We start from the raw sequence: 54,668 nt of genomic DNA on the forward strand, positions 1-54,668 counted from the left end.
CAAATTCGTCAGTCGGCTGTGCAACGCAGGTCATTCTGGTCGCGCTATGCCAACTGGTTGTCACCGGCCGGTCTGGTGGGCGTGGGCATTGCCGGTATCGCTGCCGGGGTGCTGGTGGCGTCGATGAGCGTGCCGCTGCCGATGTTGTCATCCGAAGTGTTGCCCAGCGTCTTCGATCAAGGCGATGCCGACGTCGTGTTTACCGTCAACGCCGAGGAAACCGAGCAATGACAGCCAAAACCCTTAAGCCGTGGTTGGTCGTCTCGGTGTTGCTCAACGTATTTTTGATTGGCGGGGTGGCGGGCGGCCTCTATCACTGGATGGCCGTTGCCGCGCCTGCCGAGGCGGTGGTCAACCAGCATGGTCTGCGCCAGGCGATGTTCAAGTTGCCGGTCGAGCGGCGTAAGGAGTTGCGTCAGTTGCTGCGCCACAACCGTGCCGACAGCCAGCCGTTGATCATGGCGGGTCGTGAAGCCCGTCTGGGGGTGATCAAGCAATTGGAGGCGCCGACGCTGGACCGCGCGGTGCTGGTGTCTGAATTGGCCAAGGCACGTGAGGCGGATGTTGCGCTTCGGGCGTTGGTGGACGATACCTTGGCGCAGTTTGCGAGTAATTTGCCTCAGGATGAGCGGCAGAAATTGGTTGAGGCGCTTTATCAGCGGGGGCAGGGGAAGGCCAGGGAGAAGATGACGCAAGGGCTGGGGAGTAAGCCGCGTTCTTGAGCGGGGTGGCTACCTATCCATTGCTGCGGGAACGGCTGATGGCGCTGCCGCGTTCGTCAATTCCTTTGTCGAACGGCAGGGCGTAGAGACAGTTATGCAAGGGTCAGAGGCGACGCAGGAAGGCTTTGACGATATGCCGCGTGGCGTCGGTGGTGTCCAGGTCGTCCACGGCGGTGTAGGGGTGCCACCGGCAATCGATGATTTCGTTGCAGGGCCGCGCGTCCGCGAGGTTGATCACTGAGGCTTCAAACACGTGGTGCTCGGTGTCACTGGTTTTCAGTTCTTGCAGGTAGAGCAGGCCGTCGACCTTCAATCCGGTTTCTTCGTGCAACTCCCGCTCGGCCGCGCCCACTGGGCGTTCGCCGGGTTCGACCTTGCCACCCGGCAAGGCCCATTTTGATCGGACTTTGCGCACGAAGAGGATATGCCCCTCATGTGCGCAAATGACGGTTGCGCGTGTTTTCAATGTGTGAAGCTCCGTAGCGAGATGACTGTCATCAAAGTGTAATGCAATTGTCATGCTGGGCGGCTGTGGCACTTGCATCAGGGGATGTGGATACTGCTCGCTGGACAACACGGACGAGGAAGGCAGATGAGTACCGTACGCTGGGGCATGATCGGCTGTGGCAGTGTCACTGAGTTAAAGAGTGGACCCGCTTTCTACAAAGCGCCAGGTTCGGCGCTGGTGGCGGTGATGGGGCGACGTGTCGAAGCGGTGCGCGATTATGCGGCACGCCATGGCATCGCTCGCTACTACACCGACGCCCAGGCGTTGATCAACGACCCCGAGGTGGATGCGGTGTACATCGCCACACCGCCCGACAGCCATCTTGAATACAGCCTGATGGTGGCGGCAGCCGGCAAGCATTGTTGCGTCGAGAAACCCATGTCGTTGAATGCCGGGCAGAGCGCGTTGATGCAGCGCACTTTCGAGCGCGCCGGGCTGCATTTGTTTGTGTCCTACTATCGACGCTCCTTACCGCGCTTCCAGCAAGTGCGCGATTGGCTGCAGACCGGGCGCATCGGTGAGTTGCGTCATCTGACCTGGACCCTGTGCAAGCCGGCCGCCGCAGCGGATACCAACCCGGCCAACTGGCGCACCGACCCGGCGATTGCCGGTGGTGGCTACTTTGCCGATCTGGCCAGCCATGGTTTTGACCTGTTTCAGTACCTGGCCGGGGATATTGTCGATGTGGCCGGGTTCACCGCGCGCCAGGCCGGCCGTTATGCCGCGGAGGACGCGGTGACCGCCAGCTGGCGCTTCGCTTCGGGTGCGCTGGGCATGGGCGCCTGGAACTTTGTGGCGGACCGGCGCGAAGACCGGGTCGAGTTGATCGGCAGCCATGGGCGCATCTGCTTTTCGGTGTTCGAAGACCAGCCGATACGTCTTGAAGCGCAGGCCCATGAAGTGCTGACCGTGCCGTGCCACGCGCATATCCAATGGCATCACGTGCTGGGCATGAATGCGCATATTCGCGGGGAGGCGCAGCACCCCTCGTTGGCCATCGAAGCATTGAAGACCGATCAAATCCTTGACCAGGTGTTGCAACGTAACCCCGTTCATCCCGAGTCGTCGTACTAAAGTCAGCTTTTTTCAAGGAACACGCAGATGAAATACTGGATGTTGTTATGGCTGGTGCTGGCCACGGGGGCCGTGGCGGCTCCGCGCAGCCAAGGGCAGGCGGGGGAGTTTGATTTTTATGTGTTGTCGTTGTCGTGGTCGCCGACCTTTTGCCTGACGCACCCGGACAACGAGCAGTGTTCGGGCAAGGGGTACGGCTTTGTACTGCACGGTTTGTGGCCGCAATACGCACGGGGCGGGTGGCCGGCCTCGTGCGACTCGCCGTCGTCGCTGAACCGCCAAGCCATGGACAAGGGCGCCACGTTGTTCCCCAGCCGTTCACTGATCAAGCATGAATGGGCCAAGCATGGCACGTGCTCCGGGCTTGAGCCGCTGGCCTATCTGGAAAAGGCCGACGCCGCGCTGGGGGTGGTGAATATTCCGCCACAGCTGCAGCCGCTCAACTCGCCGGCGTCATTGCCGGCCCAAGCGATCGAGGCGTTGTTTCGCGAAAGCAACCCACGCATGGGCAACCACGGGCTGGCGGTGATCTGTAAAGGCAAGGTGCTGTCGGAAGTGCGCGTGTGCCTGACCAAGGATCTGGCGTTCGCCGGCTGCCCACGCAGCGTCAAGACCCAGTGCCGTGACGGGGATATCCGCATTCCTTCACAGCGTTGAAGCAACAGCGCCTTGCTGTTCGGCGCCAGAGGGTGATTTTCTTCAATACCGCGCGTGCCTTGCCCTTTAACGTAACGTCATCTTGATCGTCACCACCTAAAGGGAATCGCAATGAGCTTGATCATTTCCATGGCCGCCTTCGCCTTGGCGACCTCCATTACGCCGGGCCCGGTCAATGTGGTCGCCTTGAGTTCCGGTGCGCGCTTCGGTTTCGCCGCCAGTCAGAAGCACGTATTTGGCGCCGCCGTGGGTTTTACTTTGTTGCTGGTGCTGATCGGCCTCGGGTTGCATGAGGTGCTGTTGCGCTGGCCCATCCTCACCCAATTGATTCAGTGGGGCGGTGTGGCCTTCCTGCTGTACATGGCCTGGAAACTGGCCGTGGACGATGGCCGGTTGGACGCTGAGGGTACGGCTACCGCACCGTCGATGCTGTATGGCGCGATCATGCAGTGGCTCAACCCGAAAGCCTGGTTGGCCTGTGTCGCGGGCATGGGCTTGTTTGTGGCCGATGGCGACGCCGCGCAGGTCTGGCTGTTCGCGGCGCTCTATCTGGTGATCTGCTACCTGTCGGTGGCGTGCTGGGCCTATGCCGGCACGTTCTTGCGTCGTTACCTCGGCAACCCGCAGGGTGTGCGCCTGTTCAACCGTTCAATGGCCGCGTTGCTGGTGGCCAGTGTGGGTTATTTGCTGATGGCTTGAGCCGGTCGCGGTACTGGCCAGGCGTGGCGGCGAAGTGCTGTTTGAAGGCGCGCTGGAAATGCGCCTGGTCGGCAAAGCCCGCCGCCAGTGCCACATCGGCAATCAGCTTGCCCTGGCGCAGTTGGGCGCGGGCAAACTGGATGCGTTGGTTGATCAGGAAGGCATGGGGCGTCAGCCCGTAATACTGCTTGAAGGCGCGGATCAGGTACGAGGGCGACAGCTCGGCGGCCAGGCAGATGTCTTCCAGTTTCAAGGCTTGCGTGCAGTGCGTGCGAATGTAGTCGGCCGCCCGTTCCAGCTTGTGGTTGACCTCGCGTACCGGAGTGTCCGCAGGGTTGAGGCGCTGTTGGACTTCGGTGAAATAACTCACCAGCGCGCTTTGTTTTTGCAGATGTTCAGCCTGTGTATCCACCAGTATCCGGTACAACTCCAGCAGGCCGCGATACAGCAGCGGATCGCGCACGTAGGGCGTATTGAACGGCCGGTAACCCTGGTCGGTGCTGAAGCCCAGTTGGTACTGCAGGTCAGTCAGCCAGGGCGTATCGATGTACAGCATCTGATAGGACCACGGCTCATTGTCGATGGGGTTGCAGGCATGCACGTCGCCGGGGTTCATCAGGACCACCGTGCCCGCGTCGATCTCGAAGGTCTGTGTACCGTAGTGGTAATAGCTGCGTCCGGTGGTGATTGCCCCAATCGAAAAATGCTCGTGCGCATGCCGGCTGTAGGTCACCTTGCGCCCGTCCGCAATAGTGCGCGCCTCAATGAACGCCAACGCAGGGTCGCGCCAGAAAAACGGTGCTGTAGCGGCGGTCATGGCAGGCGCTCCCTGAAAGAATTGGAATGAGCAGGCAACAGGCTCATACAAAAGGTGGGCTTATTCAAGCCTTGTGCATCACACGATACGCTGCCACGCGGCGCTCTATTGGCCTGACTGATTAACGGGAGGTGGCACCAGGAACGCCGCCTCCAGCAATTGCCGGGTGTACGCATGCTGCGGATCGGCAAAAATCGTCCCGGCCTCGCCTTGTTCCACCACCTGCCCATGCTTGACCACCATCAGTTGGTGGCTCAACGCCTTCACCACCGCCAAGTCATGGCTGATAAACAGGTAAGTCAGGTTGTACTTGGCCTGCAGGCTGCGCAACAACTCGACCACTTGGCGCTGCACCGTGCGGTCCAATGCCGAGGTGGGTTCGTCCAGCAGGATCAGGCGCGGCTTGAGCACCAGGGCGCGGGCGATGGCGATGCGTTGGCGCTGGCCGCCGGAGAACTCGTGGGGGTAGCGATGGCGGGACTCCGGGTCCAGGCCGACTTCCTTGAGTGCGGCAATAATCGCCGCCTCCTGTTCAGCCGGCGTGCCCATCTTGTGAATACGCAAGCCTTCGCCGACGATTTCGCTGACGCACATGCGCGGGCTCAGGCTGCCGAACGGGTCCTGGAACACCACCTGCATTTCCCGCCGCAGCGGGCGCACCTGTTGCTGGCTGAGCTTGTCCAACTGCTGGCCTTCAAAGCGAATGCCGCCCTGGCTGCCGATCAGCCGCAAGATCGCCAGGCCCAGGGTCGATTTGCCTGAGCCGCTCTCGCCGACAATGCCCAGGGTCTGCCCCTGGGGCAGGTTGAAATGGATACCATCCACCGCCTTGACGTAATCGACGGTGCGGCGCAAAAAGCCTTTCTTGATCGGGAACCAGACCTTGAGGTCATCGACTGCCAGCAACGGCGGCCCGACTTCATTGGCAACCGGCCCGCCGCTGGGCTCGGCGGCCAGCAGTTCCTGGGTGTAGGGGTGGCGGGGCGACTCGAACAGTGTCTCGCAGTCGGCTTGTTCAACGATGCAACCTTGCTGCATCACGCACACCCGGTGAGCGATGCGTCGCACCAGGTTCAAGTCGTGGCTGATCAGCAGCAGCGCCATGCCCAGGCGCGCTTGCAGTTCTTTGAGCAACTCGAGGATCTTCAACTGCACCGTGACGTCGAGGGCCGTGGTCGGTTCGTCGGCGATCAACAGCTCCGGCTCGTTGGCCAACGCCATCGCGATCATCACCCGTTGGCGTTGGCCGCCGGACAATTCGTGGGGCAGGGCCTTGAGGCGCTTGTGCGGCTCGGGAATGCCCACCAGTTCAAGCAATTCCAGGGTACGCCGGGTGGCGACTTTGCCGGTCAGCCCCTTGTGCAGGCCAAGCACTTCGTTGATCTGCTTCTCGATGGAGTGCAGCGGGTTCAACGAGGTCATCGGTTCCTGGAAGATCATCGCGATGCGGTTGCCGCGAATATGCCGGATGGTTTTTTCCTTGAGCGTGAGCAAGTCTTGCCCGGCATAGGCAATGGTACCCGACGGATGCCGCGCCAGCGGGTAGGGCAGCAGGCGCAGGATCGAGTGAGCGGTCACCGACTTGCCCGAGCCGCTTTCGCCGACCAGGGCCAGGGTTTCGCCACGCTTGATATCGAAGCTGACGTTGTTCACCACGCGGTGATGGTGATTGCCCGTGACGAACTCGACGCTGAGGTCGCGGACTTCGATCAGATTGTCCTGGTTCATCTCATTTCCTCGGGTCGAAGGCATCGCGAGCGGACTCGCCGATAAACACCAGCAAACTCAGCATGATCGCCAGCACGGCAAAGGCACTCATCCCCAGCCACGGCGCTTGCAGGTTGGATTTGCCCTGGGCCACCAGCTCGCCCAGGGACGGCGAACCGGCCGGCAAGCCGAAGCCGAGGAAGTCGAGGGCCGTGAGGGTGCCGATGGCGCCGGTGAGAATGAACGGCATGAAGGTCATGGTCGAGACCATGGCGTTGGGCAGGATATGGCGGAACATGATCGCGCCATTTTGCATACCCAGCGCCCGGGCTGCGCGGACGTATTCCAGGTTGCGCCCGCGCAGGAACTCGGCGCGCACCACGTCCACCAGGCTCATCCAGGAGAACAACAGCATGATCCCCAGCAGCCACCAGAAGTTGGGCTGCACGAAGCTGGCGAGGATGATCAGCAGGTACAACACCGGCAAGCCCGACCAGATTTCCAGGAAACGCTGCCCGGCCAGGTCGACCCAGCCGCCGTAGAACCCCTGCAACGCGCCGGCGATAACGCCGATGATCGAGCTGAGGACGGTCAGGGTCAGGGCAAACAGCACCGACACCCGGAACCCGTAGATGACCCGGGCCAGGACATCACGGCCCTGGTCATCGGTGCCCAGCAGGTTGACGCTTGACGGCGGTGCGGGCGCCGGGACCTTCAGGTCGTAATTGATGCTCTGGTAGCTGAACGGGATCGGCGCCCATAAGGTCCACGCATCCTTGGCCTTGAGCAGCTCCTGGATGTACGGGCTCTTGTAGTTGGCCTCCAGCGGGAACTCGCCGCCGAAGGTCGTCTCGGGGTAGCGCTTGAGCGCTGGAAAGTACCAGTCGCCGTCGAAATGCACCGCCAGCGGCTTGTCATTGGCGATCAGTTCCGCACCCAGGCTGAGCACGAAGAGGATCAGGAACAGCCACAGCGACCACCAGCCGCGTTTGTTCGCCTTGAACCGCTCGAATCGGCGGCGATTGAGGGGGGACAGGTTCATCTCAATGCTCCCGGCTGGCGAAGTCGATGCGCGGATCGACCAGGGTGTAGGTGAGGTCGCCGATCAACTTCACGATCAGCCCCAGCAGGGTGAAGATGAACAGCGTACCGAACACCACCGGGTAGTCGCGGTTGATCGCCGCTTCAAAGCTCATCAGGCCCAGGCCGTCGAGGGAGAAGATCACTTCGACCAGCAACGAGCCGGTGAAGAAAATCCCGATGAAGGCCGACGGGAAACCGGCGATGACCAACAGCATCGCGTTACGGAATACATGGCCGTAGAGCACACGATGGTGGGTCAGGCCTTTGGCCTTGGCGGTGATCACGTACTGCTTGTTGATCTCGTCGAGGAAGCTGTTTTTGGTCAGCAGCGTCATGGTCGCGAAGTTGCCGATCACCAGCGCGGTGATCGGCAGTGCCAGGTGCCAGAAGTAATCGAGGATTTTGCCGCCCCAACTCAACTCATCGAAGTTGTTCGAGGTGAGGCCGCGCAACGGGAACCAGTCGAAGTAACTGCCGCCGGCAAACACCACGATCAGCAGGATGGCGAAGAGGAACGCCGGGATCGCATAGCCGACGATGATCGCCGAACTGGTCCACACGTCGAAGTGGCTGCCGTGTCGCGTGGCCTTGGCGATACCCAGCGGGATCGATACCAGGTACATGATCAGCGTGCTCCACAACCCGAGGGAGATGGACACCGGCATCTTCTCCTTGATCAGGTCGATGACCTTGGCATCGCGGAAGAAGCTGTCGCCGAAGTCCAGCCGGGCGTAGTTCTTGACCATGATCCACAAGCGTTCCGGCGCCGATTTGTCGAAGCCGTACATCTTCTCGATTTCCTTGATCAGCGCCGGGTCCAGCCCCTGGGCCCCCCGATAACTGGAGCCGGCCACGGAGACTTCGGCACCACCGCCGGCAATACGGCTGGTGGCGCCTTCAAAGCCTTCGAGCTTGGCGATCATCTGCTCCACCGGGCCGCCGGGGGCGGCCTGGATGATGATGAAGTTGATCAGCAATATGCCGAACAGCGTGGGGATGATCAGCAGCAGGCGGCGAACAATATAGGCCAGCATTCAATTGCCTCCGCTCGCCGGGTCGGCGCTTTGAGTCGTGTCCAGGGAAACCGCGGGCTTGACGTTGGGTTTAGCCCACCAGGTGATGGTGCCGACGTCATAGCGTGGCGGCACCTTGGGGTGGCCCAGGTGGTCCCAGTAGGCGACGCGGAACGTCTTGATGTGCCAGTTGGGAATGACGTAGTAGCCGAACTGCAGCACGCGGTCCAACGCCTTGGCGTGAGCGACCAGGCTTTTGCGCGAGTCGGCGTTGATCAACTCTTCGACCAATTGGTCGACCGCCGGGTCCTTGAGGCCCATGTAGTTACGGCTGCCGGGTTTGTCGGCGCTGGGGGAACTCCAGAACTCACGCTGCTCGTTGCCGGGCGATGTGGATTGGGGGAAGCTGCCCACCAGCATGTCGAAGTCGCGCGAGCGCAGGCGGTTGATGTACTGCGACACGTCGACCCGGCGAATCACCAGGTCGATGCCCAAATCGGCGAGGTTGCGCTTGAAGGGCAGCAGGATCCGTTCGAATTCGGTCTGGGCCAGCAGGAACTCGATGGTCACCGGTTTGCCGGTGGTGTCGACCATTTTGTCGTTGACGATCTTCCAGCCGGCCTGCTGCAGCAATTGGTAAGCCTCGCGTTGCTGGGCGCGGATCATGCCGCTGCCGTCGGTCTTGGCCGGTTCGAAGGCTTGGGTGAAGACCTCGGCCGGGATCTTGTCGCGCAGCGGTTCGAGAATTGCCAGCTCGTCCGGGCCGGGTAGACCGGTGGCGGCCATTTCCGAGTTTTCAAAGTAGCTGCGGCTACGGGTATAGGCGCCGTTGAACAGTTGCTTATTGCTCCATTCAAAGTCCAGCAACAGGCTGATCGCCTTGCGCACACGTACATCCTGGAACATGGGCTTGCGGGTATTGAACACAAAACCCTGCATGCCGGTGGGGTTGCCGTTGGGGATCTCTTCCTTGATCAACCGACCTTGAGCGACCGCCGGAATGTTGTAGGCGTTGGCCCAGTTCTTGGCGCTGATCTCCAGCCAGTAATCGAACTGCCCGGCCTTCAGCGCTTCCAGGGCGACGGTGTTATCGCGGTAATAGTCGGTGATGCGGCTGTCGAAGTTGTAGAAACCCTGGGTGACCGGCAGGTCCTTGGCCCAGTAGTCCTTGACCCGCTCATAGCGAATCATGCGTCCGGCCTTGACCTCGACGACCTTGTACGGCCCGCTGCCCAGAGGGATTTCCAGGTTGCCCTTGGAAAAGTCGCGGGTCGCCCACCAATGCTTGGGCAGTACCGGCAATTGCCCGAGGATCAGCGGTAACTCGCGATTGTTGGTGCGTTTGAACTTGAACAGCACGCGCAATGGGTCTTCAGCCACCACTTCATCAACGTCGGCGTAGTAGGTGCGGTAGATCGGTGAACCGTCCTTGAGCAGTGTCTGGAAGGTGAACACCACATCGTCGGCGCGGATCGGCTGCCCATCATGAAAGCGCGCTTCGGGGCGCAGATAGAAGCGTACCCAGCTGTTATCCGGGGCCTTTTCGATCTTGCCGGCGACCAGGCCGTATTCGGTGACGGGTTCGTCCAGGCTCTGCATGGCCAGGGTGTCATAGACCAGGCCGATGTTATCGGCGGGCACACCTTTGCTGATGTAGGGGTTGAGGCTGTCGAAGCCGCCCATGGCCGACTCGCGGAAAGTACCGCCCTTGGGCGCATTGGGGTTTACGTAGTCGAAGTGCTTGAAGTCGGCGGGGTACTTCGGCGGCTCGTTGTAGAGCGTCAACGCATGTTGCGGCGCGGCCTGGGCCGCGGTACACAGCAAGAGGCTGCCAAGCAGTGCCGTACGCAAAGACATCATTGGGCTTTCTCCGAAGCTTTGAGCCACCATGCGCTCAGGCCCAGACTGTAGGGCGGCGTGGTGACAAAGGCGAACCGGTTGCGGTAGGCCAGTCGATGATAGTTGAGGTACCAGTTGGGAATGCTGTAGTGCTGCCACAGCAGCACCCGGTCCAGCGCCCGGCCGGCGGCCAGTTGCTCCTCGCGGGTTTGCGCGGCGAGCAGTTGTTCCAGCAAGTGATCGACCACGGGGTTGGCGATGCCTGCATAGTTCTTGCTGCCCTTGATCGCGGCCTGGCTGGAGTGGAAGTACTGCCACTGCTCAAGACCCGGGCTCAAGGTCTGGTTGAGGGTCATCAGGATCATGTCGAAGTCGAACTGATCCAGGCGTTGCTTGTATTGCGCCCGGTCAACGGTGCGCAGGCGGGCGTCGACGCCGATGCTGATCAGGTTCTCGACATAGGGCTGCAGGATGCGCTCCAGGTTCGGGTTGACCAGCAGGATCTCCAGGCGCAGCGGCTGCCCCTGGCTGTCGAGCAAGCGTTGCCCCGACAGCTTCCACCCGGCATCTGCGAGCAATGCCAAGGCACGACGCAGGGTGTCACGGGGGATGCCACGCCCATCGGTCTGCGGCAGGCTGAACGGCTGGGTGAACAGTGGCGCCGGCAACTGCTCGCGGTAGGGTGAGAGCATCAGCCATTCATGCCCCACCGGCACACCGGTCGCCGAAAACTCGCTGTTGGGGTAGTAACTGACGCTGCGTTTGTAAGCACTGCTGAACAGCGAGCGGTTGGTCCATTCAAAGTCGAACATCAGCCCCAGGGCTTCGCGCACTTTGGCTTGGCTGAAAGTCGGCCGCCGTGTGTTCATGAACAACCCCTGGCTTTGGGTCGGGATCTGGTGGGCGATCTGCGCCTTGATCACGTCGCCTCGGTTGACCGCCGGAAAGTTGTAGCCCGTGGCCCAGTTCTTGGCCTGGTGCTCGATATAGATGTCGAACTCGCCGGCCTTGAAGGCTTCGAACGCGACGTCACTGTCACGGTAGAACTCCACTTCGACCTTGTCGTAGTTGTAGAAACCCTGGTTGACCGGCAGGTCCTTGCCCCAGTAGTCCTTGACCCGCTCGAACACCAGTTGCCGCCCCGGCGTGACCTTGGTGATGCGGTACGGCCCGCTGCCCAGTGGCGGCTCGAAGGTGGTGGCCTTGAAGTCGCGGTTTTTCCAGTAATGCTGGGGCAGCACGGGCAACTCGCCCAGGCGCAGGATCAGCAGCGGGTTGCCGGCGCGCTTGAAGACAAAGCGGATACGATGACGATTGAGAATGTCGACCCGCGCCACTTCCTGCAAGTTGGTGCGGTATTGCGGGTGGCCTTCGGTCAGCAGCGTACGGTAGGAAAACGCCACGTCATACGCCGTGATCGGCTTGCCATCGTGAAAGCGGGCTTCGGGGCGCAGATTGAACACCACCCAACTGCGGTCCTCGCTGTACTCCACCGATTGCGCGATCAGGCCGTAGCTGGACGTGGGCTCATCCCCGGACGGCGCGTACTGGCCGGTGCCGACCATCAGCGGCTCGTTCAGCTCGTTGACGCCGTATTGCAGGAAATTGGCGGTGGAAACCGGGCTGCTGCCCTTGAAGGTGTAGGGGTTGAGCGTGTCGAACGTGCCAAATGCCATCACCCGCAACGTACCGCCTTTGGGCGCTGCAGGGTTTACCCAATCGAAGTGGGTGAATTTGGCCGGGTACTTGAGTGTGCCGAACTGCGCGTAACCGTGGCTCTCGGTAATCGTCGCGTTCGCAGCAAAGCTCAAGGCCAGACTTATTAGTAGAAGGAGGGGACGCTTCAAGGCAGAGATCCGATCCAGGCGGCTTGGGCTTTATGATCGGTACAGTAACAGCTTGTTCCCGCTGGAAAAAGCTGGTTTATGTAGCGAGCGGGCTTGCCCCGCGCTGGGTGGCGCAGCCACCCCAAATCCAGGCACCTCGGTCTTTCTGACACACCACGGCGTCTTTGTTAGGGCGGCTGCGCCGCCCAGCGCGGGGCAAGCCCGCTCACTACAGAAACGGCTATCGTGGGCCGGAAACGACGAGCATCTGCCCTGGCTTCAATGCCTGGCCCGTGCGCGGGTTCCAACGCTTGAGGTGTTGCATCTCAACGTTGAAGCGCTTGGCAACGATGTACAACGAGTCGCCTTTCTTGACCTTGTATTGCACCGGCTTCTTGCTGCTGGCCACGACTTTGCGCGTGTCCTGCATCACCAGGGTCTGGCCGACCTTGAGTGCCTGGCCGTTGAGCTTGTTCCAGCGTTGCAGGTCATGCACGTCGACCTTGTTCGCCTTGGCGATCAGGGTGAGGTTGTCGCCAGTGCGCACCTTGTAGCTGCGGGTACGTCCGGCAACGGCTTTTGTCTCGACTTCGTCGAACACGGCCTTTTTCGGGCGCATGGCCAGCAATTCCTCCGGACGCATCGTCGAAAGGGTGCTGGTCAGCAGATGCGCCTTGGAACTGGGCACCAGCAGATGCTGGGGGCCGTCCAGGGTGGTGCGTTGTTTCAGGGCCGGATTGAGCTGGAACAGTTCGTCTTCGTCGATTTCAGCCAGTGCCGCGACCCGTGACAGGTCCATGCTCTGTTTGACTTCAACCACTTCGAAGTACGGCTGGTTGGCGATCGGGCTCAGGTTGACACCGTATGCCTCCGGTGCCAGTACCACTTGGGACAGCGCCAGGAACTTGGGCACGTAGTCCTTGGTTTCCTGGGGCAGGGGCAGGTTCCAGTAGTCGGTGGGCAGGCCTAGTTTCTCGTTACGCTCGATGGCCCGGCTGACCGTGCCTTCGCCGGCGTTATAGGCCGCCAGGGCCAGCAACCAGTCGCCGTTGAACATGTCATGCAGGCGCGTCAGGTAGTCCAGTGCGGCGGTCGTGGAAGCGGTGATGTCACGGCGGCCGTCGTAGGCGCGGGTCTGGCGCAGGTTGAAGTAGCGCCCGGTGGAGGGAATGAACTGCCACAAACCGACCGCATCGCTACGCGAATAGGCCATTGGGTTGTAGGCACTTTCAATCACCGGCAGCAGCGCCAGCTCCAGGGGCATGTTGCGTTCTTCAAGGCGCTCGACGATGTAGTGAATGTAGAGGCTGCCGCGTTCTCCGGCGTTTTCCAGAAAGGACGGGTTGCTGGCGAACCACAAGCGCTGTTGCTCGATGCGCGGGTTGACGCCCAGGCCTTCCTGCAATTGAAAGCCCCGTCGCATGCGTTCCCAGACATCCTGGGGCACTTCGGGGCTGGGCTTCTCTGAGAGCCAGATAGGTTTTTGCTTGATCTTGGCGGCAAGATTGGGTTTGGGTTGCACGGTGGATTGTGCAGCGAAATTTGTCGATTGGCAGCCCGCCAGAGTCGCGGACACAGCCACCGCCACGGCTTGAGCCAGGCGGGTCAATGCGTCTGAAGAAATGGATTTACGAATAGATGACGACATTGGCTGGAAGTAAGTTCCGGGCAAAAATGTCGGGCGATTCTAGAAAGCGCTTCGGTTCCGGTCAACCATTCAGAAATTGCGTATCAGATTGCTTCCCGTTAGAACTTATCTTTCCACGCCCTCAAGCTAGCAAACACCTCGGCCCCAGAGCGGTTGTCGCGACCGTTCCGTTCGTCCGCTTTTTGTTTAACGGATGTTTCAGCGGTGCGCAGAAAAGGGTTGGTGCGTTTTTCCAGGGCCAGGTTCGACGGCAGTGTCATCTCGCCACGGGCTCGCAACTGGTTGACGTCAGCCACCCGTTCGGCAATATCGGCGTTATCCGGCTCCACGGCCTGGGCGAATTTAAGGTTGCTTTGCGTGTACTCGTGAGTGCAATACACCAACGTGTCGGCGGGCAGGGCGGCGAGGCGTTGCAGCGAGGCGTGCATTTGCTCTGGAGTGCCTTCGAACAGGCGCCCACAGCCGGCGGCGAACAGCGTGTCGCCACAGAACAGTACGCCCTGGTGGTAATAGGCTATGTGGCCCAGGGTGTGGCCGGGCACCGTGTAAACGTCGAAGTCCCAGCCCAGCACCGTGACACGGTCGTTATCCAGCAGGGCAATGTCGCGTGCCGGGATCTTCTCACTGGCCGGGCCGTAGACCTTGGCGTCGGTAGCACTTTTCAAGGGCTCCACACCGCCGACATGATCATGGTGGTGGTGGGTGATCAGGATATCGCTGAGCTGCCAGCCGGGGTTGGCCTGGAGCCAGGCAAGTACCGGCCCGGCATCGCCAGGGTCGACGACGGCGCAGCGCTGGGTGCTTGGGTCTTGTAACAACCAGATGTAGTTGTCGGTGAAGGCGGGTAGCGCACTGATCTGTATCATTCTTCGATTCGCCAAGCTGAACACATTGGTGCATCTTAGAACGTCTAGGCGAGTTGGAGAATGCAATGACTGATAAAGCGTTCGCCCAGGCCGATCCTGAGTGGCTGGCCCTGATCAGCGCGGCCCGCGAGTGGCTGTCCGGGCCGATAGGGCAATTTCTGCTGGACGAAGAACGGCGCATGCTCGAAGACGAGCTGGGGCGCTTCTTCGGCGGTTACCTGGTGCATTACGGCCCCTCGGCGCAGACGCCGCCGTCGGCCCCACAGGTGCAGCGCAATGTGCGTCTGGGGGCGCCGTTGCCCGGTGTGGAAATCGTATGCGAGGAACAAGCCTGGCCACTGAGCGAGCACGCCGCCGATGTGGTGGTGTTGCAACATGGCCTGGATTTTTGCCTGTCTCCCCACGGTTTGCTCCGTGAAGCCGCCAGCAGCGTACGCCCCGGTGGCCATCTGCTTATTATCGGCATCAACCCCTGGAGCAGTTGGGGAATGCGCCATCTGTTCGCCCATGACGGCCTGCGCCAGGCGCGCTGCATCGCGCCGTCGCGGGTGGGAGACTGGCTGAACCTGCTGGGCTTCGCGCTGGAGAAACGCCGCTTCGGGTGCTATCGTCCGCCGCTTGCGTCGACCAAGTGGCAGACACGCCTGGCCGGCTGGGAGCGCCGGGCCGGGGCCTGGCAGCTGTCGGGTGGTGGCTTCTATTTGTTGGTGGCGCGCAAGATTGTGGTCGGGCTTCGGCCGGTGCGCCAGGTGCTACGCCAGCCCGTGGGCAAGCTGGTGCCGATGCCGATGGCCAAGGTCAACCGCAAGCAGAGTGAACCGTAAAACCCTTTTTTTGATTTCAGGCCGAGTGACCGATGACCGATAGCGTAGAACTCTTCACCGACGGCGCCTGCAAGGGCAACCCTGGCCCGGGCGGCTGGGGTGCCCTGCTGGTGTGCAAGGGCGTGGAGAAGGAACTGTGGGGCGGCGAAGCCAACACCACCAACAACCGCATGGAGCTGATGGGCGCCATTCGTGGCCTGGAAGAGCTCAAGCGACGCTGCAACGTGCTGCTGGTGACTGACTCGCAGTACGTGATGAAGGGCATCAATGAGTGGATGGTCAACTGGAAAAAACGGGGTTGGAAGACTGCCGCCAAGGAACCGGTCAAGAATGCCGACCTGTGGCAATTGCTCGATGAACAATGCAATCGCCACGACATTACCTGGAAATGGGTACGCGGGCACATCGGCCATCCCGGTAACGAGCGGGCAGACCAGTTGGCTAACCGTGGCGTGGACGAAGTGCGGGGTTACAAGCAGAGCTGATGTTCAGAGTGCGGCGATGGCCTGTGCCAGCTGCATGTCGGTAAAGGTTTGCCCTGGCAGGCGTTCGCGAATGTGTACCAGCGCCGCCTCCAGGCGCACACCACGGATCTGGCCATCCGTGGCAACAAAAGATTCGGCGTCGTCCCGTGCCGCTTGAACGATCTTGTCATCCTTGAATGACGAACTGGTGCCCCGAGTGGCACTCATGGACAGGCTCACCAGCGCGTCGGTGGTCATGACGAAGCTGGTGGCGTGTGCCGTGCAGGTGCTGCCCAACAGCAACAGGGTGCACAGTAGTTTTGGCGGGTTCATGGTGGTTGTGGGACCTGTATCAACTAGGGCGTGCAGGCTAACAAGGGCGCCTTGGGCAAAACTGCTGCAGCTTTGCTAAGGATTGTAAAAAACTGTCGAGCCTTGAGCGCCTTGGCCCGGTCTTGGGTTGCCCGGGCCATGGCGTGCTAAGATTGCGCGCCTTGAAATACATCACACCGCTGAGAGTTGAACCCTGATGGCCATCCGATCCGTAGTACTCGATACCGAAACCACCGGCATGCCGGTGACCGATGGTCACCGGATCATCGAGATCGGCTGCGTCGAGTTGATGGGCCGTCGCCTCACCGGCCGTCATTTCCATGTCTACCTGCAACCGGATCGGGACAGTGACGAGGGCGCTATCGCCGTTCACGGCATCACCGATGAATTCCTCAAAGGCAAGCCGCGCTTTGCCGAAGTGGCCGATGAGTTCTTCGAGTTCATCAACGGCGCCCAACTGATCATCCATAACGCGGCGTTCGACGTTGGCTTCATCAACAACGAATTCGCCCTGATGGGGCAGATGGACCGGGCGGATATTTCCCAGCACTGCTCGATCCTCGACACCCTGATGATGGCGCGTGAACGCCACCCGGGCCAGCGCAACAGCCTCGATGCATTGTGCAAACGCTACGGTGTCGACAACTCCGGCCGTGAATTGCATGGCGCCTTGCTCGACTCCGAGATTCTCGCCGACGTCTACCTGACCATGACCGGTGGCCAGACCAGCCTGTCCCTGGCTGGTAATGCATCCGACGGCAGCGGCTCGGCGGAAGGTTCGGGCAATCGCCCTTCGGAAATTCGCCGGCTGCCGGCTGATCGTAAAGCGACCACCATTATCCGTGCCAGCGAGCAGGACCTGGCCGAGCATGCGGCGCGATTGGAAGCGATTGCCAAGGCGGCGGGTGCACCGGCGTTGTGGTCGCAGCTGGCGGAGCAATAATCTTCATTCGCCACATTCTCTTCCAGCTTCTACCCTGAGTGCATAGCCCTCAGGACCACAAGCCGTCATGTACAAAGACTTGAAGTTTCCCGTTCTGATCGTGCATCGCGACATCAAGGCCGACACCGTTGCCGGTGACCGGGTTCGAGGCATCGCCAGGGAATTGGAACAAGAGGGCTTCAGTATCTTTTCTGCCGTGGACTATGCCGAGGGGCGGCTGGTGGCATCGACCCATCACGGCTTGGCCTGCATGCTGATTGCCGCTGAAGGTGCCGGGGAAAATACCCATCTGCTGCAAAACATGGTCGAACTGATTCGCCTGGCACGGGTGAGGGCGCCCAACCTGCCGATCTTCGCGCTGGGCGAGCAAGTCACTCTGGAAAACGCCCCGGCGGACGCCATGAGTGAACTCAATCAACTGCGCGGCATTCTTTATCTGTTCGAAGACACGGTGCCGTTTCTCGCCCGGCAGGTGGCTCGCGCTGCGCGGACCTACCTGGACGGCTTGTTGCCACCATTCTTCAAGGCCCTGGTCCAGCACACCGCCGATTCCAATTACTCTTGGCACACCCCCGGCCACGGGGGCGGCGTGGCCTATCGAAAAAGCCCGGTGGGGCAGGCGTTCCATCAGTTTTTCGGTGAGAACACGCTGCGTTCGGATTTGTCCGTTTCAGTACCGGAACTCGGTTCGCTGCTGGATCACACCGGGCCGCTGGCCGAAGCCGAAGCCCGCGCCGCACGCAACTTTGGCGCTGACCACACCTTCTTCGTCATCAATGGCACGTCCACCGCCAACAAGATCGTGTGGCACTCCATGGTCGGCCGTAACGACCTGGTGCTGGTGGATCGCAACTGCCACAAGTCGGTACTGCACTCGATCATCATGACCGGGGCTATCCCGCTGTACCTGTGCCCGGAGCGCAATGAGCTGGGCATCATCGGCCCGATTCCCCTGAGCGAATTCAGCCCCGAGGCCATCCGCGCCAAGATCGACGCCAGCCCCCTGACCCGTGGCCGGCCGGCGAAGGTGAAGATGGCGGTGGTGACCAATTCGACCTACGACGGCTTGTGCTACAACGCCGAGCTGATCAAGCAACAACTGGGCAGCAGTGTCGAGGTGCTGCACTTCGATGAGGCCTGGTACGCTTACGCGGCCTTTCACGAGTTTTTTGCCGGGCGCTACGGCATGGGCACTTCACGCACACCGGACAGCCCCCTGGTGTTCACCACCCACTCGACGCACAAGTTGCTGGCCGCCTTCAGCCAGGCGTCGATGATCCATGTTCAGGATGGTGGCGCCCGCCAACTGGATCGTGACCGCTTCAACGAAGCCTTCATGATGCATATCTCCACTTCGCCGCAATACAGCATCATCGCCTCGCTGGACGTCGCCTCGGCAATGATGGAAGGGCCGGCCGGGCGCTCGCTGTTGCAGGAAATGTTCGACGAAGCCCTGAGCTTTCGTCGTGCGTTGGCCAACCTGCGCCAGCATCTGGCCGCTGACGATTGGTGGTTCTCGATCTGGCAACCGCCGTCGGTGGCGGGCATCGACCGGGTTGTCACGACGGACTGGCTGTTGCATCCCGGCGACGACTGGCATGGTTTTGGCGACGTGGCCGAGGATTATGTGCTGCTGGACCCGATCAAAGTGACGCTGGTGATGCCTGGCCTCAACGCCGGAGGAGCCTTGAGCGACCGGGGTATCCCGGCGGCGGTGGTCAGCAAGTTCCTCTGGGAGCGCGGGCTGGTGGTGGAGAAGACCGGCCTGTATTCATTCCTCGTGTTGTTCTCCATGGGCATTACCAAAGGTAAATGGAGTACCTTGCTCACCGAATTGTTGGAGTTCAAGCGTAGCTACGATGCCAATGTCAGCCTGGCCAGTTGTTTGCCATCGGTGTATGCCCAGGGGCCGTCGCGCTATCAGGGTCTGGGGCTGCGTGACCTCTGTGATCAATTGCACAGTTGTTACCGCAGCAATGCCACCGCCAGGCACCTCAAGCGCATGTACACGGTGTTGCCGGAAATCGCGATGAAACCGGCCGACGCCTACGACCAACTGGTGAGAGGTGAGGTGGAAGCCGTTTCCATCGATGCCTTGCCTGGGCGCATCGCAGCGGTGATGCTGGTGCCTTATCCGCCGGGCATTCCGTTGATCATGCCCGGCGAGCGTTTTACCGAGGCAACGCGGTCGATCATTGATTACCTGGCATTCGCCCGCACGTTCGACAGCGGCTTCCCCGGGTTTGTCGCCGATGTTCATGGGCTGCAGCACGAAGATGACGGTCATGGTCGTTGTTACACCGTCGATTGCATCAAGGATTAAGGATGGTTATGCACGCAGTGATGAACGTGAAGTATCCGGGGCTCAGTGTCCGCGTGGCCGACGAGGGCTTCGATGCCTATGTGTGGGGCAATGACTTCAGCTTTGAGGTCAGTGGCTACGGCCAGCCGCAGATGGGCAAGCGGGTTGACGAATGGCCTGTGGAGCGGATCCTGCCGTACCGCAAGTGCTATGGCATAGACCCGGAAGAGTTCGCCAGTTTCCGTAACGCCGCCGACAGCGCAGTCTTCATGGCTTACCTCGATGATCGGGCGGTAGGGCATATTGTGGTGAGCACCAACTGGAATGGCTTTGCCCATGTTGATGAGTTGGCGGTGGTCCTGTCTGCGCGTCGCCATGGTGTGGCCAAGGCGCTGCTGGATGTGGCGCAGTTCTGGAGCCGCAAGAAAAACCTGCCGGGCATGATGCTGGAAACCCAGAACAACAACCTCGGGGCCTGCCGCTTGTATGAGCGATGTGGCTATGTGATGGGGGGCGTCGACCACCTGCGCTATCGGGGCATTGATCCGCAAACCCGCGAAGTGGCGATCTTCTGGTACCGCTTGTTCAAGACGGAAACCGCAGCGTCCTAGCCTGCCAACAGGCCTTCTGCCTTCTGCGTGACAATCTCCAGCAACGCATTCAGGGCAGGGGCAGTCACGCTGTCCTTCAGGGTCAGCGCATACAGGCTGACCTGGATCGGCGGTGACAGCGGGCACGCGTCCAACCCTGCTTCCCGTGCGCCGAATGCGGTAAACGGGTCGACAATCGCCAAGCCTTCCCCGGCCTCCACCATGCTGCGCATCATCTGGTAGGTCTGTACGCGCGTCTGCACCACCGGCAACGGGCGCAGGGCTCGCAGCTTGGCGTCCAGCAGGCGGCTGAGCGGGTCCTGGCCTTCGAGACCGATCATCGACTGCCCCGCCAGGTCCTGCAGGGCAATGTACTTCTGCCTGGGTTTGAGCCAGCCATGGGGAGCGAGCAGTTGCAATTTGCCTTGGGCCAATACGGTGCTTTGAATTTGTGGATGTTCCGGGTCATGCAGGCTCAGGCCTACATCGGCCTCGTGCAACAACAGGCTCCTGACAATTTCCCGGGTCGGCAGGCTCGACAGGTTGCACGGCGTGTCCTGGAAGCGTCGGCGTAGCATGGCGATGCTTTGCGGCAGCAACTGGTTGGCCAGGGGCGGGGTGCACAGGGCGCGCAGGGTCGGCGCGTGATGGTGTTTCAACCGGTTGGCCAGGCGTTGCACCGGCTCCAGGGCCTCGTAGAGGTGGGCGATTTCGGCCTGCAGTTCCAGGGTCTCGCGCGTGGCTTGCAAGCGCCCACGCACACTGGCAAACAGCATGAAACCTAATTGCTGCTCGGCGTCTTTGAGCACGGCGTCTACATCGCCCACGGGGAGTTGCAACCATTCGGCGGCAGTGCCGAGGTGTCCGGTTTGCAAGATGGCCTGAATCACTTCGATATGACGTAAACGCATCGCCGGAGTCTAGGGTGCGCGCGACGGTGTTTCAATGGCCGGGGCAAAAGAGCGCATGTTGCGAGGGCATATCGGGTAATCATGCGTGCAACTGCAACGAGCAGGCCCTATAAAGAGCGTATTGATTTTATCAAGGAGGCGTACCCATGCGCGGACTGACCACAGTGGCGGGACCGTTGCACACCCAACGCGGTTATACGCGTTGGGCGGCATTGACGGTGGTGCTGGTCATCGGCCTGTTGGCCGTGGCCTTGGGGCCGCGGTTGTTTGGTGATGTGACCCTGGTCGAGATCGCCAGCGCCAAAGCCCAGGTGAGCCGGCTCGGTGAGGCCGTCGAACGCTTTCATCAAGATACCGGTCGCTATCCTGGCGATGAGGAGGGGCTTGAAGCGCTCATCCGGCAACCCGCCGGAGAGGCCAGCTGGAAGGGCCCTTATGTCGACGAGGCGTTGCTGACGGATCCTTGGGGTATTGCCTACCAGTATCACTATCCGTCGAGCCAGCCCAATACTCCCTTCGATCTGTTCTCCTTCGGCAAGGACCGCACGCTGGGCGGCGTCGGGGATAACAAGGATATTACCTACGGCGACCTCTGATACATCTGGCATAACCTGGCGACCTGATTAGAATGGTGCATCTGATCATCAACGACCAATGCCGATGACTCGGCACTTAAAACAACAACAGGTCTGGTCTCAAATGCCTCTACCCACGAACATCTTCGGGGTAACGGCCAAGCAACTCCTGGTACTGGCAACCCTGGGGTGTGCGGCTGCTTATCTCTTGAACAATCAAGAAGAACATTCACCTGAAACCCTGGCGCTCGAAGCGTTTATCCGTTCCCAGGAACAGGTGAGCGAGCGCGTCGGCGCCGTGCTGGAAATGGCGTTGGTCAGGCAGGTTGTGGCTTACCCCACCAACACTACATCGGGGTACAAGCGTTCGATGTTTGTCGTCGAGGGCGAGAGAGGGCAGTTGATGGTGACGCTCAAGCAAATGGACGGCGAGCCAGGGGTCGAGGTGACTGAGATGCGTAACCGGTGATCCGCCAGCCCAGTCAGTGGCAGCCAGGGCCAGGACTGAGCAGGTCGACCAGGCGAGATCTTATGAGGCGAGGGTGGTTTGCGATTCGCGCACGATGATCGTGCCCGACTGGATCAATTTGAATTCATCACCTTCCAGTTTTTCTACGCGGTCGCCAATGGCCAACTTGTAGGTTGTGGTAGGCGTCGAGCCAGCCTGGCTGTCCTGCGCCGGGTTGGATTCCTGGAACTCATGCACCGAATACACACGTCCTTCCGCGTCTCTGGCATGGAACTGTCCGACAAGTACTGCAGCCATCTGTTTAGAACCTCTGGAGATAAACACTCGATTTCGGTTCTGTAGACCGTCATGAAGCGGGGTAGTTTACCTATAAGAAAAAAATACTATTCGTTGAAGTTTTCAGACACTTCCTACGCACTTCCTGCGCATTGCGCGCTGCGGAAAACCTCTCGAGGATTATCACAACCTGCTGGTGATCACGCCGCGAAGGCTCTATAACTACACACTCCTTAGTCAGACGTCGGGAAAAATCAATGAGCAAGGTCTACACGGTTGCCGTCCTGGTGGGCAGCTTGAGAAAAGCCTCGATCAACCGCAAGGTCGCCCAGGCATTGGCTGAACTGGCCCCTGCCAACCTCAAGTTGAACATTGTCGAAATTGGCGATTTGCCGCTCTATAACGAGGATATCGACGGTGCTACACCGCCGGCAGCCTACAGTACTTTCCGTCAGCAGGTCAGTTCATCCGACGCGGTGTTGTTTGTGACCCCGGAATACAACCGTTCCGTGCCCGCGCCGTTGAAGAATGCCATCGACGTCGGTTCCCGCCCATACGGGCAAAGCGCCTGGAGTGGCAAGCCCGGGGCGATCATCAGCGTTTCGCCGGGTGCCATTGGTGGGTTTGGCGCCAACCATCATCTGCGCCAGTCCCTGGTGTTCCTCGACGTGCCCTGCATGCAGCAGCCGGAAGCCTACCTGGGTGGCGCGGGCAGCGTGTTTGACGAGGCGGGAAAACTCTCGGACAAGACCCGGCCGTTTCTGCAGGCGTTTATCGATGCCTTCGGCAAGTGGGTTGCCAAACAGCACGGCTGATGGCCTCGAACCCGGCCGACAAGGCCGGGTTTTTACTGAGGGTTCAGGTCAGTTGATCGGCCAGCAGCAGCGCCAGTGCGGTACTTTTCAGACGCGATGCCCGATCGACTTCCGGCCCCAGGATCGTCTTCTCCACATACAGTGAATGCACGTTCGTCACTCCAATAAAGCCGAGCCAGGCGTCCATGTACGGGCGCTGGAAATCCATGGCCTGGGCGTCCGGTGCAGAAAAGTCCATACCGCGTGCATACACATTGACGGCGGTCTTGTCCTGCAGCAAGCCTCGCAGGCCGTGCTCGGGGCTGAACTCGAACAGCACATCCTTCTGTGACACCACGTCGATAAAGTGCTTGAGCTTGTAGGGCACGGCGAAATTCCACAGGGGCACCGAAAACACCAGCACGTCAGCCTGATGCAGATAGGCGGCCAGGGATTTCAGCGCAGCCCAGGCGCCGGCCTGTTCCTCGGTCAAGGGCGTGCCGCTGAGACCGGCGTACTTGGCGTCCATGATCGCGCCATTGAACTCCGGAAGCTCCGGGGCCCATAGGTCCAGGGTGATCACCTCTGTATCCGGAGCATTGTGCTGATAGCGGGCGATAAATTGGCGGGCGACATCCAGGGACGCGGAGCGCTGTTTACGTGGGGAGCATTCGATGTGCAGGAGCGTGGTCATGATGGGCCTCGGGGCAGTTGACCCAGGCATTGCAACATAGTGATGATTGAAATATAAATCGTGTTTTAAGTGCTCATTAATCATTAATTAAAATATGTTCGACATCCTGCTACTCAAAACCTTCGTCGCTGTGGTGGATGAAGGTGGCTTCAGTCGCGCCGCGGCCCGCTTGCATCTCACGCAGTCGGCGGTGAGTGGTCATCTGCGGCGCCTGGAAGAGCAGGTCGGCAAGTCTCTGCTGATCCGCACCACGCGCGCCCAGCAACTGACGCCGGACGGCGCGCGGCTGATCGCTTATGCACGGGGCATTCTGGCGCTGAACCGGGATGCCTGGGCCGAGCTGACGCGCTCGGCCTGGGAAGGCAACCTGCGCCTGGGTGTTTCCGAGGAGTTTGCCGAAGCACGACTGCTGCGCGAATTGCAGGCCGCCGCCGCCGAGTACCCGGGCATGCAGATCAGCGTGCAAGTGGGCATTCCCGGTACGTTATTGGCCCTGATGAAGCAGGGCGAGCTCGACGTGGTGGTGGGATCGTTGTGCGAGTCCGGCGAGCCAGGCCTGGCCTTGTGGCAGGAGCCGCTCGTATGGGCCTGGTGCGCGCAGCCGCGTGCGGTGTTGCCGACGCCCCTGCCACTGGCGCTGTTTCCCGAGCCCTGCCCGTATCGAGAGGCGGCCCTGACCCGCCTGGCGCAGGCCAATATCACGCAGCGCACCGCCGTCCTGTGTACCAGCTATGCCGGGTTGCACGCCGCGGCGCTGGCCGGTTTTGCCATCGCGCCCATGGTTCGCAGCCAGGTCGGCGCGGGCTTGACGGTACTCGGTGCCGAGCACGGTTTACCCGCGCTGCCCGATGCGCAGTTTCGCCTGTTCAGTGCGCCGGATGCGGACCCACGCCTGGTTGAGGTGATCACCCAGGTGGTGGTCCGCTATGGCGCCGCTCCACGCAACTGAAGGTCAGCGCAACCAGTTGGTGCGCGCCAGCTCAATCACTTCATCGCCACGCCCGCTCATGACCGCCTTGAGCATGTACAGGCTGAAGCCCTTGGCCTGTTCCAGCTTGATACTCGGAGGCATCACCAGCTCCTGGGTAGCGGTGACAACATCTACCAGCACCGGGCCGTCATGGGCCAGGGCGCGGCGTAGTGCCGGTTCCAGGTCTTCGGATTGCTCCACGCGGATCCCCAGGATCCCCATGGCGTTGGACATGGCCGCGAAGTCCGGATTTTTCAGCTCGGTACCGGTATCGAGATAGCCCGCCGCTTTCATTTCCATGGCGACAAAACCCAGGGACGCGTTGTTGAACACAATGACTTTCACCGGCAGTTGCAGTTGTGCCAGTGAGATGAAGTCCCCCATCAGCATGGTGAACCCGCCGTCGCCGGACATCGAAATCACCTGGCGCCCAGGAAACGCCGCTTGGGCACCGATGGCCTGGGGCATGGCATTGGCCATGGAGCCGTGATTGAACGAGCCGATCAGGCGGCGCTTGCCATTCATTTTCAGGTAGCGGGCGGCCCAGACGGTCGGCGAGCCCACATCGGCGGTGAAGATTGCATCATCGTCCGCCAGTTCACTGAGCAAGCGGGCGACATATTGCGGGTGAATCGGGCGGTTGGCTTTTGACGGCTGCGCCAGGTCATCCAGCCCCTGGCGGGCTTTCTCGTAATGCTTCAACGAGGTGTCGAGAAAGCTGCGATCGGTCTTGCGGGTCAGGCGGGGCAGCAGTGCATCGATGGTTTCACCGACATCGGCGGCGATGCCCAGGTCCAGGGCGACACGACGTCCCAGGGCCTGGGCATTGCGGTCGACCTGAACGATGGTCGCGTCGGTCGGGTAGAACTGACGGTAGGGAAAGTCGGTGCCGAGCATGACCAGCGTGTCGCAGTTGAGCATGGCGTGGTAGCCCGAGCTGAAGCCGATCAAGCCGGTCATGCCCACGTCGAAGGGGTTATCCCATTCCACATGCTCCTTGCCGCGCAGGGCATGCACCACCGGCGCACCCAGGGCGTCGGCCAGCGCAACGACCTGGGCGTGGGCACCGGCACAGCCGCTGCCGCACAGCAGGGTCACTTTCTGGCTGCCCTGGAGCAGGTCGGTGAGGCGCTGCAGGTCCTGTTCGGCCGGTAGCGTGCGCGGCGCATGCAGGGCTGGCCAGGGCTTGAGCCGGTCTTCGACTTCCAGCAGCGACACATCCCCCGGAATCACCACCACGGCCACGCCCCGGTTGAGAATTGCCGAGCGCATGGCACGGTGCAGCACCTCGGGCATCTGCGCGGGGTTGCTCACCAGTTCGATGAAATGGCTGCACTCCTTGAACAGTTCCTGGGGATGGGTTTCCTGAAAGTAATTGAGGCCGATCTCCGAAGAGGGGATTTGCGCAGCGATAGCCAGTACCGGCACGTGATTACGATGGCAGTCGAACAGGCCATTGATCAGATGCAGGTTACCCGGCCCGCAACTGCCGGCGCATACCGTCAGCTCGCCGGTGACGGCGGCCTCGGCGCCGGCGGCGAACGCCGCGACCTCTTCGTGGCGTACATGCATCCATTCGATGCTGTCCATGCTGCGCAGAGCGTCAGTCAGGCCGTTGAGGCTGTCGCCAGTCAGGCCCCAGATACGCTTGATGCCCGCTTGCTCGAGTGTGGTCGCCAATTGCTGGGCCAGGTTGATTTTCGCCATGAAGCACTCCAATCGTCAGTGAGATGAAAAGCGTCTGATCAGAAGAGGACAGTTCAACCAGGGCGTATGTTCAGCTCGTTGTATGAAGCTTGTGTCATCTGTCCTGCAAAAACTCAGGCATTTGATGACATAACGTGTAGTCATGGAACTCTGGTTTTGTGCATGGCCACTGAGGAGATGAAGCGGCAGGGAGCCCTCTCCTAAACATGTCAGAGGTCTAGCTATGCGGTTATCCAGTCAGTCTGCTATTTCGTCACCGGTCCCAATGGTTCACCCGCAAACAACAGGCACTTCTGCTTCGGCGTTGCCTGACGTGCAGGTTCCAAACGTTTCGAATGTAACGCGGGATTCAACTCGCAATATGGAGCGCTCTACTCAATACCCTATGGCGAGCGAGGAAGAGATCCATACCAGAAACAGGCGTAGTTTGAAGCGGTTCAAGCGACCCAAGCCGCCTGTGGAGGCAGGCTCGGGCAAGCCACCTGTGTCATCTAAACCCCCCAAGCCGATTGTGTCTGCGTTGCCACCTGTGCCGCCGGTGCGCCCCAAGCCGATAACCAAGCTGAAAGGTACGCAGGCCTCTCTGGGGGACTCCCAGAAAATTGTCGGGTTGAACAAAAACAACGCGTTCCCACCACTCCCCAAGCAACTTGCCGCCAGCGCGCGCAGCGCCTTCGTGAATGCGGCGGTAGGCGGTCTGATCAATATCCCATTCACGGTGGGGGAGCATTTTGCGTCTAAAACCATTATTGCCAGGATTGAAGCGCAAGCCAAAATGCCAGGCGCCGAACAGGTCAACGCAAGCGGCGTCAAGACGACCGTAGACCCAGGCGCTACGGAACAGCAAAAAATTGAGGCGCGCCTGGAGAACAATGAAATAAAACTGGAGTTGATGGTCAATTCAATCCTGTCCATCAACGAAGGTCCAGACGCCCCGGCAGTGGGCAAGGGCCCTGGCGCGCCCACTGACACGGGCGGGCGTCTGGCCAATCTGGAAAAAACCATGGATGTTGTTGAGGCGCAGATGAAAGACATCGCGACTAGATACGGGCTTATTTACGAGCCGTATGTCACGCCCGCTTCATCCGAAACACCGACTGAGCAGTCTCGCCTGGAGGTCATCGAGCAGCGGTTGATCCATATGACCCGGATGCTCAAGCGGCTGGTCAAAGTTGCGGAAGCAGACGCTGAGTAGCGCCTGGGTTAAAGCAAGAAAAGCCAGGTGAAAAAAATGGGCACGCCGACGGGGTCGGGTGCCCATTTTTTCATTCAGGCTTAACGTCGACGAAACAGCGGCAGCGGTTCATCAGTTGCAGCCTGGTACGTCACCGAGAAATCCTTGAGGCTTTCCAGCGCTTCGTACGGGTCTTTGTCGGCGCGCAAGGCGAAGGCATCGAACCCGCAACGGTGCAGGTAGAACAGTTGGTCGCGCAGTACATCGCCAATCGCACGCAGTTCGCCTTTGTAACCGTAACGGTCACGCAGCAGACGGGCGTTGGAGTAGTTACGACCGTCGGTGAAGGCCGGGAAGTTCAGGGCGATGACCTGGAAGTGTTCCACGTCCTCGCCGATCTCTTCGGCTTCTTCATCGGCGTCCAGCCACACGCCCAGGCCACCGTCGCGGGCCTTGAGGGCGTGGCCGTGTTCGCGCCACAGGGCCAACGGCACGATCAGGTCGTCGCAGTTGGAGATGCCGTCGAAGCTCGCGTCCTTGGGCAGCAGGTGCCAGGTTTCGTCGACGACTTGGTTGTTCTTAATGATTCGCTGCATAGACGCGCTCCTTGAACAGGTCGATGCCGATGCGCTGGTAGGTGTCGATGAAACGCTCATCTTCGGTACGCTGTTCGATGTACACATCGATCAGTTTGCCGATCACCTCGGGCATGGCTTCCTGGGCGAAGGACGGGCCGAGGATCTTGCCCAGGCTCGCATCACGGCTGGCACTGCCGCCCAGGGACACTTGATAGAATTCTTCGCCTTTCTTGTCCACGCCCAGGATGCCGATGTGACCGACGTGGTGGTGACCACAGGCGTTCATGCAGCCGGAGATGTTCAGGTCCAGCTCGCCGATGTCGAACAGGTAGTCCAGGTCGTCGAAACGGCGTTGGATCGATTCGGCAATCGGGATCGACTTGGCGTTGGCCAGGGAGCAGAAATCGCCACCGGGGCAGCAGATGATGTCGGTCAGCAGGCCGATATTCGGCGTGGCGAAGCCGCTTTCGCGCAGCTCGCCCCATAGCGTGAACAGTTGGCTCTGCTCAACGTCGGCGAGAATGATGTTCTGCTCGTGGGAGGTGCGCAGTTGGCCGAAACTGTAGCGGTCGGCCAGGTCGGCGACGGCGTCCAGTTGCTTGTCGGTGATATCACCCGGCGCAACGCCGGTCGGTTTCAGCGACAGGGTCACCGCCACATAGCCCGGCTGCTTGTGCGCCAGGGTGTTGCGGGCACGCCAGCGGGCGAAGCCAGGGTGTTGCTGGTCGAGGGCGGCGAATTCGGCGTCCTGGTTGGCCAGGGCCTTGTACTCGGGGTCAACGAAGTGCTTGGCCACGCGGTGGACTTCGGCTTCGGTCAGGGTGGTCTGGCCGCCGCGCAGGTGTTCCATTTCGGCGTCGACTTTCTGGGCAAATACCTCAGGGGTCAGCGCCTTGACCAGGATCTTGATCCGGGCCTTGTATTTGTTGTCACGACGGCCGTAGCGGTTGTAGACCCGCAGGATGGCGTCGAGGTAGCTCAACAGGTCCTGCCACGGCAGGAACTCGTTGATGAATGCGCCGACCACCGGGGTACGGCCCAGGCCGCCACCCACCAGCACACGGAAGCCCAGCTCGCCGGCTGCGTTGTACACCGGCTCCAGGCCGATATCGTGCACTTCGATCGCTGCGCGGTCCGAGGTCGAGCCATTGATGGCGATCTTGAACTTGCGCGGCAGGTAGGCGAATTCGGGGTGGAAGGTGGTCCATTGGCGGACGATTTCACACCAGGGGCGCGGGTCGATCAGTTCGTCGGCCGCTACACCGGCAAATTGGTCGGTGGTGACGTTGCGCAGGCAGTTACCGCTGGTCTGAATGGCGTGCATCTGCACGGTGGCCAGTTCAGCCAGGATGTCCGGCACATCTTCCAGCGCCGGCCAGTTGAACTGTACGTTCTGGCGCGTACTGATGTGGGCATAGCCCTTGTCGTAGTCGCGGGCAATCTTGGCCATCATGCGCACCTGGCGCGAAGTCAGCTGGCCATAGGGCACGGCCACCCGCAGCATCGGCGCAAAGCGCTGAACATAAAGGCCATTTTGCAGGCGCAGAGGGCGGAACTCTTCTTCGCTCAGTTCACCTGCCAGATAGCGTCGGGTCTGATCACGGAACTGCTTGACGCGGTCCTCGATGATGCGCTGATCGTATTCGTCGTATACGTACATATAGGTCCTGTTCTCGGCAAATCTGCGCGCACGGCCGCGCACTCCCAACGGAGCCGGCGCACGATACCAGTTTGCGTTTATGCGCAAAAGTGATGTTTGAGTATATGTAAATAACCAAATTGACTAATGAGAACGGTTATCGCGATACCCACATTTGTCATGCGGGCAATCATGAACTTTACTGTGGTCGAGTCTTAGTGCAGTCACCTATAAAACCGACAAGAGGCGATGCGATGAGCAATTCTACAAAGGCCCGTAAACCTGACAGTACCGTTGATGCCTGGGCGATTTTGTTTTTGATCGTTCTGGTGGTGGGCACCGCAGTATTCTGGGTGAGCCACCAGTAAAAAGGCTGTCGCTGAGCCTCGATTGACTGTCGCAATGCCACTATCATGGCGGTCAATGCTCAAGGCTCGGACAACCATGTTGAAGGTTCTGATTACGTGTGTGTGGTTGCTGGGGGCGGCGTACGGGACGATGGCCCAGGCCGCGTCGGTGGTGTTTCTCAATCCCGGCCTGTCGACGGAAACCTTCTGGGTCAGTTATGCGCAATTCATGCAGGCCGCGGCCAAGGACCTCGGCCTGGATTTGCGCGTGCGTTATTCCGAGCGCGACACTCGCAACACCCTGGCCCAGGCCCGGGAAGCGCTGCAAGGCGCCGAGCGCCCCGACTACCTGGTGCTGGTCAACGAACAGTACGTCGCCCCGCAGATTCTGCGCATGGCCCAAGGCAGTGGGGTCAAGTTATTGCTCGTGAATAACGCGCTGACGGCTGATCAGGCGCAAATGCTCGGCAGCGGCGTCAATTGGCTCGGCAGTATGGTGTCCAACGACGAGCAGGCCGGTTACCTGATGCTCAACGACCTGCTGCGTGCTCACGGCCCGGCGGCGCCTGGCGAGACCATAGAGCTGTTGGCATTCTCCGGCGTCAAGACCACCCCGGCGGCCTTGCTGCGTGAACAGGGCCTGCGTCGCGCTCTGGCCGAACACCCGCAGGTGCGCCTGCGCCAGCTGGTCTATGGCGAGTGGAACCGCCAGCGCGCCTATGAGCAGGCCACGCTGCTATTCAAGCGCTACCCGCAGACGACGCTGGTGTGGTCGGCCAATGACGAGATGGCGCTGGGCGCGATGCAGGCCCTGCAAGACAGCGGCCGCGTACCCGGTAGGGACGTGCTGTTCAGTGCGCTCAACAGCTCGCCGGAGGTCTTGAACGCGCGCCTGGACGGGCGGCTGACAACCTTGGTGGCCGGGCATTTTACCCTGGGCGGTTGGGCGATGGTGTTGATCAATGATGATGCCAAGGGCGTCGACATCAATGCCCATGGCGGGCGCGACCGCCAGGAAGCGCTATTCCAACTGATCGATACCGCCCAGGCCCGACGTTTGCTCGAGCCTATGGCAAAGGTGGATTTCCGTACACTGTCCGCCGTCGACAAGCCGGCTTCCTACCGTTACCCCTTCAGCCTGCAACTGCTGTTGCGCTAGACGCCGGCCAGGTGCAGCACGAGCTTGACGATACCGAACAAGGTCAAGGCAAACACCACGGTAAACAGAATGCCCAGCGCTACAAAGTGGCTGGGCTTGCCGTGGGTAAAGTCCCGGGCGCGGTTCTTGCCGCTCTGTACGCCGAAGGCGGCAGCCACGACGCTGTGAAGCATCTGCCAGAAGGTAGGAGGCTTGTTGTTGACTGGATCGTCCATACATCCCTCGACACAAGGTGTGTGAGAGATAGCATAGCCGCTGGCGGGTTGTAGTGAGCGGGCTTGCCCTAATGCCAGTCAGTCAAGCGATAGAACGGACGATGAATAACTTGTGGGAGGGGGCTTGCTCCCGATGAGGGTGTGTCAGCCAGCAGTTTATCGACTGACTCACCGCTATCGGGAGCAAGCCCCCTCCCACAGTGACAGCGTTAAGCCTTGACTGACTGGCATTAGGGTTATGCACGCCCAGGCATTGAATGAAGATCTGCTGGCGTTCCTGAACCGCTGAAACACCGTCTCCTTATTTGGTCGGGCTCGCCCTGATGCCAGTCAGTCAAGCGATAGAACGGACGATGAATAACTTGTGGGAGGGGGCTTGCTCCCGATGAGGGTGTGCCAGTCAGCAATTTACCGACTGACTCACCGCTATCGGGAGCAAGCCCCCTCCCACAGTGACAGCGTTAAGCCTTGACTGACTGGCATTAGGGCTTGCCCGGCCCTTTTTTTATTCAGGACCTTTTTATTCACGCCCAATGCCGACCCAACGCCAAACGGCCCGGCCCACTGATCAACACGCTGGTGAAGATGATCAGCAGCAACCAGCCGAACTGCCCCTCGAACAGCGTCCACTCAGGATGCACCACCAACATCGCAATCAGCAGCACAGCCAGGATCGGCAAGCACGCCAGGCGGGTCAGCACCCCGGCGATGATCAGCAACGGGCACAGCACCTCGGCGAAGATCGCCAACAGCAAGGTGAGATTGGCGCCCAAGTGAAAAGGGTCCTCGATCAATTTCAGCTGCGCGCTGTAGTCCAGCAACTTCGGCAAACCATGGACCCACAGCAGGAACAACGCCCCGCTGACGCGCAAAAACAGCAGCCCGATGTCCTGATGTCTTGATTCGTTCATACGCACCTCGTGTCTAGGGAAACCAAGACGATTGTCTTGCAGCCACCGCCCATTGGCTTGCAGCCATGTGCTCACATGAAAGGGTTCCGATTGAATCAACGGCCGCGTAAGGTAGTCCCACTTCATAGGTCCACGACTACAGGAATCGCACGATGTCCCTGCCTCAAGACATGACGTTGATTGAAATCACCAGCCCTGGCGCCCCCGAGGTGCTCAAGCCACGTTCGGCACCGGTGCCCGCCCCGGCCGCCGGCGAAATCCTGATCCGCGTGCATGCCGCCGGGGTCAACCGCCCCGACGCCCTGCAACGCGCCGGCAAGTACCCGATGAAACCTGGCATGAGCCCGATTCCTGGCCTTGAAGTGGCGGGTGAGGTGGTGGCGCTGGGCGACGGCGTGACGACCTACGCCCTGGGCGACAAGGTGTGCGCGCTGACCAATGGCGGCGGCTACGCGCAATATTGCAGCGTGCCTGCCAGCCAGGCGTTGCCGGTCCCCGACGGCATGGACTGGATTCATGCCGCCGCCATCCCGGAAACCTTCTTCACGGTGTGGGCCAACCTGTTCGGCCTGGGCGGTGCGCACAAGGGCCAGCGTGCCTTGATCCACGGCGGCACCAGCGGCATCGGCACCACCGCGTTGATGCTGTGTCGCGAATTCGGCATCCAGGCCTTTGCCACCGCCGGCAGCGCCGACAAATGCGCCGCCATCACCCAGCTGGGAGCCGAGGCGATCAATTATCGCGAGCAGGATTTCGCTCAGGTCATCGCCGAAAAAACCGGCGGCCAAGGGGTGAATGTGGTGCTCGACATCATGGGCGCCTCTTACCTCAACAACAACCTCAAGGCCCTGGCGATGGACGGCCGCCTGGTGATGCTGGGCTTCCTCGGCGGCGGCAAGGCCAATGACGTCGACCTGCTGACCATCCTGGCCAAGCGCGCCAACATCACCGGCTCGCTGCTGCGCCCGCGCACCCGCGAAGAGAAAGCCGCGATTGCCGAGCAGTTGCGCGAACACGTCTGGCCGGCGCTGTCAGCGGGACGTTGCGTGCCGATGATCGACCAGGTGTTCGATTACACCGAGGCCGCCCAAGCCCATGCGCGGATGGAAGGTGGCGACCATATTGGCAAGATCGTGTTGCGGGTCGCCTGACTATTCGGCGTAGGCCGGGTAATCGGTGTACCCCGCCTGCGTCCCGCCATACAAGCCTTCGGCCCGCAGCGGATTCAGCGGCCAGCCGTTGAAGATCCGCTGCGGCAGGTCCGGGTTGGCAATGAACGGACGTCCGAACGCGATCAGGTCCGCCAGGCCTGCTTCGACCAGCCGTGCACCGCGTTCAGCGGTGTAGCGGCCGGCGTAAATGATGCGGCCGCTGAAGGTGCTGCGCACGGCTTCACGGAAGGTGTCGGGCAGGTCCGGCGCGTTGTCCCAATCCGCCTCGGCGATTGATACATAGGCAACCCCCGACGCCTCCAGCACCTTGATCGCTTCGATGTAGGTGTGATGCGGATCGTCTTCCACCAGGCCGATATACACCCGCTCCTGCTGCGTGCCGCTGAACAGCGGCGAGAAACGCACACCGAGGCGCTGCGGCCCGACCACGGCACTCACGGCCTCGACGATTTCCCGCAGGAAACGCAAGCGATTGTGCAGCGAGCCACCGTACTCGTCGTCACGCTGGTTGGCATGGGCGGAGATAAACTGATTGACCAGGTAACCATTGGCGGCGTGGATCTCCACACCGTCGAAGCCCGCATCCAGGGCATTGCGGGCGGCCTGGGCGTAATGCCCCACCAGTTCCTCGATTTCCAACACGCTCAACGCGCGTGGTACGGGCGGTTGCACCAGCTCCCCCGTGCCCGGCCCGGTGGCAATAAAGGCTTTCGCTTGTTGGGCAGCGATGGCGGACGGCGCAACCGGAGCGGCGCCATCCGGTTGCAGCGCGTTATGCGAGACGCGGCCGACGTGCCACAACTGCGCAAAGATCACCGCGCCTTCGGCATGGACCGCGTCGGTGACGGTGCGCCAGCCGTCGATCTGCGCCGGGGTGTAGATACCCGGCGTCCACGCATAGCCCTGGCCTCGGGGCTCGATCTGCGTACCCTCGCTGATCATGAAACCGGCGCTGGCGCGCTGGCGGTAATACTCGGCCATCAGCGCGGTGGCGATGTCGCCGGGTTGTGCGCTGCGTTGGCGCGTCAAGGGGGGCAGCACGATGCGGTTGTTCAAGGTGTGGTTGCCCAACTTGATCGGGGCATTCAAAACACTGTGGATCATCAGCAAGATTCCAGATTCAGCACGAACGAAAGCCTTGGCGACCCTTGAGGGTCGCCAATTCAATAGAGAGGTTGAGTGAGTTAAGCGGTGAGTTTCAGCAGGGCCTTGGCCGCATCACTGGAGCTGGCCGGGTTCTGCCCGGTGACCAGCAAACCGTCCTGGAGCACAAAAGACTGCCAGTCGGCGCCTTTTTCATAGTGGCCGCCGAGGGCCTTGAAATCATCTTCAACCAGAAACGGCACCACGTCGGTCAGGCCCACGGCCGCCTCTTCCGAATTGGAGAAGCCGGTCACTCGGCGGCCCTTGACCAGCGGCTCGCCGTTCACCGCCTTGACGTGGCGCAGCGCGCCCGGCGCGTGGCAGACAAAACCGATGGGCTTGCCGGCGCGTTCGAACGACTCGATCAGTGCGATGGACGTCGGCGACTCAGCCAGATCCCACAGCGGGCCATGGCCGCCGGGGTAGAACACCGTGTCGAAGTCTGCGGCCTTGACCGTGTCCAGGCGTAGGGTGCTGGCCAGGGCTTGTTGCGCTGCCGGGTCCGCCGCAAAACGGCGCGTCTGCTCGGTTTGCGCATCCGGTTGATCGCTCACCGGGTCCAGCGGCGGCTGGCCACCGGCCGGGGATGCCAGTACCACCTCGGCACCGGCGTCTTTGAATACGTAATAGGGTGCAGCAAACTCTTCAAGCCAGAAGCCGGTTTTCTTGCCGGTATCGCCAAGCTGGTCGTGAGAGGTCAGTACCATCAATACTTTCATCGTTCAGTGCCTCGGGATGTCTGTGGGTTGAAGCTTATGAGCCGGGTGGTTGCCGCACAACGTCATATCCGCAAGGTTTTCGGACATGCCACAGTGGCAGTTGCCGTTTGCCCGCCATCCACCGACAATCCCTCGCCCCTGCCCCTGGAGAAACACGATGCATAGCGTCGCGCTGCTGGTTTACCCGAACTTCCAATCCCTGAGCCTCAGCCTGGCCTCGGTGTTCGAGTGTGCAAACCTGCTCCAGGGCGAGCCGGTCTATGAGTTCCATCTGGTGTCGGAGCATGGCGGTGCCGTGATGACGTCCCAGGGCTTTTCGGTCAATACCACGCCGATGCGGCCGCAGGGCTATGACACGTTGATCGTCAGCGGTTATCTGGAGTTCCAATTACCCGAGGCCAACTTGCCGGCCCTGGTCAAGAGCGCCTCCGCGCAGTCGCGACGGATCGCTTCGCTGTGCATGGGCATCTTCGTGCTGGCCGAAGCCGGGCTGCTCGACGACAAGCGCGCCGCCACCCATTGGATTCACGCCCCGGCCTTCCGCAAGCGCTACCCCCACATCCACCTGGAAGAAGACAAGCTGTTTGTCGTCGATGGCCAAGTGTGGACCGGCGCCGGCATGAGTGCCGGTGTGGACCTGGCGCTGGCCATGGTCGAGAACGACCTGGGCAGCGACCTGGCCCGGCGTATCGCACGCAAACTGGTGATCGCCCAACGCCGTGGCAGCGAGCAGTCGCAATTGTCGGCACTGCTGGAACTGGACCCCAAGTCCGACCGCGTGCAACTGGCCCTGGCCTATGCCCGCGAGAACCTGACCCATGACTTGTCCGTGGAAGCCCTGGCCGACGTGGCGCGGCTCAGCCCACGCCAGTTCAGCCGGGTGTTTCGTGAAGAAACCGGGCAAACCCCGGCCAAGGCCATCGAGTCCCTGCGGGTGGAGGCGGCCCGGGCCTTGATGGAAACCAGCCGTCACCCGGTCGAAGTGGTGGCCCGCGAAACCGGCTTCGGGGATCGCGAGCGCATGCGCCAGGCGTTCCTGCGCGCGTTCGGGCAACCGCCGCAGGCGATGCAGCAGCTGCTGTTCGCGACACACTCGGGCAGCACCCGCGCCTGATCGCCGGGCATCTCGACGCTCAACCCTGCTGTCAGTGCAGCGCTGCCCGTGTGATCAGGTAACTCACCAACTGCGGTTCATCGTCCAGCTCGAGGGTTTGCACCGGGCGCGGCAGGTTATCCAGCACATTGCGCCAAAACGCCTGGGCCACTTCGTCCTGGTCATAGAAACGCAGCAGCCAATTGGCCTCGCCGCTGCACAGCACCTGGGTGGCGATGGCGCGGCCGATGCCTTTGCGGCGATAGCGCTTGAGGATGAACAGGTCGGCCAGTTCCAGGGCATCGATGCCCGGCAACTCGCTGCCTTCGATCAGCAGGAAACCGGCGATGTAGCCGTCGACCAGTAGCAGGTTGGCGCTCCACTGCGGGTCTTGCCAGTAACGGGCCAGGTGTTCGTCGTGGATGTAGAAACGACCGTCCGCTTCGACATCTTCCTGCTCCCAGTCCGAGGACTCGTAGGCGTAGTACTGGTAGAGATTGCGGATCAGCTCGGCTTCGTCGGGGCCGGTCTGGATCAGTTCGACGGTGGTTTCAGGCATGGGGCTCTCAGTGAAAAAACACAGGGCGCCATTGTTCACAAAACCCGCAGGCAGGCCAATACATTGTCCAACCTTTCTGTTGGCTGAACCGATTGCGTATTTATCCAGCCCCGGCCAAAATCCTGAAACATTTAGAATAAACTTTGCCAATTACCCTAATGCCTGTCAGTTAAGCGATAGAGCAGACGATGGATAACCTGTGGGAGGGGGCTTGCTCCCGATGGCCTGCGTAGCAGGCCCATTTTTGAGGCCGCTGCGCGGCCTATCGGGAGCAAGTCGAATCGTCGCACCGCCCCTCCCACAATGACCGCGTTAAGCCTTAACTGACTGGCATTAGCCAATTACGCCGCCCTTTTTATTCAAGGACACCTATTTTGACGAACGTTTGTACCGCTGGCCTTGACGTAGGTTTTGCCTCCCTGGACTACCTGCAGATCTTCATCCTGGGCGTGATCCAGGGCATTACCGAACTCTTGCCGGTGTCGTCCACCGCCCACATGCGTGTGGTGCCGGCACTGCTCGGCTGGCAAGACCCCGGCTCGGCGTTTTCCGCTGCGATGCAGTTGGCGGCCCTGGCGGCGGTGGTCAGTTACTTCTGGCGCGATGTGCGCCAGGTCACCACCGGCAGCATCAGCGCGGTGCGCCGCGGTGACTACAACGACCGCTGGTTCAAGTTGGCCGTGGCGATTGTGCTGGCAACCATTCCGATCGGCATCGCCGGCCTGGCGCTGTCTTCCACCCTGAACGCCTGCAACTCGCCGTTGCGTGGCTTGATGGTGATCGGCATTTCCTGCGTGGTCATGGCCGTGTTGCTGGCGGTGGCCGAGGTGCGGGCTCGCCATACCCGGGAAGTGAGCGAAATGCGCCTGCGTGACGCCTTGATCGTGGGTATTGCGCAGATCGGCGCGTTGATCCCAGGCGTATCGCGTTCGGGCTCGACCCTGACCGCCGCGCTGTTTCTCAACTTCAAGCGTGAAGAAGCCGCACGCTTTTCCTTCCTGCTGGGCCTGCCGGCCATTGCGCTGGCCGGTTTGAAGGAACTGTGGGTGCTGCTGCACGCCGAGATGCCGGCCCATGCCTGGTCGCACTTGCTCTTCGGGCTGGTGGTTGCCAGCGTGTCGGCGTTCTTTGCGATCTGGGGCCTGATGAAGTTCCTGGAGCGGTTCTCCACCTGGCCGTTCGTGATCTACCGCGCGCTGTTGGGGGTTTTCCTGATTGTGGCGGTCAGCACGGGGTTGTTGGGCTAAGACCGGGTTCGCGGTCGGCCAGCTCCTCGAGCAGGTCGGCCGACGGCACAAAAAACAGGCTCCCGGTGACGGCCGTGCTGAAGTCCAGTAAGCGGTCATAGTTGCCGACCGGACGGCCGACGAACATGTTTTCCAGCATCTGCTCCAGCGGCTGCGGCGAACGCGCATAGCCGATGAAGTAGGTGCCGAACTCCCCGGCGCCGGGGCGTCCGAAAGGCATGTTGTCGCGCAGGATTTTCACTTCTTCGCCGTTTTCGTCGGTGATCACCGTCAGCGCGCTGTGGGAGTTGGTCGGCTTGGTCTCGTCATCCAGCTCAATGTCCGCCAACTTGGTGCGCCCGATCACCTTTTCCTGGGCTTCCACCGTCAGGCCGTTCCAGGCCGTCATGTTGTGCAGGTATTTCTGCACCAGCACGTAGCTGCCACCGCTGAAACCCGGGTCTTCGTCGCCGACGAGGGCGAACGCCTCGGCTTTGCGCCCCACCGGGTTCTCGGTGCCGTCGACAAACCCGATGATGCTGCGCATATCGAAGTAACGGAAACCCTGGACCTCATCCACGACTTTCACGCTGTCGCCCAAGGCCGCCATCAACTGGGTGGCCAGCTCGAAGCACAGGTCCATCTGATCGGCGCGGATGTGCAGGAGAATATCCCCTGGCGTGGCCACCGCCTTGCGCCCTTCTACACCGAACTCACGAAACGGATGCAATGCCGCCGGGCGCGGCGCGCCGAACAATCGGTCCCACGCCTGGGAGCCAAACCCGCACACACAGGTGAGGTTGCCCGACGGTACGCGCTTGCCCACCGAACGCACCAGGCCGGCGATATCGGCGCACCAGGCGCGCACGCTGTCGACGTTACCGGGTGCGAGGGTGGCGACCATGAAAATCGCGCTGCTGGTGATCGGGTGGCAAACAGACTGCGGCTCCAGGGGCGGCCGTACTGGGCAGGTTTTCATGATGAGGTTCCACAGGCTAAAGGAGGTTTGAATTCGCGCAGATTAGCAGTTCATATCCGACAGATCAGTCAAGATCACTCGCCGCATGCCGTTCAAGCACACCCTCATCGGCCGAAGTCCGATTCACCCGCCGCCCACGCTGCACCGCCGGCCGTGCCTCGATCGCCTCGGCCCAGCGCAGCACATGCTTGTACTCATGCACCGACAAAAACTGCGCCGCGCCATATAGACGCCCTTTCACCAACCCGCCGTACCAGGGCCAGATCGCAATATCGGCAATGGTGTACTCATCCCCGGCAATGTATTGGCTCACCGCCAAACGCTGGTCCAATACATCGAGCTGGCGCTTGGTCTCCATGGCAAAGCGGTTAATGGGGTATTCCATCTTGCTCGGCGCATACGCATAAAAATGCCCAAAACCACCGCCCAGATAGGGTGCGCTGCCCATCTGCCAGAACAACCACGACAAACACTCGGCATGCGCGGCCGGCTCGGTCGGCAAGAACGCCCCAAACTTCTGCGCCAGGTACTGCAGGATCGCCCCCGACTCAAACACCCGAATCGGCGTATCACCGCTGTGGTCCATCAAGGCCGGGATCTTGGAGTTCGGGTTGACCGCCACAAAGCCGCTGCCGAACTGATCGCCGTCGCCGATCTTGATCAGCCAGGCGTCGTATTCCGCGCCTGTGTGCCCCAGGGCCAACAGTTCTTCGAGCAGGATGGTGACCTTCTGCCCGTTCGGCGTGGCCAGGGAATACAACTGCAACGGATGCTTGCCGACCGGCAGCGCTTTCTCGTGAGTCGCGCCGGCAATCGGCCGGTTGATACTGGCGAAGGTGCCACCACTTTCGCTGTCCCAGGTCCATACTTCAGGCGGTACGTAATCGGTCATGCTGAGTGCTCCAGAGGCGCTTTCGATCAACGAAGCGCTCCAGACTAAACCAAAGGTTGATGGTTGGTCACGCAGTGGATGCCACCCCCGCCCGCCGCGATCGCGTCGATATTGAGCTGCACCACGGTGCGCTTCGGATACAGACGCGACAACAGCTCCAAGGCCCTGCGATCCGCTACCGGGTCGCCAAATTCAGGCGCAATCACCGCGCCATTGATCACGAAATAATTGATGTAACCGGCCGCGAAGTCGGCGTTGCCTCGGCTGAATTTGCTTTTACGCGGGTTCAGCGGCGGCGACACGGTGTGTACCTGCAACGGGCGGCCATCGGCGTCGGTGGCGCTGTTGAGAATTGCCAGGTGCGCCAGGGTGACCTTGTGATCGTAGGACTCAGGGTCGGTGTCGAGGTTGGCGAGCACCACGCCGGGCGACACGAAGCGTGCATAGAAGTCGACGTGAGCGTCGGTGATGTCCTTGCCCTTGATGCCCGGCAACCAGATGATCTTGCGCAGGCCCAGCCGCTCCTTGAGTTCGGCTTCGACATCAGCCTTGCTCCAATCGGGGTTACGGTTACGATTGATCCAACTGCTCTCGGTCATGATTGCAGTGCCCAGGCCATCCACCTCGATCCCACCACCCTCACCCACCAGCTCGCTGCGGATATGGCGGGCAGCGGTGACTTCGGCAACCTGCCCGGCCAGCATGGCGTCTTCGGCGTGCTGTTGCTTGTTGCCCCAGCCGTTGAAGTTGAAGTCCACCGCGCCCTGGCCACCCGCACCGTCGACGACGAAATTGGCACCGGTGTCGCGCATCCAGATATCGTCCAACTCGGTTTCCACAAAGGTGATGTTGCGCGTGCCACAGTGCTGCTCGGCCAGCCCGCGCTCGTCTTCACGGCAAAACACCGTGACCGGCTCGTACACGGCAATCGCCCGGGCAATACGGCCCAGCGCCGCTTGCACGTCGGCGGTGAAGTCTTCCCAGATCGCATCCTGGGCGCCAAAGGCGATAAACGCCTGGCGATGCGTTTCACCCTCGTCGGGCATATAGAACTGGCCCTTTACGGCGGCGCTTACATAAGGGGTGAGCAACGTCATGGCACAGACCACGCTGGCTTGTTTGAGGAAGGTTCGACGGGTTGGCATATCAGTCTCTGAGTACGGCGTTGAATTGACGGGGCTTTGTAGTGAGCGGGCTTGCCCCGCGCTGGGGGCGCAGCCGCCCTGAAACCAGACACCTCGGTCTTCCTGAAACACCGTGGCGTCCTTAAATGGGGGCGGCTTCGCCACCCAGCGCGGGGCAAGCCCTAATGCCTGTCAGTTAAGGCTTAACGCGGTCATTGTGGGAGGGGCGGTGCGACGATTCGACTTGCTCCCGATGGACTGCGTAGCAGGCCCATTTTTGAGGCCGCTGCGCGGCCTATCGGGAGCAAGCCCCCTCCCACAGGTTATCCATCGTCTGCTCTATCGCTTAACTGACAGGCATTAGGGCAAGCCCGCTCACTACAAGGGGGTTGTTTTGAATTTAGTCCATATGCGCATGCGGGCGCGCATGTCGGCCTGGGGGATATCCTTGCCGGCAATCAGCCGTTCAAAGGTGGGCGCATCCGGGTAGAGGTCGGGGTTGTCGCGCATGCGCGCTTCCACCGCCGGCCGCGCCTTGGCGTTGGCCGTGGGGTAGCCGGTGAAGTTGCTGATGGCGGCCATGTTCTCGGGGCGCATCACGAAATTGATGAACGCGTAGGCATATTCCGGGTGTTTCGCGTCGACGGGAATGGCCATCGTGTCCATCCACACCGTGGTGCCCTCGCGAGGGATGTGATAACCGAAAGTCACCGGTTTGCCGGCGGCATCGGCGGCACGCTGGGCCTGGGTCATGTCGCCGCTGTAGCCGAGGGACAGGCACAGGTCGCCGTTGACCAGGTCGGTCACCGGCTGCGACTGGAACTTGCGGATGTACGGCCGCAGCTTCAGCAGCAGCGCGCTGGCGGCGGCCAGGTCCTCGCGCTTGGCGCTGCGCGGGTCGCGGCCCAGGTAGTTGAGCACCACGGCCAGCACTTCGTCCGGCGAGTCGATCAACGAAATGCCGCAGTCGGCGAATTTGGCCGCCAGTTCCGGCTTGAACAGCAGGTCAAGACTGTTGACCGGCGCATTCGCCAAGCGCTGTTCGATCTTCTGCGCGTTATAGGTCAGGCCGATGGTGCCCCAGGTGTAGGGCACCGTGGCTTTGTTCGAGGTGACGTAGCGGCTGCGCAGCTGTTGCAAACCCGGCTCGATATCGTTCAGCGCAGTGAGCCTGGCGGGGTCCAGCGGCTGCAGGCTGCCGGCGCGCATCAGGCGCTCGGCCACCGTGTCGCCCGGGAAGATCAGGTCGTAGCCGCTGCCGCCGGCCATCAACTTGGCTTCCAGGGTCTCGCTGCCGTCCATGACGTCGTAGATCACCTGGATACCGGTTTCAGCGGTGAATCGGGACAAGGTGTCGGCCGCGAAGTAATCGGCCCAGTTGTACAGCTTCAGGGTTTTGTCGTCCGCCGAGGCGCAGGCGGCGCTGAGCATCAGCGTACCTATCAGCAGTCGTTTCATGATGGGCGACCGTCCAGCGTCAGCAGTGCGCCGTACATGTCCGGACGGCGATCACGGAAGATGCCCCATGTCAGGCGCTCTTCGCGCATCGCCGCAAGGTCCAGGCTGTGGACCCAGACACCCGTCGAGTCGCGGTCAGCCTCGGCCAACAATGCGCCTTTATGGTCACAGATAAACGAGGAACCGTAGAAGTCCATTTGCAGCGCGCTATCGGTGGTTGCGACTTCGCGGCCGACACGGTTGGCCGCCACCACCGGCAGCAGGTTCGCCGCCGCGTGGCCGCGCATGGTCATCTGCCAATGGTCGCGGGAGTCGAGCGTCGCGCAGCCGGGTTCCGAGCCAATGGCAGTGGGAAACAGCAGCACTTCGGCGCCCTGCAAAGCCAGGCAGCGTGCAGTTTCAGGGAACCACTGATCCCAGCAGATACCGATACCCAGGCGCCCGAACGCTGTGTCCCAGACGCGAAAGCCTGTGTAGCCGGGGCTGAAGTACTCCTTCTCCTGATAGCCGATGGCGTTGGGGATATGGGTCTTGCGGTACACCCCCAGCAGTTGCCCATCGGCGTCGGCCACGCTCAGGGAGTTGAAGAAGGCATTGCCGGCTTTTTCAAACCAGCTCAGCGGCAGCACCACCCCCAACTCCCTGGCCAAGGCGGCGAAGCGTTTGAGCACCTGGCTGTGCGCGTACTCCTCGGCCAGCGCCAAGTGCCTGGGGTGCTGCTCGATGCAGAAGTAAGGCGTGGCGAACAGTTCCTGCAACAAAATCACCTGGGCGCCCTGGGCTGCGGCAGCGCGCACCCACTGCTCGGCGCGATCAAGGTTACCGGGCAAGTCCCAGGTGCACGGCATTTGCGTCGTCGCGATCGTCAGCAGGCTCATCGCATGGCTCCTGCAGGCTGTTGCTGGGTGATGCAATGCACGCCGCCGCCGCCATGGGCCAACTGGTTGATCTGCACCGGGACGATTTCCCGACCAGGGAACGCCTGGGCCAGCACCTCGGCGGCAGCCTGGTCGGCGGCAATGCCATAGGCCGGCATGATGACCGCGCCGTTGGCGATATAGAAGTTGGTGTAGGAGGCACAGAACACCTCGGCCTCGCTATCGACGGCCTCGCTCGCTTCGTACAACTCAAGCATTTCAAAGCGGCGTCCGTTGGCGTCCGTAGCCAACGCCAGGGCGCGACGATTTTCGCGCACCACCTCGGCGTAGACCGAACCTTGGTCGTGGGTCGCATCCACCAACAGCACACCGGGGCGCGCGAAGGCACACACGCCGTCGACGTGGCCATCGGTCATGTCGCCGGTGACGTAATCCGGGTCACCAGGCAGCCAGACGGTTTTGCGGATGCCCAACAGGCGCGCAAAGATGTCCTCGATATCGGCCTTGGTCATGCCGGGGTTGCGGTTGGGGTTGAGCAGTACCGACTCGGTGGTGATCAAGGTGCCCTCGCCGTCGACATGGATTGCCCCGCCCTCATTGCTCAAAGGCGTGCCGAAGCACTCCAGGCCCAGGTGATTGAGCACCCGTCGCGCCAGGCTTTCGTCCAAGTCATGCGCCGACTTGCCGCCCCAGGCATTGAAGCGCCAACTCACCCCGGCCAAGCCCTGTTGCGGGTGGCAGATGAAGGTCGGGCCGGAGTCGCGACACCAACTGTCGTTGACCGCCTGCGCAATCAGCTCGACCCCTGGCCCGCACAGCGCTCGCGCACGGGCCAGGGCCGACGGGTCCACGATCATCTTCACCGGTTCGAACCGCGCGATGGCATTGGCCACCCTGGCGAAGTCCTCCTGCACCCCGGGCAAGGTGACGCCCCAGGTGGTTTCCCAGAGCGATTGGTTATGGGGCCAGACCATCCAGGTCGCCGCATGTCGGGTCCACTCCGCGGGCATCCACCAACCCCTGCTTGAATGTTCATTGCGCTGCATGACAAGTACCTTTGAGTTAAGTCATTGTGTTCAGTGAAAACTGCCCACGGAGTGCTGGCATGCATGCTACGTTGGCGCTATTGACCAAACAAACGATGGATTTTGTAGAAAACTGATTAGAGGAACTTATCAGCATGCTCAATCACTGGCCGCCCCTCGGCACCCTGCGCGGCTTTGAAGCCGCCGCCCGGCTGGGCAGCTTTCACAAGGCCGCCGAGGAACTGCACCTGACCCAATCGGCGATCAGCCAACAGATCCGCAGCCTGGAGGCGTACCTGGAACAGCCGCTGTTCTTTCGCAGCGGTCGTAGCGTGAGCCTGACCGATGCCGGCCACGACTTCCTCAGCACCACCCAGGCGTTGTTGCAGCAACTGGCGGTGGGCGTGCGCCGGCTGGGGCAGTACCGCAAACCGAATCAACTGGTGCTCAACACCACGCCGACCTTTGCCCGGCATTGGCTGCTACCGCGACTTGCGGATTTCCGCCTTCAGCACCCGCAGGTCGACCTGTGGATCTTCAGCACCGACGAAGTCCCCGACATGGCCAGCCAGACCATCGACCTGGCGGTGCGCGACGACATCAGTTCCCAGGCCGAATGCAGCTTCAAGGTCTTGCATGCCGACCGACTGTTTCCGGCGTGCCACCCCAAGGTATTGCAACTGCCCATCGACCAGCGCACCACCTTGCACGGCGAACGGGAAATGGACTGGAGCCATTGGGCGGTGGAAGCCGGGATCGACGTGGGGCAGCAAGCTCAGGGGCTGAATTTTTCCGACCCTGGCCTGTTGCTGGACGCGGTGTGTACCGGATTGGGCATTGGCCTGGTCAGCCAGTTGCTCAGTCGCAAGGCGCGGGCGGACGGTTTGCTGTCGCCCCTGGTGGAAGCCACGATCCGCGGCCCCAGTTGGGCGCTGCTGACCCATCGTGACAGCGAGCACGACCCCATGGCGCGTCATTTCACCGCGTGGTTGCTGACCCATTTGCAGGTAGACCCGACATGAACGAGCGGCTTGAAGACATCCTCGCCGAGCACCTGAGCGTGGTGTTCTGCGGTATCAACCCCGGCAAGGGCTCCGCCGCCATCGGCCAGCACTTTGCCAATCGCAGCAACCGCTTCTGGCGCACGCTGCACCTGGCGGGTTTTACGCCCCATGAGATTCGCCCCGAGGACGGCCCCACGTTGTTGCAATACCACTGCGGCCTGACCACGCTGGTGGAGCGGCCCACCGCCAGCGCGGGGGAATTGGCCCGGCATGAATTCCAGCAGGCGGCGACAGCGTTCGAACAGAAAATCCGCCGCTGTCGGCCGCGCTACCTGGCGTTTCTCGGCAAGACAGGTTATAGCGCACTGTCAGGCCAGCGCACGCTCGCCTGGGGGTTGCAGCCACAACCCTTCGCCGAGGCCTCGGTGTGGGTACTGCCCAACCCCAGTGGGCGCAACCTGGCATTCAGCCTGGAACAATTGGTGCAGGCCTACCAGCCGCTGCGTGAAGCGATTGCGCGCGCCGAGCCGATGCCCTTACTCTCTTGAGCCCGATACCCGCAAGCAATGGAGGCTTCATGAAACTGATCGGCATGCTGGACTCGCCCTACGTACGCCGCGTGGCCATATCCCTGGACCTGTACGGGGTGGACTTCACCCATGAAGCACTCTCGGTGTTCAGCACTTACACCGAATTCGCCCAGATCAACCCGGTGGTCAAGGCGCCCACCCTGGTGCTGGACGATGGCACGGTACTCATGGATTCGAGCCTGATCCTGGACTATCTGGAAACCCTGGCCCCGGCTGACAAAAAGCTGCTGCCCCCCTCGCCCGCCGCACGTGCGCGCGATCTGCAACTGCTCGGGCTGGCGCTGGCCGCCTGTGAGAAAAGCGTGCAGATCGTGTATGAGCACAACCTGCGCCCCGCCGAGAAGCAACACGCCCCCTGGCTCGACCGGGTCAGCGGGCAATTGCTGGCCGCCTTTGGCTTGCTCGACAAACACTTGGGCCAGGCCGCCGGTAACGCGATCTCCCAGGCATCCCTGACGGCGGCAGTGGCCTGGTCTTTCAGCCAATTCACCGTGCCCTCGGTGGTGAAAGCCGACGCATTTGCCAACCTGCAACGCCACGCCGAGCAGTTGGAACAGCATCCAGCCTTCAAACGCTACCCGATCGAGTAAATTCACAGCATCGTCGCACCACACGGTGCGGCGACCAGCTCGCCCTCCAGATAGACGCGATCCTTGCCATTACGCTTGGCGCTGTACAAATTCCTGTCGGCACTCTTGAGCACCACCGACAGCTCCGCCCCCGCTGAAAACCGCGCCATGCCCGCACTGCAAGTGTAGTTGTGCGGCGCGGCGACACTGCGCCGGATCGCTTGCAACAGGTCCAGGGCAAAGTCGCAGGCCAGCGCCGAGTCATCGCCCAGCCACAGCACGCCGAACTCCTCGCCGCCGATCCGGCCGAAACTGTGGCTGCCCTGGGCATTTCTCAGGCAGGTGGCCATGGCACACAGGATCTTGTCGCCGACATCGTGGCCGTAAAGGTCATTCTTGGATTTGAAACTGTCGATATCCAGCATCAGGAAGTAGCCGCTTTGCCCCTCGGCGATCAGGTTGTCGAAGCATTGCATGAACGCGCGGCGGTTGAGGATGGAGGTCAGATAGTCGGTCTCCGCCATCACGCGGAACTCACTTTCCACCAGCAGTACCGAACGCAAGGTCTTCAAATAGGAAAAGCTCAAGACAAAGCCGATCGACACCGACGACAGGCAAAACATCCACAGGTAGGTCTGCGTTTGAGCGTAGTTATCGGTCTGCATCAACGGCCACAGGATCAGCCACACCAATGCCGTGCAGACCAGATAGTCGCGAACACTGATAAACAGGATGGCGCTGCTGATGACCAGTGTGACCGCCAGCGGCAGCACAAAAATACGCAACGCTTCCTGAGCCTCGATGACATAGGCAAAACCTGCCGACAGCACCACCACGTAGACAATGCCCAGCGCCCGCCACAGGTGAAAGTTCGCGACCACATAATGAAGCCGGCACACCACCAGCAGGCAGATACTGATCAACAAGGTGATACCGTCGAACTCAATGCCCGGATGAATCAGCAACTGGCCCACCCAGGCCACAATCCCTATCCCTTCGGCCCAGGTGACCGCCGGCGAGAGCAACCGGCGCATTCTGGGTCTCAACTTCAAGTGAGCAGGCATCTTTTAGGCTCCCATCTCAACGGCATGCACGCTCACCGCAAATGAAAACGCCATAAACCGCCGGACCAGGCTGGCAAATCGCGGCAGCACTTCCAATCGGGTCTTGGAGTGGACTTTGAAGTAGCCCTTTTCGACCCCCTCCTGAACCACTCGGATGACGTGGGTTTTCGATACTGAAAGTTGTTTGGCCAAGGCCAGGTAGGAAGACGAACGAAAGCGCGCCCGTTGATTGTCCGGCGCAAACGCATCGTTGTAGATGGCGAGCATCAACATATGCCCGGCATCTCGCTTGACCAGCCAGTAACACTCGGGCAGCAACACATCGACGGTCAGGTCGGCGGCCAGGATGACACCAAAGCCTTTGAAATAGGTCGCCAGGAACTGCTGGTCATCCAGCGCCTGCATCTGCCGCAAGGTGGCGCGATCCGGGCACATCTGGGTCAATGAGTGGGTAATCGACGCCAGCATCAAGCGCACTTCGCGACAGGCTTCCTCCGAGGGTGAATACACTCGGAAACGGCTGTCTTCCGGGTGTGGCGCGACTTCCATGAAACCCAGGGCGCGGAGTAACGAAAAGATCGACTCCAGGCTGTTTCGCGAGCAGTACCCGCGCGCCACACAAAAGGTTTTGACCTCGGACAGTAACGGCGTCGGCTTGCGGAAGTACTCACTCAACAGCGCAAACGACACCATCAAACGGCTGTATTTGAGTGCGCTCTTGTAGAAGAACGGCCGTCTTGAATAGGGGCCCAACTGCACCGTGTAGTGGGCCCGGATGGAACGTTCAAAATCCACATGGCGTTCGAGCTCCTGCGCCGTGTGACATATAGCCAACTTCAACGAACTGACGTGCATGAATGAGCCCTGACCAACCAACTGTCTTCCACTGATCTCGGCCACAGAAGTTTCCGTGACCCGGTCCCACAACAAATCACGTCGCAAAACTTCAGGTAATGGCGCTTTGCCTGATGGCGCAATGTACAGCGATTGGTCGACCACACATCATCAATACCAAAGTTGTTCCAAGGCGCTGATTGCGCACAATCCAGAGAACTCTTGTGACACTTCCCCCGTATTTACGCCTTGCACTTATTGAATAACTCCATTCACGCATTGGTCAGCGAACCTTTCCCAGACTGCGCACGTCCGAATCAGAGCACTGTTACCAACCGTTCCCTGCGAGGTCTTGATTTGAAAGCCGCGATCCTCAAGAAATACCGTTTGATCATCAAAACCATGGGTTATGTGGGCTGGTCGCTGTTCTGGCTGCTGTTGTGGGATATCGCCGTCACGGTGGATTTCATGCTGTTTCTCAATGCCAAGATCAACCTGCCGCTGATGCCCCTGACACTGCTGGGTTCGGCCCTGGTGGTATTGATCAGCTTTCGTAACAGCAGCGCCTATAACCGTTGGTGGGAAGCGCGCACGCTGTGGGGGGCGATGGTCAACAACTCGCGCAGCTACGCTCGCCAGGTGTTGACCTTGCTCGATGATGTCCAGGGAGAGGTGAACCCGATCAAATCAACCCTGTTGCGTCGCCACGTCGCCTACGTGAACTGCCTGGCGGCGCACCTCAGGGGCCGCCCCTGCCCTGATGAGGTGCGTGCGTTTATTCCCGCGGACGAGTTCGCGCGCAACGGCGCAACGAATAATTTTGCCAATGACCTGCTCACCGGTTCGGCGACCTTGCTGGCCCGGGAATACCAGGCCGGGCGTCTGGACAGCATTCGCCTGGCGCGGTTGGAGTCGACGCTGGTGGATTTATCCAACAGCCAGGGCGGCATGGAGCGGATTGCAAATACGCCGCTGCCCTACCCTTACGTGTATTTCCCCCGGTTGTTCATTTCGCTGTTTTGCCTGATCGTGCCGGTGGGCCTGGTGGAATCCCTGGGCTGGTTTACCCCGCTGGCCTCAACGGTGGTGGGCTTCATGCTGCTGGCGATCGAACGCATCGGCACCGACCTGCAAAGCCCGTTTCGCTCCAGCGAACACCAGATACAGATGGAAAACATCTGCGAGACCATCGAGAAGAACCTGCAATCCATGCAGCGGGATGCCCTGGCGTGACGCCGGGCATCATCGCCGAGCCGGTAACAGACTATTACCGAGCATAATGTACTAACTGGTTACTTATATTGCTAAAATCGCGCCTCTGCCTCTCACCTTCGAGCATTTATCGATATGAAACGAGCATCGCGCGCCACTGGCGCCTCTAGATTTCTCCTGCTGGGCCTGGGCGTCATCATCGCCCTGCTCGGCGTGGCGCTGGCCGTGGGCGGCGCCAAACTGGTGAGCCTTGGCGGCTCCTGGTACTTCCTGATCGGCGGTCTGGCGATGGCGGTGTCGGGGCTGTTGATTGCCCAGCGCAAACCGGCGGGCGCCTGGTTGTTCGCGACGTTCCTGGTAGGGACCGCCGTGTGGGCGATTGCGGATGTGGGCCTGGTGTTCTGGCCGATGTTCTCGCGACTGTTCATGTTCGCGGTGATCGGCGTGGTCGTGGCGCTGGTGTACCCGCTGCTGGTCAACCGGCCGGCACGGGGCGCCTATGCGATTGCCGCCGTGCTGGCGGTGGGCGTGGCGGTTGCGGCAGGCAATATGTTTGTCGCCCACCCAAGCGTAGCGTCGACCGGTCAAGGCCCTGGCATCACGCCGGTCGCTGCGGCCGACGCGCAAAAAGACTGGGCTCACTACGGCAATACCGAAGGCGGCAGCCGCTTTGCCGCGCTGGACCAGATCAACCGCGACACCGTCAATAAGCTCAAGGTGGCCTGGACCTACCACACCGGCGACGTGGCGATCAGCGACGGCAACGGTGCCGAAGACCAACTGACACCGTTGCAGATCGGCAATAAGGTGTTTATCTGCACCCCCCACAACAACCTGATTGCGCTGGATGCCGACACCGGCAAAGAGCTGTGGAAGAACGAGATCAACGCCAAGTCGGCGGTGTGGCAGCGCTGCCGTGGCATGGCGTATTTCGACGCAACCGCGCCGATTGCCCAACCGACGCAGCCCAACAGCTCGCCGATCCTCGCCGCCAGCGTACCGGCCGATGCGCAATGCCAGCGTCGCCTGCTGACCAACACCATTGATGCGCGCCTGATCGCCGTGGATGCCGACACCGGTAAATTCTGCGAAGACTTCGGCACCCATGGCCAGGTGGACTTGAAAGCCGGGCTGGGCGATGTACCGGACAGCTACTACCAATTGTCCTCGGCGCCCTTGATGGCCGGCACCACCGTGGTGGTCGGCGGGCGCGTGGCGGATAACGTGCAGACCGACATGCCCGGCGGCGTGATCCGGGGCTTCGACGTGATCAGCGGCAAAATGCGCTGGGCCTTCGACCCGGGCAACCCCGAAGACAAGCAAGCTCCTGCAGCCGGCAGCACGTATGTGCGCAGTACGCCGAACAGCTGGGCACCGATGTCCTATGACCCATTGATGAACACTGTGTTCTTGCCAATGGGCAGTTCCTCCACCGATATCTATGGCGTGGAACGCACCCAGCTCAACCATAAATACGGCGCCTCGGTGTTGGCGCTGGATGCCTCCACCGGCAGCGAAAAATGGGTCTACCAGACCGTCCACAACGACCTGTGGGACTTCGACCTGCCGATGCAGCCGAGCCTGATCGACTTCACCCCGCCGGGTAGCGACAAAGCCGTGCCCGCGGTGGTGATCGGCACCAAGGCCGGGCAGATCTATGTGCTCGACCGCGCCACCGGCAAGCCGCTGACCGACGTCAAGGAAGTGCCCGTCAAGGCGGCGAACATCCCCAACGAGCCTTACTCGCTGACCCAGCCCAAATCGGTGGGTATGCCGCAGATCGGCGCGCAAACCCTGACCGAGGCGGACATGTGGGGTGCCACGCCGTACGATCAGTTGCTGTGCCGCATCGACTTCAAGGGCATGCGCTACGACGGCCTGTACACCGCGCCGGGCACCGATAAATCGCTGAGTTTCCCAGGTTCCCTGGGCGGCATGAACTGGGGCAGTATTTCCACCGACCCGGTGCACGGCTTTATCTTCGTCAACGACATGCGCCTGGGCCTGTGGATCCAGATGATCCCGTCGCAGAACAAGGCCCAGGCCTCGTCCGGCGGTGAAGCACTCAACACCGGCATGGGCGCGGTACCGCTCAAGGGCACGCCGTACGCGGTGAACAAAAACCGCTTCCTGTCGGTGGCCGGCATTCCGTGCCAGGCGCCGCCGTTCGGCACCCTGACCGCGATCGACATGAAGACCCAGAAAGTCGCCTGGCAAGTACCGGTCGGCACCGTGGAAGACACCGGCCCGCTGGGTATCCGCATGCACCTGCCGATCAAGATCGGCCTGCCGACCCTTGGCGGTACGCTGTCGACCCAGGGCGGCCTGATCTTTATCGCCGGCACCCAGGACTTCTACCTGCGCGCTTTCAACAGCGGCAATGGTGAAGAAATCTGGAAAGCCCGCCTGCCCGTCGGCAGCCAGGGTGGCCCGATGACCTACGTCTCGCCGAAAACCGGCAAGCAGTACGTGGTCATCACCGCAGGTGGCGCACGCCAGTCCACCGACCGTGGCGACTACGTGATCGCCTACGCCCTGCCCTGACAACCCTCTGTCTGCGCGGTGCTTCGGCACCGCGCCTTCTATTTGGAAGAACCTGCATGCTCCCCGTTTCTCCTACGTCCATTGGGCGCCTGTTGCTGGGCCTGGCCTTTGGCGCCGCGCTGCCCGCACAAGCCGACGACACCACCTTGACCGGCGACTGGGGCGGCCTGCGCCGCGAACTCGACGAACAAGGCATTCGCTTCACCGGCGACTACAGCGGCGAGACCGCCTACAACGCCGACGGCGGCCAACACCGTGCGGCACGCTACTCGCAGAACATCAAGCTCGGCGTGCAGTTCGACCTGGGCAAGCTCTACGGCTTCAACCATGGCGACCGCATCCAGGTCACGATCAATGACCGTCGCGGCAACAGCGCCTCCGAGGATCTGGTGGGTAACCGCCTGCCGATCCAGGAAAACTACGGCGGCCTCTACACCCGCCTCACCGAACTGAGCTACGAACGCACGCTGTTCACCCCGGCGCTTAACATCAAGCTGGGCTACATGGCCATGGGCAATGACCTCGGCGGCCTGGACAGCGGCATCCTGTGCAACTTCATGAACGCCGGTTTCTGCGGGCATCCGCTGAACATGTCCGGCGGCAGCGGCTGGACCAACTACCCGAATGCGCGCCTGGGTGCCCGCGTGAAATACGATTTTTCACCGTCCTGGCAACTGCGCGTCGCAGCCTTCAACGTCGACCCCGAGAGCAACGGTAACTCCAGCCGTGCCTGGCGCCTGGACCCGAAACACACCACCGGCACCGTGGTGCCGATCGAACTGGTGTACAAACACGCAGGCCCGCTGCCCGGTGAGTACAAGCTGGGTTATTACTACGACAGCTCCAACGTCAAACGCATCGGCAGCAATAAAGAGGTCAACGGGCGTGGCGGCCATTACCTGCTGATCGACCAGGCGGTGTGGGCCTCCGAGGCCTCCGCCGGGCGCACGCTGCATGCTTTCGGCCAGTACTCGGCAGCCAGTGAAGCGGCGTCGCCGTTCAGCAAGTGGTACGGCGCAGGGTTGGTGCTGTACAAGCCCTTCGAAGGTCGGCCACGCGATACCGTCGCCCTGGGTTACGGCCGTGCGGTGCCGAACCCTCGCAGCCGTGACGTACAGGAACTGGCGGCCTTCAAGGCGGGGACCGAGTATCCCGACCTGAACAATGCCGAGCAGTTGATCGAACTCAGCTATGGCTACCAGGCCACGCCCTGGCTGACCCTGCGCCCGGATGTGCAATACATCATCGAGCCGGGCGCGTTTTCGGGTGAAAACATCGATAACGCGCTGGTCGTGGGGTTGCAGGTCAAAGCCGTGTTCTAGGCCGCGCCCTGCTGATATTCGCGTGGCGTGCAGCCGAACTCCCGGCGAAACACCGTGTGCAGGTACTGCGCCGATTTGAAGCCGCAGCGTGCGGCAACCTCGGCAATCGCCACGCGGTGGTTCTCCAGGCCCTTGGCGGCGGCCGCCAGTTTGAAGCGCAGGATCTCGTCGTGCACGCTGCAGCCACGTTCCTTGCGAAAGTGCGACTCCAGGGATGAGCGTGATACGCCCACATAGGCCGCCACCTGGGCGGTCTTGATACCCTGGCATGCGTATTGGCGGATAAACAGCAACGCCTGCATCACGTAGGGGTTGCCCAAGGGTTGGTGCAGGCTGGAGGCTTGCACGTTGATCGCCTCCGGCGGCACCAGGATCTGCGTACCGGCGCAGGGTTTGCCGTGCAGCATCTGGTGCAACAGGGCGGCGGCGGTACGGCCCATGGTCTCGGTGCCCTGGATCACCGAACTCAGCGGCACCCGCGTGAGGGTGCGGGTCAGCGGGTCGTTGTCGATGCCGATCAACGCCACTTCTTCCGGCACGGCGATCCCGGCCGTCAGGCAGGCTTGCAGCAGTTGCCTGGCACGGGCGTCGGTGACGGCGATGATGCCGATGGGTTTGGGCAGGCTTTCCAGCCAGGCAATCTGCTGCTCCACCGCGCTGTCCCACAGCGGTGCGCTGGTGCCCAGGCCGCGATAGATCTCCACCGGCACACCATCACGCGTCAGCAGGCTGCGAAAGGCCTTTTCGCGCTCCTGCGCCCAGCGGTTGGCCTGGGCCGGCGGCAAGCTGAAACAGGCAAACCGGGTCAACCCCGCCTCGATCAAATGTTCATACGCCAGCTTCATCAGGCCATGATTGTCGGTGGCCACATAGGGAATGCCCTTGGGGTAGGCACGCACATCCTCGTAGGAGCCGCCCACCGCCACC

55 protein-coding genes (2 of these 55 running past the window's edge) are annotated in these 54,668 nt (G+C 61.3%); 25 read left to right on the top strand and 30 right to left on the bottom strand.

The window, feature by feature from the left end; translation table 11 throughout:
• Nucleotides 1-231, top strand: partial view of a hypothetical protein gene (locus ACQRBV_RS24585; RefSeq protein WP_060757151.1) — the 3' portion only. 201 nt of this gene lie to the left of the window's left edge; the window shows 231 of its 432 coding nt (coding positions 202-432); its start codon lies off the left edge, out of view; the stop codon is at nucleotides 229-231.
• Entirely contained in the window at nucleotides 228-722 is a 495-nt protein-coding gene (locus ACQRBV_RS24590) for a periplasmic heavy metal sensor (RefSeq protein WP_060757150.1), read from the top strand. The genes ACQRBV_RS24585 and ACQRBV_RS24590 overlap by 4 nt, the downstream gene beginning before the upstream one ends.
• Before the next feature lie 103 nt (nucleotides 723-825).
• Here ACQRBV_RS24590 and ACQRBV_RS24595 read toward each other — a convergent pair whose 3' ends face one another.
• Nucleotides 826-1,188 (bottom strand): NUDIX hydrolase, encoded by a 363-nt coding sequence (locus ACQRBV_RS24595; RefSeq protein WP_060757149.1) that lies wholly within the window; start codon nucleotides 1,186-1,188, stop codon nucleotides 826-828.
• A gap of 126 nt (nucleotides 1,189-1,314) precedes the next feature.
• On the opposite strand from ACQRBV_RS24595, the gene ACQRBV_RS24600 reads away from it, so the two are divergent.
• From ACQRBV_RS24600 to ACQRBV_RS24610, 3 genes are all read left to right on the top strand, one after another.
• Nucleotides 1,315-2,304: a Gfo/Idh/MocA family protein gene (locus ACQRBV_RS24600; RefSeq protein WP_161549475.1), complete on the top strand. Its 990-nt coding sequence runs from the start codon at nucleotides 1,315-1,317 to the stop codon at nucleotides 2,302-2,304.
• Between the two features lie 27 nt (nucleotides 2,305-2,331).
• Complete coding sequence (locus ACQRBV_RS24605) at nucleotides 2,332-2,961, top strand: ribonuclease T2 family protein (RefSeq protein WP_411985552.1); 630 nt, start codon at nucleotides 2,332-2,334, stop codon at nucleotides 2,959-2,961.
• 111 nt (nucleotides 2,962-3,072) lie between these two features.
• Nucleotides 3,073-3,660, top strand: coding sequence for a LysE family translocator (locus ACQRBV_RS24610; RefSeq protein ID WP_161549477.1), 588 nt, complete (start codon nucleotides 3,073-3,075; stop codon nucleotides 3,658-3,660).
• Here ACQRBV_RS24610 and ACQRBV_RS24615 read toward each other — a convergent pair.
• The 8 genes from ACQRBV_RS24615 to gloB form a co-directional block, all read right to left on the bottom strand.
• Nucleotides 3,602-4,477 carry an AraC family transcriptional regulator gene (locus ACQRBV_RS24615; RefSeq protein WP_090371542.1) on the bottom strand — a complete coding sequence of 292 codons (876 nt, stop codon included), beginning with the start codon at nucleotides 4,475-4,477 and terminating at the stop codon, nucleotides 3,602-3,604. The two genes, ACQRBV_RS24610 and ACQRBV_RS24615, sit on opposite strands and share 59 nt — an antisense overlap.
• Before the next feature lie 105 nt (nucleotides 4,478-4,582).
• Nucleotides 4,583-6,205, bottom strand: a complete 1,623-nt coding sequence (locus ACQRBV_RS24620; RefSeq protein WP_411985551.1) for an ABC transporter ATP-binding protein — start codon at nucleotides 6,203-6,205, stop codon at nucleotides 4,583-4,585.
• Between the two features lies 1 nt (nucleotide 6,206).
• On the bottom strand, nucleotides 6,207-7,226 hold the full coding sequence (locus tag ACQRBV_RS24625) for an ABC transporter permease (protein ID WP_017738565.1): 1,020 nt from the start codon (nucleotides 7,224-7,226) through the stop codon (nucleotides 6,207-6,209).
• A gap of 1 nt (nucleotide 7,227) precedes the next feature.
• Nucleotides 7,228-8,301, bottom strand: coding sequence for a microcin C ABC transporter permease YejB (locus tag ACQRBV_RS24630; protein WP_060757143.1), 1,074 nt, complete (start codon nucleotides 8,299-8,301; stop codon nucleotides 7,228-7,230).
• On the bottom strand, nucleotides 8,302-10,140 hold the full coding sequence (locus tag ACQRBV_RS24635; RefSeq protein ID WP_411985550.1) for an extracellular solute-binding protein: 1,839 nt from the start codon (nucleotides 10,138-10,140) through the stop codon (nucleotides 8,302-8,304).
• On the bottom strand, nucleotides 10,137-11,966 hold the full coding sequence (locus ACQRBV_RS24640) for an extracellular solute-binding protein (RefSeq protein ID WP_411985549.1): 1,830 nt from the start codon (nucleotides 11,964-11,966) through the stop codon (nucleotides 10,137-10,139). The genes ACQRBV_RS24635 and ACQRBV_RS24640 overlap by 4 nt, the downstream gene beginning before the upstream one ends.
• A gap of 220 nt (nucleotides 11,967-12,186) precedes the next feature.
• Nucleotides 12,187-13,593 (bottom strand): transglycosylase SLT domain-containing protein, encoded by a 1,407-nt coding sequence (locus ACQRBV_RS24645; RefSeq protein ID WP_060757140.1) that lies wholly within the window; start codon nucleotides 13,591-13,593, stop codon nucleotides 12,187-12,189.
• Nucleotides 13,594-13,691: 98 nt separating this feature from the next.
• A complete protein-coding gene (gene gloB, locus ACQRBV_RS24650; RefSeq protein ID WP_060757139.1) occupies nucleotides 13,692-14,459 on the bottom strand; it encodes a hydroxyacylglutathione hydrolase in 768 nt (255 codons plus the stop codon).
• A 65-nt stretch (nucleotides 14,460-14,524) separates the two neighbouring features.
• Here gloB and ACQRBV_RS24655 point away from each other — a divergent pair, with 65 nt between their 5' ends.
• Both ACQRBV_RS24655 and rnhA read left to right on the top strand, forming a co-directional pair.
• Entirely contained in the window at nucleotides 14,525-15,283 is a 759-nt protein-coding gene (locus ACQRBV_RS24655) for a class I SAM-dependent methyltransferase (RefSeq protein ID WP_411985548.1), read from the top strand.
• Nucleotides 15,284-15,315: 32 nt separating this feature from the next.
• Nucleotides 15,316-15,768 (top strand): ribonuclease HI, encoded by a 453-nt coding sequence (rnhA, locus tag ACQRBV_RS24660; RefSeq protein ID WP_003173571.1) that lies wholly within the window; start codon nucleotides 15,316-15,318, stop codon nucleotides 15,766-15,768.
• A gap of 3 nt (nucleotides 15,769-15,771) precedes the next feature.
• On the opposite strand, the gene ACQRBV_RS24665 is transcribed toward rnhA, so the two are convergent.
• Entirely contained in the window at nucleotides 15,772-16,080 is a 309-nt protein-coding gene (locus tag ACQRBV_RS24665) for a DUF2388 domain-containing protein (protein ID WP_060757137.1), read from the bottom strand.
• A 202-nt stretch (nucleotides 16,081-16,282) separates the two neighbouring features.
• Between ACQRBV_RS24665 and dnaQ the strand changes: the two genes are divergently transcribed.
• The 3 genes from dnaQ to ACQRBV_RS24680 all read left to right on the top strand — a co-directional run bounded on the left by dnaQ (nucleotide 16,283) and on the right by ACQRBV_RS24680 (nucleotide 19,936).
• Nucleotides 16,283-17,023 (top strand): DNA polymerase III subunit epsilon, encoded by a 741-nt coding sequence (gene dnaQ / locus ACQRBV_RS24670; RefSeq protein WP_411985586.1) that lies wholly within the window; start codon nucleotides 16,283-16,285, stop codon nucleotides 17,021-17,023.
• A gap of 67 nt (nucleotides 17,024-17,090) precedes the next feature.
• Nucleotides 17,091-19,346 (top strand): Orn/Lys/Arg decarboxylase N-terminal domain-containing protein, encoded by a 2,256-nt coding sequence (locus ACQRBV_RS24675; protein WP_060757135.1) that lies wholly within the window; start codon nucleotides 17,091-17,093, stop codon nucleotides 19,344-19,346.
• 20 nt (nucleotides 19,347-19,366) lie between these two features.
• Complete coding sequence (locus ACQRBV_RS24680; RefSeq protein ID WP_060757208.1) at nucleotides 19,367-19,936, top strand: GNAT family N-acetyltransferase; 570 nt, start codon at nucleotides 19,367-19,369, stop codon at nucleotides 19,934-19,936.
• Here ACQRBV_RS24680 and ACQRBV_RS24685 read toward each other — a convergent pair.
• Entirely contained in the window at nucleotides 19,933-20,826 is an 894-nt protein-coding gene (locus tag ACQRBV_RS24685; protein ID WP_060757134.1) for a LysR substrate-binding domain-containing protein, read from the bottom strand. The two genes, ACQRBV_RS24680 and ACQRBV_RS24685, sit on opposite strands and share 4 nt — an antisense overlap.
• A gap of 146 nt (nucleotides 20,827-20,972) precedes the next feature.
• Between ACQRBV_RS24685 and gspG the strand changes: the two genes are divergently transcribed.
• Both gspG and ACQRBV_RS24695 read left to right on the top strand, forming a co-directional pair.
• Nucleotides 20,973-21,422 (top strand): type II secretion system major pseudopilin GspG, encoded by a 450-nt coding sequence (gspG, locus tag ACQRBV_RS24690; RefSeq protein WP_411985547.1) that lies wholly within the window; start codon nucleotides 20,973-20,975, stop codon nucleotides 21,420-21,422.
• A 103-nt stretch (nucleotides 21,423-21,525) separates the two neighbouring features.
• Complete coding sequence (locus ACQRBV_RS24695) at nucleotides 21,526-21,870, top strand: hypothetical protein (protein WP_198761899.1); 345 nt, start codon at nucleotides 21,526-21,528, stop codon at nucleotides 21,868-21,870.
• A 60-nt stretch (nucleotides 21,871-21,930) separates the two neighbouring features.
• Here the strand turns inward: ACQRBV_RS24695 and ACQRBV_RS24700 are convergent, their stop codons facing one another.
• Entirely contained in the window at nucleotides 21,931-22,167 is a 237-nt protein-coding gene (locus ACQRBV_RS24700) for a hypothetical protein (RefSeq protein ID WP_017136925.1), read from the bottom strand.
• Between the two features lie 236 nt (nucleotides 22,168-22,403).
• On the opposite strand from ACQRBV_RS24700, the gene ACQRBV_RS24705 reads away from it, so the two are divergent.
• The gene (locus tag ACQRBV_RS24705) at nucleotides 22,404-22,961 is read left to right on the top strand and encodes an NADPH-dependent FMN reductase (RefSeq protein ID WP_104993451.1); all 558 of its coding nucleotides are present in this window, start codon (nucleotides 22,404-22,406) and stop codon (nucleotides 22,959-22,961) included.
• A 43-nt stretch (nucleotides 22,962-23,004) separates the two neighbouring features.
• Here ACQRBV_RS24705 and ACQRBV_RS24710 read toward each other — a convergent pair whose 3' ends face one another.
• Nucleotides 23,005-23,634, bottom strand: a complete 630-nt coding sequence (locus ACQRBV_RS24710) for an FMN-dependent NADH-azoreductase (RefSeq protein ID WP_411985546.1) — start codon at nucleotides 23,632-23,634, stop codon at nucleotides 23,005-23,007.
• Nucleotides 23,635-23,728: 94 nt separating this feature from the next.
• Between ACQRBV_RS24710 and ACQRBV_RS24715 the strand changes: the two genes are divergently transcribed.
• Entirely contained in the window at nucleotides 23,729-24,583 is an 855-nt protein-coding gene (locus tag ACQRBV_RS24715) for a LysR family transcriptional regulator (protein ID WP_244383719.1), read from the top strand.
• A 3-nt stretch (nucleotides 24,584-24,586) separates the two neighbouring features.
• Here ACQRBV_RS24715 and poxB read toward each other — a convergent pair whose 3' ends face one another.
• On the bottom strand, nucleotides 24,587-26,311 hold the full coding sequence (gene poxB, locus ACQRBV_RS24720) for a ubiquinone-dependent pyruvate dehydrogenase (protein ID WP_411985545.1): 1,725 nt from the start codon (nucleotides 26,309-26,311) through the stop codon (nucleotides 24,587-24,589).
• A gap of 361 nt (nucleotides 26,312-26,672) precedes the next feature.
• Here poxB and ACQRBV_RS24725 point away from each other — a divergent pair, with 361 nt between their 5' ends.
• Nucleotides 26,673-27,506, top strand: a complete 834-nt coding sequence (locus ACQRBV_RS24725; protein ID WP_411985544.1) for a hypothetical protein — start codon at nucleotides 26,673-26,675, stop codon at nucleotides 27,504-27,506.
• Between the two features lie 80 nt (nucleotides 27,507-27,586).
• Here the strand turns inward: ACQRBV_RS24725 and ACQRBV_RS24730 are convergent, their stop codons facing one another.
• Together ACQRBV_RS24730 and ACQRBV_RS24735 are read right to left on the bottom strand one after the other, a co-directional pair.
• Complete coding sequence (locus ACQRBV_RS24730) at nucleotides 27,587-28,081, bottom strand: DUF934 domain-containing protein (protein ID WP_090371510.1); 495 nt, start codon at nucleotides 28,079-28,081, stop codon at nucleotides 27,587-27,589.
• The gene (locus ACQRBV_RS24735; protein WP_060757127.1) at nucleotides 28,065-29,723 is read right to left on the bottom strand and encodes a nitrite/sulfite reductase; all 1,659 of its coding nucleotides are present in this window, start codon (nucleotides 29,721-29,723) and stop codon (nucleotides 28,065-28,067) included. Before ACQRBV_RS24735 ends, ACQRBV_RS24730 begins: the two co-directional genes overlap by 17 nt.
• A 423-nt stretch (nucleotides 29,724-30,146) precedes the next feature.
• Here ACQRBV_RS24735 and ACQRBV_RS24740 point away from each other — a divergent pair, with 423 nt between their 5' ends.
• Nucleotides 30,147-31,208: an ABC transporter substrate-binding protein gene (locus tag ACQRBV_RS24740; RefSeq protein ID WP_411985543.1), complete on the top strand. Its 1,062-nt coding sequence runs from the start codon at nucleotides 30,147-30,149 to the stop codon at nucleotides 31,206-31,208.
• Here ACQRBV_RS24740 and ACQRBV_RS24745 read toward each other — a convergent pair.
• Nucleotides 31,205-31,423, bottom strand: coding sequence for a DUF2970 domain-containing protein (locus ACQRBV_RS24745; protein ID WP_060757125.1), 219 nt, complete (start codon nucleotides 31,421-31,423; stop codon nucleotides 31,205-31,207). The genes ACQRBV_RS24740 and ACQRBV_RS24745 overlap by 4 nt on opposite strands.
• 524 nt (nucleotides 31,424-31,947) lie before the next feature.
• Complete coding sequence (locus tag ACQRBV_RS24750; RefSeq protein WP_104993335.1) at nucleotides 31,948-32,334, bottom strand: DoxX family protein; 387 nt, start codon at nucleotides 32,332-32,334, stop codon at nucleotides 31,948-31,950.
• A 152-nt stretch (nucleotides 32,335-32,486) separates the two neighbouring features.
• Between ACQRBV_RS24750 and ACQRBV_RS24755 the strand changes: the two genes are divergently transcribed.
• A complete protein-coding gene (locus ACQRBV_RS24755) occupies nucleotides 32,487-33,485 on the top strand; it encodes an NAD(P)H-quinone oxidoreductase (RefSeq protein WP_060755398.1) in 999 nt (332 codons plus the stop codon).
• On the opposite strand, the gene ACQRBV_RS24760 is transcribed toward ACQRBV_RS24755, so the two are convergent.
• Entirely contained in the window at nucleotides 33,486-34,610 is a 1,125-nt protein-coding gene (locus tag ACQRBV_RS24760) for an alkene reductase (RefSeq protein WP_104993333.1), read from the bottom strand.
• An 80-nt stretch (nucleotides 34,611-34,690) separates the two neighbouring features.
• The gene (locus tag ACQRBV_RS24765) at nucleotides 34,691-35,368 is read right to left on the bottom strand and encodes a type 1 glutamine amidotransferase domain-containing protein (protein ID WP_090371834.1); all 678 of its coding nucleotides are present in this window, start codon (nucleotides 35,366-35,368) and stop codon (nucleotides 34,691-34,693) included.
• A 157-nt stretch (nucleotides 35,369-35,525) separates the two neighbouring features.
• Between ACQRBV_RS24765 and ACQRBV_RS24770 the strand changes: the two genes are divergently transcribed.
• Nucleotides 35,526-36,482, top strand: a complete 957-nt coding sequence (locus tag ACQRBV_RS24770) for a GlxA family transcriptional regulator (RefSeq protein WP_104993331.1) — start codon at nucleotides 35,526-35,528, stop codon at nucleotides 36,480-36,482.
• 31 nt (nucleotides 36,483-36,513) lie between these two features.
• On the opposite strand, the gene ACQRBV_RS24775 is transcribed toward ACQRBV_RS24770, so the two are convergent.
• Nucleotides 36,514-37,020: a GNAT family N-acetyltransferase gene (locus tag ACQRBV_RS24775; protein WP_060755402.1), complete on the bottom strand. Its 507-nt coding sequence runs from the start codon at nucleotides 37,018-37,020 to the stop codon at nucleotides 36,514-36,516.
• 374 nt (nucleotides 37,021-37,394) lie between these two features.
• Here ACQRBV_RS24775 and ACQRBV_RS24780 point away from each other — a divergent pair, with 374 nt between their 5' ends.
• Nucleotides 37,395-38,267, top strand: coding sequence for an undecaprenyl-diphosphate phosphatase (locus tag ACQRBV_RS24780; RefSeq protein ID WP_090371838.1), 873 nt, complete (start codon nucleotides 37,395-37,397; stop codon nucleotides 38,265-38,267).
• Here the strand turns inward: ACQRBV_RS24780 and ACQRBV_RS24785 are convergent.
• From ACQRBV_RS24785 to ACQRBV_RS24810, 6 genes are all read right to left on the bottom strand, one after another.
• Nucleotides 38,245-39,225, bottom strand: coding sequence for a Dyp-type peroxidase (locus ACQRBV_RS24785; RefSeq protein WP_060755404.1), 981 nt, complete (start codon nucleotides 39,223-39,225; stop codon nucleotides 38,245-38,247). The two genes, ACQRBV_RS24780 and ACQRBV_RS24785, sit on opposite strands and share 23 nt — an antisense overlap.
• A gap of 64 nt (nucleotides 39,226-39,289) precedes the next feature.
• A complete protein-coding gene (gene yghU, locus ACQRBV_RS24790; RefSeq protein ID WP_104993330.1) occupies nucleotides 39,290-40,117 on the bottom strand; it encodes a glutathione-dependent disulfide-bond oxidoreductase in 828 nt (275 codons plus the stop codon).
• Nucleotides 40,118-40,161: 44 nt separating this feature from the next.
• Complete coding sequence (locus tag ACQRBV_RS24795) at nucleotides 40,162-41,262, bottom strand: agmatine deiminase family protein (protein WP_411984639.1); 1,101 nt, start codon at nucleotides 41,260-41,262, stop codon at nucleotides 40,162-40,164.
• Nucleotides 41,263-41,619: 357 nt separating this feature from the next.
• Nucleotides 41,620-42,699 (bottom strand): extracellular solute-binding protein, encoded by a 1,080-nt coding sequence (locus ACQRBV_RS24800; protein WP_060755407.1) that lies wholly within the window; start codon nucleotides 42,697-42,699, stop codon nucleotides 41,620-41,622.
• Entirely contained in the window at nucleotides 42,696-43,577 is an 882-nt protein-coding gene (aguB, locus tag ACQRBV_RS24805) for an N-carbamoylputrescine amidase (RefSeq protein ID WP_411984640.1), read from the bottom strand. The genes ACQRBV_RS24800 and aguB overlap by 4 nt, the downstream gene beginning before the upstream one ends.
• Nucleotides 43,574-44,623 carry an agmatine deiminase family protein gene (locus ACQRBV_RS24810; RefSeq protein ID WP_411984641.1) on the bottom strand — a complete coding sequence of 350 codons (1,050 nt, stop codon included), beginning with the start codon at nucleotides 44,621-44,623 and terminating at the stop codon, nucleotides 43,574-43,576. The genes aguB and ACQRBV_RS24810 overlap by 4 nt, the downstream gene beginning before the upstream one ends.
• Nucleotides 44,624-44,757: 134 nt before the next feature.
• On the opposite strand from ACQRBV_RS24810, the gene ACQRBV_RS24815 reads away from it, so the two are divergent.
• The 3 genes from ACQRBV_RS24815 to ACQRBV_RS24825 are packed head-to-tail and all read left to right on the top strand — an operon-like array spanning nucleotide 44,758 to nucleotide 46,786.
• The gene (locus ACQRBV_RS24815) at nucleotides 44,758-45,624 is read left to right on the top strand and encodes a LysR substrate-binding domain-containing protein (RefSeq protein ID WP_090371850.1); all 867 of its coding nucleotides are present in this window, start codon (nucleotides 44,758-44,760) and stop codon (nucleotides 45,622-45,624) included.
• Nucleotides 45,621-46,154 carry a G/U mismatch-specific DNA glycosylase gene (gene mug, locus ACQRBV_RS24820; protein WP_411984642.1) on the top strand — a complete coding sequence of 178 codons (534 nt, stop codon included), beginning with the start codon at nucleotides 45,621-45,623 and terminating at the stop codon, nucleotides 46,152-46,154. Before ACQRBV_RS24815 ends, mug begins: the two co-directional genes overlap by 4 nt.
• Nucleotides 46,155-46,183: 29 nt before the next feature.
• Nucleotides 46,184-46,786, top strand: coding sequence for a glutathione S-transferase family protein (locus ACQRBV_RS24825; protein ID WP_090371855.1), 603 nt, complete (start codon nucleotides 46,184-46,186; stop codon nucleotides 46,784-46,786).
• Between the two features lie 2 nt (nucleotides 46,787-46,788).
• Here ACQRBV_RS24825 and ACQRBV_RS24830 read toward each other — a convergent pair whose 3' ends face one another.
• Together ACQRBV_RS24830 and ACQRBV_RS24835 are read right to left on the bottom strand one after the other, a co-directional pair.
• Nucleotides 46,789-47,829, bottom strand: a complete 1,041-nt coding sequence (locus ACQRBV_RS24830) for a GGDEF domain-containing protein (RefSeq protein WP_411984643.1) — start codon at nucleotides 47,827-47,829, stop codon at nucleotides 46,789-46,791.
• Nucleotides 47,830-47,832: 3 nt separating this feature from the next.
• Nucleotides 47,833-48,684: a hypothetical protein gene (locus ACQRBV_RS24835; RefSeq protein WP_411984644.1), complete on the bottom strand. Its 852-nt coding sequence runs from the start codon at nucleotides 48,682-48,684 to the stop codon at nucleotides 47,833-47,835.
• Between the two features lie 336 nt (nucleotides 48,685-49,020).
• Between ACQRBV_RS24835 and ACQRBV_RS24840 the strand changes: the two genes are divergently transcribed.
• The 3 genes from ACQRBV_RS24840 to ACQRBV_RS24850 all read left to right on the top strand — a co-directional run bounded on the left by ACQRBV_RS24840 (nucleotide 49,021) and on the right by ACQRBV_RS24850 (nucleotide 53,741).
• A complete protein-coding gene (locus ACQRBV_RS24840) occupies nucleotides 49,021-49,896 on the top strand; it encodes a bestrophin family protein (protein WP_090371861.1) in 876 nt (291 codons plus the stop codon).
• Between the two features lie 114 nt (nucleotides 49,897-50,010).
• A complete protein-coding gene (locus ACQRBV_RS24845) occupies nucleotides 50,011-52,419 on the top strand; it encodes a glucose/quinate/shikimate family membrane-bound PQQ-dependent dehydrogenase (RefSeq protein WP_411984645.1) in 2,409 nt (802 codons plus the stop codon).
• 56 nt (nucleotides 52,420-52,475) lie between these two features.
• Nucleotides 52,476-53,741, top strand: coding sequence for a carbohydrate porin (locus tag ACQRBV_RS24850; RefSeq protein ID WP_411984646.1), 1,266 nt, complete (start codon nucleotides 52,476-52,478; stop codon nucleotides 53,739-53,741).
• Here ACQRBV_RS24850 and ACQRBV_RS24855 read toward each other — a convergent pair.
• Nucleotides 53,738-54,668 carry the 3' portion of a XylR family transcriptional regulator gene (locus ACQRBV_RS24855; protein WP_060755418.1) on the bottom strand. Its footprint extends 245 nt past the window's final position, so only the last 931 of its 1,176 coding nucleotides appear in the window; its start codon lies off the right edge, out of view; it ends in the stop codon at nucleotides 53,738-53,740. The genes ACQRBV_RS24850 and ACQRBV_RS24855 overlap by 4 nt on opposite strands.

The organism is Pseudomonas sp. R11F (assembly GCF_050312575.1).
In the GTDB taxonomy this organism is placed as follows: Bacteria; Pseudomonadota; Gammaproteobacteria; order Pseudomonadales; family Pseudomonadaceae; genus Aquipseudomonas; species Aquipseudomonas palleroniana.

What these genes read in the sequence shown, in the direction of transcription:
- gspG (WP_411985547.1), top strand. Translation starts at nt 20,973, where the DNA reads ATGCGCGGACTGACCACAGTGGCGGGACCGTTGCACACCCAACGCGGT.
- ACQRBV_RS24610 (WP_161549477.1), top strand. Translation starts at nt 3,073, where the DNA reads ATGAGCTTGATCATTTCCATGGCCGCCTTCGCCTTGGCGACCTCCATT.
- ACQRBV_RS24630 (WP_060757143.1), bottom strand. Translation starts at nt 8,301, where the DNA reads ATGCTGGCCTATATTGTTCGCCGCCTGCTGCTGATCATCCCCACGCTG.
- ACQRBV_RS24600 (WP_161549475.1), top strand. Translation starts at nt 1,315, where the DNA reads ATGAGTACCGTACGCTGGGGCATGATCGGCTGTGGCAGTGTCACTGAG.
- ACQRBV_RS24725 (WP_411985544.1), top strand. Translation starts at nt 26,673, where the DNA reads ATGGAGCGCTCTACTCAATACCCTATGGCGAGCGAGGAAGAGATCCAT.
- ACQRBV_RS24745 (WP_060757125.1), bottom strand. Translation starts at nt 31,423, where the DNA reads ATGGACGATCCAGTCAACAACAAGCCTCCTACCTTCTGGCAGATGCTT.
- ACQRBV_RS24800 (WP_060755407.1), bottom strand. Translation starts at nt 42,699, where the DNA reads ATGAAACGACTGCTGATAGGTACGCTGATGCTCAGCGCCGCCTGCGCC.
- gloB (WP_060757139.1), bottom strand. Translation starts at nt 14,459, where the DNA reads ATGATACAGATCAGTGCGCTACCCGCCTTCACCGACAACTACATCTGG.
- ACQRBV_RS24645 (WP_060757140.1), bottom strand. Translation starts at nt 13,593, where the DNA reads ATGTCGTCATCTATTCGTAAATCCATTTCTTCAGACGCATTGACCCGC.
- ACQRBV_RS24825 (WP_090371855.1), top strand. Translation starts at nt 46,184, where the DNA reads ATGAAACTGATCGGCATGCTGGACTCGCCCTACGTACGCCGCGTGGCC.
- ACQRBV_RS24700 (WP_017136925.1), bottom strand. Translation starts at nt 22,167, where the DNA reads ATGGCTGCAGTACTTGTCGGACAGTTCCATGCCAGAGACGCGGAAGGA.
- ACQRBV_RS24785 (WP_060755404.1), bottom strand. Translation starts at nt 39,225, where the DNA reads ATGAAAACCTGCCCAGTACGGCCGCCCCTGGAGCCGCAGTCTGTTTGC.
- ACQRBV_RS24795 (WP_411984639.1), bottom strand. Translation starts at nt 41,262, where the DNA reads ATGCCAACCCGTCGAACCTTCCTCAAACAAGCCAGCGTGGTCTGTGCC.
- ACQRBV_RS24730 (WP_090371510.1), bottom strand. Translation starts at nt 28,081, where the DNA reads ATGCAGCGAATCATTAAGAACAACCAAGTCGTCGACGAAACCTGGCAC.
- ACQRBV_RS24665 (WP_060757137.1), bottom strand. Translation starts at nt 16,080, where the DNA reads ATGAACCCGCCAAAACTACTGTGCACCCTGTTGCTGTTGGGCAGCACC.
- ACQRBV_RS24815 (WP_090371850.1), top strand. Translation starts at nt 44,758, where the DNA reads ATGCTCAATCACTGGCCGCCCCTCGGCACCCTGCGCGGCTTTGAAGCC.
- ACQRBV_RS24675 (WP_060757135.1), top strand. Translation starts at nt 17,091, where the DNA reads ATGTACAAAGACTTGAAGTTTCCCGTTCTGATCGTGCATCGCGACATC.
- ACQRBV_RS24735 (WP_060757127.1), bottom strand. Translation starts at nt 29,723, where the DNA reads ATGTACGTATACGACGAATACGATCAGCGCATCATCGAGGACCGCGTC.
- ACQRBV_RS24590 (WP_060757150.1), top strand. Translation starts at nt 228, where the DNA reads ATGACAGCCAAAACCCTTAAGCCGTGGTTGGTCGTCTCGGTGTTGCTC.
- ACQRBV_RS24765 (WP_090371834.1), bottom strand. Translation starts at nt 35,368, where the DNA reads ATGAAAGTATTGATGGTACTGACCTCTCACGACCAGCTTGGCGATACC.
- ACQRBV_RS24850 (WP_411984646.1), top strand. Translation starts at nt 52,476, where the DNA reads ATGCTCCCCGTTTCTCCTACGTCCATTGGGCGCCTGTTGCTGGGCCTG.
- ACQRBV_RS24755 (WP_060755398.1), top strand. Translation starts at nt 32,487, where the DNA reads ATGTCCCTGCCTCAAGACATGACGTTGATTGAAATCACCAGCCCTGGC.
- yghU (WP_104993330.1), bottom strand. Translation starts at nt 40,117, where the DNA reads ATGACCGATTACGTACCGCCTGAAGTATGGACCTGGGACAGCGAAAGT.
- ACQRBV_RS24845 (WP_411984645.1), top strand. Translation starts at nt 50,011, where the DNA reads ATGAAACGAGCATCGCGCGCCACTGGCGCCTCTAGATTTCTCCTGCTG.
- ACQRBV_RS24615 (WP_090371542.1), bottom strand. Translation starts at nt 4,477, where the DNA reads ATGACCGCCGCTACAGCACCGTTTTTCTGGCGCGACCCTGCGTTGGCG.
- rnhA (WP_003173571.1), top strand. Translation starts at nt 15,316, where the DNA reads ATGACCGATAGCGTAGAACTCTTCACCGACGGCGCCTGCAAGGGCAAC.
- ACQRBV_RS24835 (WP_411984644.1), bottom strand. Translation starts at nt 48,684, where the DNA reads ATGCACGTCAGTTCGTTGAAGTTGGCTATATGTCACACGGCGCAGGAG.
- ACQRBV_RS24810 (WP_411984641.1), bottom strand. Translation starts at nt 44,623, where the DNA reads ATGCAGCGCAATGAACATTCAAGCAGGGGTTGGTGGATGCCCGCGGAG.
- ACQRBV_RS24715 (WP_244383719.1), top strand. Translation starts at nt 23,729, where the DNA reads ATGTTCGACATCCTGCTACTCAAAACCTTCGTCGCTGTGGTGGATGAA.
- ACQRBV_RS24760 (WP_104993333.1), bottom strand. Translation starts at nt 34,610, where the DNA reads ATGATCCACAGTGTTTTGAATGCCCCGATCAAGTTGGGCAACCACACC.
- ACQRBV_RS24605 (WP_411985552.1), top strand. Translation starts at nt 2,332, where the DNA reads ATGAAATACTGGATGTTGTTATGGCTGGTGCTGGCCACGGGGGCCGTG.
- ACQRBV_RS24705 (WP_104993451.1), top strand. Translation starts at nt 22,404, where the DNA reads ATGAGCAAGGTCTACACGGTTGCCGTCCTGGTGGGCAGCTTGAGAAAA.
- ACQRBV_RS24830 (WP_411984643.1), bottom strand. Translation starts at nt 47,829, where the DNA reads ATGCCTGCTCACTTGAAGTTGAGACCCAGAATGCGCCGGTTGCTCTCG.
- ACQRBV_RS24685 (WP_060757134.1), bottom strand. Translation starts at nt 20,826, where the DNA reads ATGCGTTTACGTCATATCGAAGTGATTCAGGCCATCTTGCAAACCGGA.
- ACQRBV_RS24740 (WP_411985543.1), top strand. Translation starts at nt 30,147, where the DNA reads ATGTTGAAGGTTCTGATTACGTGTGTGTGGTTGCTGGGGGCGGCGTAC.
- ACQRBV_RS24635 (WP_411985550.1), bottom strand. Translation starts at nt 10,140, where the DNA reads ATGATGTCTTTGCGTACGGCACTGCTTGGCAGCCTCTTGCTGTGTACC.
- poxB (WP_411985545.1), bottom strand. Translation starts at nt 26,311, where the DNA reads ATGGCGAAAATCAACCTGGCCCAGCAATTGGCGACCACACTCGAGCAA.
- mug (WP_411984642.1), top strand. Translation starts at nt 45,621, where the DNA reads ATGAACGAGCGGCTTGAAGACATCCTCGCCGAGCACCTGAGCGTGGTG.
- ACQRBV_RS24695 (WP_198761899.1), top strand. Translation starts at nt 21,526, where the DNA reads ATGCCTCTACCCACGAACATCTTCGGGGTAACGGCCAAGCAACTCCTG.
- ACQRBV_RS24710 (WP_411985546.1), bottom strand. Translation starts at nt 23,634, where the DNA reads ATGACCACGCTCCTGCACATCGAATGCTCCCCACGTAAACAGCGCTCC.
- ACQRBV_RS24770 (WP_104993331.1), top strand. Translation starts at nt 35,526, where the DNA reads ATGCATAGCGTCGCGCTGCTGGTTTACCCGAACTTCCAATCCCTGAGC.
- ACQRBV_RS24680 (WP_060757208.1), top strand. Translation starts at nt 19,367, where the DNA reads ATGAACGTGAAGTATCCGGGGCTCAGTGTCCGCGTGGCCGACGAGGGC.
- ACQRBV_RS24655 (WP_411985548.1), top strand. Translation starts at nt 14,525, where the DNA reads ATGACTGATAAAGCGTTCGCCCAGGCCGATCCTGAGTGGCTGGCCCTG.
- ACQRBV_RS24750 (WP_104993335.1), bottom strand. Translation starts at nt 32,334, where the DNA reads ATGAACGAATCAAGACATCAGGACATCGGGCTGCTGTTTTTGCGCGTC.
- ACQRBV_RS24775 (WP_060755402.1), bottom strand. Translation starts at nt 37,020, where the DNA reads ATGCCTGAAACCACCGTCGAACTGATCCAGACCGGCCCCGACGAAGCC.
- ACQRBV_RS24620 (WP_411985551.1), bottom strand. Translation starts at nt 6,205, where the DNA reads ATGAACCAGGACAATCTGATCGAAGTCCGCGACCTCAGCGTCGAGTTC.
- ACQRBV_RS24625 (WP_017738565.1), bottom strand. Translation starts at nt 7,226, where the DNA reads ATGAACCTGTCCCCCCTCAATCGCCGCCGATTCGAGCGGTTCAAGGCG.
- aguB (WP_411984640.1), bottom strand. Translation starts at nt 43,577, where the DNA reads ATGAGCCTGCTGACGATCGCGACGACGCAAATGCCGTGCACCTGGGAC.